This window comes from Paenibacillus rhizolycopersici (assembly GCF_014947195.2).
GTDB classification, from domain to species: Bacteria; Bacillota; Bacilli; order Paenibacillales; family Paenibacillaceae; genus Fontibacillus; species Fontibacillus rhizolycopersici.
This window is the reverse complement of sequence record NZ_JADCNN020000002.1, coordinates 114,038-171,708: the sequence shown is the minus strand read 5'-3', so window position 1 is coordinate 171,708 and position 57,671 is coordinate 114,038. Positions and strand designations below refer to the sequence as shown.

At 53.5% G+C, this 57,671-nt stretch carries 46 protein-coding genes and 1 pseudogene (2 of these 47 running past the window's edge); 33 read left to right on the top strand and 14 right to left on the bottom strand.

Going from position 1 to position 57,671, the window contains the following annotated elements:
- The 3 genes and pseudogenes from IM700_RS03080 to IM700_RS23525 all read right to left on the bottom strand — a co-directional run.
- Positions 1–416 carry the start of a metallophosphoesterase gene (locus IM700_RS03080; RefSeq protein ID WP_193416743.1) on the bottom strand. 841 nt of this gene lie to the left of the window's left edge, so 416 of the gene's 1,257 nt are visible here — the first part of the coding sequence; its start codon is at positions 414–416; its stop codon lies off the left edge, out of view.
- 214 nt (positions 417–630) lie between these two features.
- Positions 631–1,125, bottom strand: a complete 495-nt coding sequence (locus tag IM700_RS03075; RefSeq protein ID WP_193416742.1) for a DUF2628 domain-containing protein — start codon at positions 1,123–1,125, stop codon at positions 631–633.
- A gap of 126 nt (positions 1,126–1,251) precedes the next feature.
- A pseudogene (locus tag IM700_RS23525) lies at positions 1,252–1,314 on the bottom strand (zinc-ribbon domain-containing protein); the annotation flags it as partial.
- A gap of 239 nt (positions 1,315–1,553) precedes the next feature.
- Here IM700_RS23525 and IM700_RS03070 point away from each other — a divergent pair.
- The 8 genes from IM700_RS03070 to pulA all read left to right on the top strand — a co-directional run bounded on the left by IM700_RS03070 (position 1,554) and on the right by pulA (position 15,428).
- On the top strand, positions 1,554–5,105 hold the full coding sequence (locus IM700_RS03070) for a DUF6359 domain-containing protein (RefSeq protein ID WP_193416874.1): 3,552 nt from the start codon (positions 1,554–1,556) through the stop codon (positions 5,103–5,105).
- A gap of 178 nt (positions 5,106–5,283) precedes the next feature.
- Positions 5,284–6,276: a LacI family DNA-binding transcriptional regulator gene (locus IM700_RS03065; RefSeq protein WP_167521258.1), complete on the top strand. Its 993-nt coding sequence runs from the start codon at positions 5,284–5,286 to the stop codon at positions 6,274–6,276.
- A 33-nt stretch (positions 6,277–6,309) separates the two neighbouring features.
- Positions 6,310–8,037 carry a glycoside hydrolase family 13 protein gene (locus tag IM700_RS03060; RefSeq protein ID WP_193416741.1) on the top strand — a complete coding sequence of 576 codons (1,728 nt, stop codon included), beginning with the start codon at positions 6,310–6,312 and terminating at the stop codon, positions 8,035–8,037.
- Between the two features lie 12 nt (positions 8,038–8,049).
- Entirely contained in the window at positions 8,050–9,336 is a 1,287-nt protein-coding gene (locus tag IM700_RS03055) for an extracellular solute-binding protein (protein WP_155607493.1), read from the top strand.
- A 64-nt stretch (positions 9,337–9,400) separates the two neighbouring features.
- The gene (locus tag IM700_RS03050) at positions 9,401–10,270 is read left to right on the top strand and encodes a carbohydrate ABC transporter permease (RefSeq protein ID WP_155607492.1); all 870 of its coding nucleotides are present in this window, start codon (positions 9,401–9,403) and stop codon (positions 10,268–10,270) included.
- A gap of 12 nt (positions 10,271–10,282) precedes the next feature.
- Positions 10,283–11,107: a carbohydrate ABC transporter permease gene (locus IM700_RS03045; RefSeq protein WP_155607491.1), complete on the top strand. Its 825-nt coding sequence runs from the start codon at positions 10,283–10,285 to the stop codon at positions 11,105–11,107.
- A 175-nt stretch (positions 11,108–11,282) separates the two neighbouring features.
- Entirely contained in the window at positions 11,283–13,397 is a 2,115-nt protein-coding gene (locus IM700_RS03040; RefSeq protein ID WP_204801112.1) for an amylo-alpha-1,6-glucosidase, read from the top strand.
- 6 nt (positions 13,398–13,403) lie between these two features.
- Positions 13,404–15,428 (top strand): type I pullulanase, encoded by a 2,025-nt coding sequence (gene pulA, locus IM700_RS03035; protein ID WP_193416740.1) that lies wholly within the window; start codon positions 13,404–13,406, stop codon positions 15,426–15,428.
- 415 nt (positions 15,429–15,843) lie between these two features.
- Here pulA and IM700_RS03030 read toward each other — a convergent pair whose 3' ends face one another.
- The 4 genes from IM700_RS03030 to IM700_RS03015 form a co-directional block, all read right to left on the bottom strand.
- Positions 15,844–18,168 carry a family 65 glycosyl hydrolase domain-containing protein gene (locus IM700_RS03030; RefSeq protein ID WP_193416739.1) on the bottom strand — a complete coding sequence of 775 codons (2,325 nt, stop codon included), beginning with the start codon at positions 18,166–18,168 and terminating at the stop codon, positions 15,844–15,846.
- Between the two features lie 136 nt (positions 18,169–18,304).
- The gene (gene pgmB, locus IM700_RS03025; RefSeq protein ID WP_155607489.1) at positions 18,305–18,964 is read right to left on the bottom strand and encodes a beta-phosphoglucomutase; all 660 of its coding nucleotides are present in this window, start codon (positions 18,962–18,964) and stop codon (positions 18,305–18,307) included.
- 108 nt (positions 18,965–19,072) lie between these two features.
- Positions 19,073–20,110, bottom strand: a complete 1,038-nt coding sequence (locus IM700_RS03020; protein WP_155607488.1) for a LacI family DNA-binding transcriptional regulator — start codon at positions 20,108–20,110, stop codon at positions 19,073–19,075.
- 262 nt (positions 20,111–20,372) lie between these two features.
- On the bottom strand, positions 20,373–22,115 hold the full coding sequence (locus tag IM700_RS03015; RefSeq protein WP_193416738.1) for an alpha-glycosidase: 1,743 nt from the start codon (positions 22,113–22,115) through the stop codon (positions 20,373–20,375).
- A 615-nt stretch (positions 22,116–22,730) separates the two neighbouring features.
- Here IM700_RS03015 and IM700_RS03010 point away from each other — a divergent pair.
- The 4 genes from IM700_RS03010 to IM700_RS02995 all read left to right on the top strand — a co-directional run bounded on the left by IM700_RS03010 (position 22,731) and on the right by IM700_RS02995 (position 28,454).
- On the top strand, positions 22,731–24,050 hold the full coding sequence (locus tag IM700_RS03010; protein WP_193416737.1) for a sugar ABC transporter substrate-binding protein: 1,320 nt from the start codon (positions 22,731–22,733) through the stop codon (positions 24,048–24,050).
- Positions 24,051–24,139: 89 nt separating this feature from the next.
- Positions 24,140–25,441, top strand: a complete 1,302-nt coding sequence (locus tag IM700_RS03005; RefSeq protein WP_193416736.1) for a carbohydrate ABC transporter permease — start codon at positions 24,140–24,142, stop codon at positions 25,439–25,441.
- Entirely contained in the window at positions 25,438–26,283 is an 846-nt protein-coding gene (locus IM700_RS03000; RefSeq protein WP_155607477.1) for a sugar ABC transporter permease, read from the top strand. The genes IM700_RS03005 and IM700_RS03000 overlap by 4 nt, the downstream gene beginning before the upstream one ends.
- A 95-nt stretch (positions 26,284–26,378) precedes the next feature.
- Positions 26,379–28,454 carry a methyl-accepting chemotaxis protein gene (locus IM700_RS02995; protein ID WP_193416735.1) on the top strand — a complete coding sequence of 692 codons (2,076 nt, stop codon included), beginning with the start codon at positions 26,379–26,381 and terminating at the stop codon, positions 28,452–28,454.
- A 338-nt stretch (positions 28,455–28,792) separates the two neighbouring features.
- Here IM700_RS02995 and IM700_RS02990 read toward each other — a convergent pair whose 3' ends face one another.
- Complete coding sequence (locus IM700_RS02990; RefSeq protein WP_193416734.1) at positions 28,793–30,502, bottom strand: alpha-amylase family glycosyl hydrolase; 1,710 nt, start codon at positions 30,500–30,502, stop codon at positions 28,793–28,795.
- A 492-nt stretch (positions 30,503–30,994) separates the two neighbouring features.
- Here IM700_RS02990 and IM700_RS02985 point away from each other — a divergent pair, with 492 nt between their 5' ends.
- The 3 genes from IM700_RS02985 (at position 30,995) to IM700_RS02975 (ending at position 34,103) form a co-directional block, all read left to right on the top strand.
- Positions 30,995–32,386, top strand: a complete 1,392-nt coding sequence (locus IM700_RS02985; protein WP_193416733.1) for an L-cystine transporter — start codon at positions 30,995–30,997, stop codon at positions 32,384–32,386.
- 183 nt (positions 32,387–32,569) lie between these two features.
- Complete coding sequence (locus IM700_RS02980; protein WP_155607473.1) at positions 32,570–33,181, top strand: sigma-70 family RNA polymerase sigma factor; 612 nt, start codon at positions 32,570–32,572, stop codon at positions 33,179–33,181.
- Positions 33,150–34,103 (top strand): DUF4367 domain-containing protein, encoded by a 954-nt coding sequence (locus tag IM700_RS02975; protein ID WP_193416732.1) that lies wholly within the window; start codon positions 33,150–33,152, stop codon positions 34,101–34,103. The genes IM700_RS02980 and IM700_RS02975 overlap by 32 nt, the downstream gene beginning before the upstream one ends.
- Before the next feature lie 345 nt (positions 34,104–34,448).
- Here IM700_RS02975 and IM700_RS02970 read toward each other — a convergent pair whose 3' ends face one another.
- Genes IM700_RS02970 through IM700_RS02960 form a run of 3 tightly spaced genes read right to left on the bottom strand, consistent with a single transcriptional unit; the run spans position 34,449 to position 36,699 of the window.
- A complete protein-coding gene (locus IM700_RS02970) occupies positions 34,449–35,717 on the bottom strand; it encodes a hypothetical protein (protein ID WP_193416731.1) in 1,269 nt (422 codons plus the stop codon).
- Positions 35,718–35,728: 11 nt separating this feature from the next.
- Entirely contained in the window at positions 35,729–36,217 is a 489-nt protein-coding gene (locus IM700_RS02965; RefSeq protein ID WP_155607470.1) for a prepilin-type N-terminal cleavage/methylation domain-containing protein, read from the bottom strand.
- Complete coding sequence (locus tag IM700_RS02960) at positions 36,214–36,699, bottom strand: type IV pilus modification PilV family protein (RefSeq protein WP_193416730.1); 486 nt, start codon at positions 36,697–36,699, stop codon at positions 36,214–36,216. The genes IM700_RS02965 and IM700_RS02960 overlap by 4 nt, the downstream gene beginning before the upstream one ends.
- 292 nt (positions 36,700–36,991) lie before the next feature.
- Here IM700_RS02960 and IM700_RS02955 point away from each other — a divergent pair, with 292 nt between their 5' ends.
- The 10 genes from IM700_RS02955 to IM700_RS02910 all read left to right on the top strand — a co-directional run bounded on the left by IM700_RS02955 (position 36,992) and on the right by IM700_RS02910 (position 45,863).
- Positions 36,992–38,671 carry a GspE/PulE family protein gene (locus tag IM700_RS02955; RefSeq protein WP_193416729.1) on the top strand — a complete coding sequence of 560 codons (1,680 nt, stop codon included), beginning with the start codon at positions 36,992–36,994 and terminating at the stop codon, positions 38,669–38,671.
- Entirely contained in the window at positions 38,668–39,729 is a 1,062-nt protein-coding gene (locus IM700_RS02950; RefSeq protein WP_193416728.1) for a type IV pilus twitching motility protein PilT, read from the top strand. Before IM700_RS02955 ends, IM700_RS02950 begins: the two co-directional genes overlap by 4 nt.
- A gap of 50 nt (positions 39,730–39,779) precedes the next feature.
- Positions 39,780–40,988 (top strand): type II secretion system F family protein, encoded by a 1,209-nt coding sequence (locus IM700_RS02945; RefSeq protein WP_193416727.1) that lies wholly within the window; start codon positions 39,780–39,782, stop codon positions 40,986–40,988.
- Between the two features lie 44 nt (positions 40,989–41,032).
- On the top strand, positions 41,033–41,482 hold the full coding sequence (locus IM700_RS02940) for a prepilin-type N-terminal cleavage/methylation domain-containing protein (RefSeq protein WP_155607465.1): 450 nt from the start codon (positions 41,033–41,035) through the stop codon (positions 41,480–41,482).
- Positions 41,482–42,261: a prepilin peptidase gene (locus IM700_RS02935; RefSeq protein ID WP_193416726.1), complete on the top strand. Its 780-nt coding sequence runs from the start codon at positions 41,482–41,484 to the stop codon at positions 42,259–42,261. The genes IM700_RS02940 and IM700_RS02935 overlap by 1 nt, the downstream gene beginning before the upstream one ends.
- Positions 42,228–43,187 (top strand): type IV pilus biogenesis protein PilM, encoded by a 960-nt coding sequence (gene pilM, locus IM700_RS02930; protein ID WP_193416725.1) that lies wholly within the window; start codon positions 42,228–42,230, stop codon positions 43,185–43,187. The genes IM700_RS02935 and pilM overlap by 34 nt, the downstream gene beginning before the upstream one ends.
- Positions 43,184–43,729 (top strand): hypothetical protein, encoded by a 546-nt coding sequence (locus IM700_RS02925; protein WP_193416724.1) that lies wholly within the window; start codon positions 43,184–43,186, stop codon positions 43,727–43,729. The genes pilM and IM700_RS02925 overlap by 4 nt, the downstream gene beginning before the upstream one ends.
- A complete protein-coding gene (locus IM700_RS02920; protein WP_193416723.1) occupies positions 43,726–44,340 on the top strand; it encodes a hypothetical protein in 615 nt (204 codons plus the stop codon). The genes IM700_RS02925 and IM700_RS02920 overlap by 4 nt, the downstream gene beginning before the upstream one ends.
- 153 nt (positions 44,341–44,493) lie before the next feature.
- A complete protein-coding gene (locus tag IM700_RS02915) occupies positions 44,494–44,928 on the top strand; it encodes an NfeD family protein (protein ID WP_155607460.1) in 435 nt (144 codons plus the stop codon).
- Positions 44,928–45,863, top strand: coding sequence for an SPFH domain-containing protein (locus tag IM700_RS02910; protein ID WP_155607459.1), 936 nt, complete (start codon positions 44,928–44,930; stop codon positions 45,861–45,863). The genes IM700_RS02915 and IM700_RS02910 overlap by 1 nt, the downstream gene beginning before the upstream one ends.
- 58 nt (positions 45,864–45,921) lie before the next feature.
- Here the strand turns inward: IM700_RS02910 and IM700_RS02905 are convergent, their stop codons facing one another.
- Complete coding sequence (locus tag IM700_RS02905) at positions 45,922–46,935, bottom strand: AraC family transcriptional regulator (protein WP_239483544.1); 1,014 nt, start codon at positions 46,933–46,935, stop codon at positions 45,922–45,924.
- Positions 46,936–47,078: 143 nt separating this feature from the next.
- Here IM700_RS02905 and IM700_RS02900 point away from each other — a divergent pair, with 143 nt between their 5' ends.
- Positions 47,079–47,657 carry an NAD(P)H-dependent oxidoreductase gene (locus tag IM700_RS02900; RefSeq protein ID WP_193416722.1) on the top strand — a complete coding sequence of 193 codons (579 nt, stop codon included), beginning with the start codon at positions 47,079–47,081 and terminating at the stop codon, positions 47,655–47,657.
- A 54-nt stretch (positions 47,658–47,711) separates the two neighbouring features.
- Here the strand turns inward: IM700_RS02900 and IM700_RS02895 are convergent, their stop codons facing one another.
- Complete coding sequence (locus IM700_RS02895) at positions 47,712–48,386, bottom strand: PspA/IM30 family protein (protein ID WP_155607457.1); 675 nt, start codon at positions 48,384–48,386, stop codon at positions 47,712–47,714.
- 46 nt (positions 48,387–48,432) lie between these two features.
- The gene (locus tag IM700_RS02890) at positions 48,433–48,657 is read right to left on the bottom strand and encodes a PspC domain-containing protein (protein WP_155607456.1); all 225 of its coding nucleotides are present in this window, start codon (positions 48,655–48,657) and stop codon (positions 48,433–48,435) included.
- A gap of 316 nt (positions 48,658–48,973) precedes the next feature.
- Here IM700_RS02890 and IM700_RS02885 point away from each other — a divergent pair, with 316 nt between their 5' ends.
- The 7 genes from IM700_RS02885 to IM700_RS02855 form a co-directional block, all read left to right on the top strand.
- Positions 48,974–50,773: a cache domain-containing sensor histidine kinase gene (locus IM700_RS02885; RefSeq protein ID WP_193416721.1), complete on the top strand. Its 1,800-nt coding sequence runs from the start codon at positions 48,974–48,976 to the stop codon at positions 50,771–50,773.
- Complete coding sequence (locus tag IM700_RS02880; RefSeq protein WP_193416720.1) at positions 50,766–52,343, top strand: response regulator transcription factor; 1,578 nt, start codon at positions 50,766–50,768, stop codon at positions 52,341–52,343. Before IM700_RS02885 ends, IM700_RS02880 begins: the two co-directional genes overlap by 8 nt.
- Positions 52,344–52,446: 103 nt before the next feature.
- Positions 52,447–53,811: an ABC transporter substrate-binding protein gene (locus IM700_RS02875; protein ID WP_239483543.1), complete on the top strand. Its 1,365-nt coding sequence runs from the start codon at positions 52,447–52,449 to the stop codon at positions 53,809–53,811.
- A gap of 83 nt (positions 53,812–53,894) precedes the next feature.
- A complete protein-coding gene (locus IM700_RS02870; RefSeq protein ID WP_204801110.1) occupies positions 53,895–54,845 on the top strand; it encodes a carbohydrate ABC transporter permease in 951 nt (316 codons plus the stop codon).
- Positions 54,846–54,850: 5 nt separating this feature from the next.
- Positions 54,851–55,690, top strand: coding sequence for a carbohydrate ABC transporter permease (locus tag IM700_RS02865; protein WP_155607452.1), 840 nt, complete (start codon positions 54,851–54,853; stop codon positions 55,688–55,690).
- Between the two features lie 18 nt (positions 55,691–55,708).
- Positions 55,709–56,599, top strand: a complete 891-nt coding sequence (locus tag IM700_RS02860; protein ID WP_193416719.1) for a family 43 glycosylhydrolase — start codon at positions 55,709–55,711, stop codon at positions 56,597–56,599.
- A gap of 1 nt (position 56,600) precedes the next feature.
- A protein-coding gene (locus IM700_RS02855) for an MGH1-like glycoside hydrolase domain-containing protein (RefSeq protein WP_336244873.1) crosses the window boundary here: on the top strand, positions 56,601–57,671 show its 5' portion. It continues 636 nt past the right edge of the window; 1,071 of the gene's 1,707 nt are visible here — the first part of the coding sequence; the start codon lies at positions 56,601–56,603; the stop codon falls past the right edge of the window.

Here is a 57,671-nt window from a genome sequence, read left to right as displayed (position 1 = left end):
TACCCGAAAGCCTCGTAAATCTCGACGAACTGCTCCGGCGTAATTGCTTCAGTTTTGTATTGCGAATTGCCCTTGAACCGGCGTGCCCAAGGATTCGAAAGATCATGGTTACCGGGAATCACGTAGACTTGAGTTCCTGCGGCTTCAATCTTCTTCAGTTTGGCGGCCAGGTCCTCGTGGCTAGCTTTCTCCCCGTTGTTGGTTAGATCGCCGCTCAAGATCAGGGCGGCCGGGTTCTTCTCTTTAACTTCCTCGGCGAAGGCTTCGCTCATCGGGTCGATGTAGCTCAGTTGCTTGCCGTCTCCGGCTTGGATATAGGTATGAAAGGCCTCCCCATCATCATGCAGGCGGGGGCTTAGGTAATGGATATCGGTGGCGACGTACAGGGTTAACGGCTGTCCCGCCTGCAACTTCATGGGCGGGCCATCCGAGGACCAAGAAGCCATACAACCGCTTAGACCAAGTAAACTTAAGCCGGCGGTAAGAATAACAGCTGTTTTTAACGAACGAAACATATCGGCAGAGCTCACTCCCATTTAAGCCGTTCTCCGGAAAGCCGGGCTAAGACCACTGTATAGGGAGAACTGAGGTGGTGCTGTGCTGTTTTTCCTTGCGAGCGGGGACTCACGCCTATTCCTGCAGTTGTTCGAATTCAGTTTGGACTTGTTTATAGTAATGGAGGTAAGTGAACGCTCCGAATACGAGGGCGACTAATAACGGGAGAACTGCCAGTGCGATTGGAATGTACAGGCTGGTTTCCCCGGCTAATACGATTTTCTCTTCACGGGTGACAGGATCCGAAGGATACCGTTGATAAAGTACGTTGATTTTACGTTTGGCCTGGCTTAGATAAAGTCGATTCGCGGTAATAGCCAAACCGATTTTGATAGCTAAATATACGGTAAGCACGGTCACCACCATTCCGCCCGAAAAGGTGCTTCCTGAATTCGAAAAAAGCAGAGGTCCGGCAATGTTCATCACAAGCGAGCTTGCAACCAGATATAGAAGTAAATATAAATACATTCCACGGTATAACAGCCAATATCCACCGAATAGAAAAGCCGGCCAATTCCAGCGGTTATCTTCCCGCCATTTCTGCAAGTAGGATTCTGCTCGGCGCCCCACAAAGCTTCTCAGATCCTCCTCCGAGACTCCGAATTCTTTCGTGTTTCGTCCTTGTTGAGGATTTAACGGGGGGAAGAGTTGGGTGAGCAGGATATCCTCCCTTTCACTGCTCGGCTTCGCCGGGGAACCGCAACTAGCGCAAAAACGATCTTCTTCATGTAGGACATTCCCACAGTTGGTGCAGTACATAGACAGCCTCCGTCCAGATAACTTCGTAGATGGTTTTCGTATAGTTCGGAAGAACTATACCTGAGATGTTTATCGGAGGATCAAGGCGTTGGGTTTAGACTTGTATGTCTTTTAGCTCAAAATGTCCAGAATCGGTGATTTTACATTATTTTTACGACAAGGAAATAATCTGCAATTTTATAATAAATATGATGAGAGGGTAGTCCAATTAATAGGCGAATAGGGAGGAATCGATGACTATGGGTAAGGGCAACGTCAAAGCTAGGCGCAACAGATGGCTGAGTCTCTTATTGGCCGGAGCGATGATCGCAACCGGTCTGCCGGGATGGGCACCACAGGCGGCAGCGCAGTCTGCCGATCCGTCAATAGCGGCGGAAGTAACGGAAAGAACCGTTGATGACGGTGCGGGGCAGCCGCTTGATTCGGAAGTACAAGTGCCGGGCAGCGAGTTGCCGTCCGATCTATCGGATGGAGGTGTACCGCAGACCGAGGCGGTTTCGGAAGCTGGCACAGCACCGGACAGCGTTGAGGCATCCCTGCAGGTTGCAGCCGATTCGCTCAGCGTTGCTGCAGCGATCGCGAAAGGGAATAGCGGTGAAGCTGTCGAAGTGGCCGGTATTATCGTTGGTCATGCGACGGGTTCACTCACCGCGGATTTCGACGCTCCCTTCGGAAACGACTTCAACTTTCTCATTGCCGATGCGGCCGGGGAGCGGGACAAAGCCAAGCTCATTGATGTTCAGGTGCCTTCCGGCTTAAGAGCGGAGTTCGGTCTGCAAAGCCATCCGGATTTGATCGGGAAATCGGTGGTCGTATCGGGATCTCTTGCGGCATACAACAATTTTCCAGGGTTAAAAAGCGTATCGACAATTTCATTATCACAGACTCAACCGGAAGATCCCGGCGAAGACCCTGGCGAGGATCCCGGCCAAGGACCGGATCCGGGTGAAACTCCGCAGTTACCGGACGGTACCGGCAAGAAGGTGCTGTTTGACAATGCTCACGGCCAAACCGCCGGCGCAGCGGACTGGGTTATCGATGGGGGGTTCTCGGATTTTGCCGAGGGACTGCGGGCGGCTGGTTTTGCGGTAGAGTCGCTGGATCGCCCGAGCCCCTACCATTTTGGGGAAACGGCGATCACCTACGAGGCTTTGCAACCTTACGATGTCTTCGTTATTCCCGAAGCGAACGTACCCTTCAAAGCAACTGAACAAGCGACGTTGGTACAATACGTGGAAAATGGCGGAGCCGTTTTCTTCGTCTCGGACCATTATAATGCCGACCGAAACAAGAACCGCTGGGACGCTTCAGAGGTGTTTAACGGCTATCGCCGTGGAGCTTATGAAAATCCAGCCAAGGGGATGACGGCCGAGGAAGCAAACTCGCCTGCGATGCAGGGATTGAATAGCTCCGACTGGTTGGCCGATAACTTTGGCGTTCGTTTCCGTTATAACGCTCTTGGCGACGTCAATGCAGCAGATATCGTCACCCCGTCGCAATCGTTTGGTATCACGGCCGGTGTAGAAGCCGTCGCCATGCATGCGGGGTCAACCGTGGCGATTCTTGATCCACAGAAAGCCAAGGGGCTTGTCTACGTCCCGACCGGCGTTCCGGCTTGGGGGAATGCGGTTGACGAAGGAGTCTATGACGGAGGCGGCCGGGCGGAAGGTCCTTATGCTGCCATCGCCAAGCTAGGCCTCGGCAAAGCGGCCTTTATCGGCGATTCTTCGCCGGTAGAAGATGCAACGCCGAAATACGTGCGGGAAGAGAATGGCCAAAAGAAAACGACGTATGACGGATTCAAGGAAGTCGACGACGGCTTGTTCCTGGTGCAAACCGTGAAATGGCTGGCGTACGACGAGAACTACACCTCCTTTGGCGAGGTACCGGGATTAACGCTGGACGTGCCGACGGTGGTGGGTGCTGACGAGGAACCAGCCGCCACAACGGAACCGCAGCCGGAACCTTGGTCGCAGCCGGCCGCCGGATACAAATGGTATGATCCGGCGACCTTCAAACCGGGATCTTACGGCTCGTCGCAAGCGCCAGAAACGGAGCCGGTGTTTGCTTTCGTACATCAAACGCAGCTGCCAAGCCAGCAGGAGTTCCAACTCCGTGTAACGGCGGACGGCTTGACACCGGGGCAGACGGAGTCCGATTTGCGCGTGGGCATTTACTTAGCGGGCGGAGAGCAAATTGCCCGGTTCAAGAATGCCGACGGCAGCTGGTCGGATTACAACTACAGTCCGGCGTTTTCTTTCACGGGTAACGCCCAAGGGCATGCATCCAAAGACTTGACTGTACAGCTGAAACCGGGGGTGACGGCCACAAGCGCCAATTTGCGTTTGAAGCAAGGCAGTGCGAATGAGATCACGAAGCAAATCGAAATTGCAAACGTGGATGCCGAGCCTTTGCCAGGCGATCATCCGCCGGTGCCGGAGCTGAGCACGATAGCTGCGATTCGCGGGGCGGCGGAAGGGACGGTTGTTACGGCACAGGGGGTGATTACCTCCGAGCCGGGTGTGTTCGGCGGTCAGGGTTTTTATTTACAGGACGAGACGGCTGGAGTTTATGTCTTTCAAACGGCAGCGGGTTACCATGCCGGAGATCTGGTCCGAATCAGCGCAACCCGAACGTTGTACAACGGTGAAGTGGAGCTGGAGAATCCGGTGCTGATCGAAAAGCTAGGCACGGCCCCGCTGCCGCAGCCGTTAGTCCAAGAGGCGGTGACGGACGCCAATCAAGGGCAATTCATCACCTTAACGAACGTGGAGGTGCGTGACGTTGTCGCTGCCGTGCCAACCGGTTCTTTTGAATTCAACGCCGTCCGGGATGACGGGAGTTCGACGCGTGTACGCTTCGACGGGAGAACCGGTGCGGCGATGGATGCTTTTACGGCGTTGTACCCTGCAGGCACGCGCGTGGATATTAGCGGAATCGCTTCGGTGTTCCGGGGAACGTACCAACTGAAGCCGCTCGCCTTGGCCCACGTTGTGCCTAGCGCGGTGGAAGCGGATCTAACCGCTCCGGTGACGGAAAGCAATATTACGGGGATTGAAGGCGCTGACGTTTATAACCAAACGGAAGTCACCGTGGCTTTTTATGCGGAGGATGAAGGAGGCAGCGGATTGGACCGGACCGAGTTCCGGGTGAATGGCGGGGAGTGGACTTCCTATGCCGATCCGCTGGTACTGACGGCCGACGGCAAGTATACCATTGAATACCGCTCCATGGATAAGGCGGGGAACCAGGAAGCCTCCAAGTCGCTGTATATCAATGTAGATCGCCTGGCGCCCGAAGTGACGTTCGGGGGAGACAGTCAAGTCCTGCAGGTTGCTTCGAGCGTTCCGTTCACCATTGCCGTCCATGACGCGGTCAGCGGCTCGAAATCTACGGCCTACCGGCTTGACGGTCGCAGCATCTCGGGGATCGCGGAAATCGTTCCGTTCTCCCTGGCGGTCGGCACGCACAAGCTGGCGGTTCAAGCAACGGATGCGGCGGGACATACCGCTACGGTGGAGTTTGCGTTCAAGGTTACGATCGACATTGCCCATCTGGACGAACTGGTGGATTTGGGCAAGGAGCACGGCTATTTCAAAACCAAAGGCACGGCCACTAGCCTGCTAGCTCAAATTACTTCTCTGCAAAAAGCGAAAACTTCGCTGGAGCGCGACATTAAACTGAAAGCGCTGAAGTTGACCATTAACGTCCAAAGCGGCCTGACTATTAAGGAAAGCTTCGCCAAGCTGATGCTTAAGGATTTGGAGGTTATCGGAGGGAAGGCGGCGTAGTCTTCGCTGCCATGGTTTATGAAAAAGTCGCTCAGGAGCACACTCCTGGGCGACTTTTTTTGCCCTGCCATAGGTCCACTCCGGAAGGGAACGGTACGAAAAAACCAGGCTTGCCAAGAATGAAAGCGTTTTGTATAATAAGTTATGCAACCGGTTGCAGGTTAAGGAGAGATCAATCGTGTCTAAGATAACTATTCAGGAAATTGCAATTTTGGCGGGTGTAAATAAGGCGACCGTATCGCGGGTGATTAACGGGAATCGGAACATTTCCGAGAAAACCCGGAAGAAGGTCGAAGACATCATGAAGCAGTATAACTATGTCCCCAATTCCATCGCGCGCGGATTGGCGACGAACAAGACGTTTACGGTCGGCTTTTGTTTTGACTACACCAATAAACAGGCCTATGCCAACCCGTTTTTTTACAAAGTCCTTCAGGGAATTGAAGAGGTTGTATACGATCGTGATCACATGTTCCTAATGATGAGCGATCATGACGGGAAAAGCGACAGATCCACGTTTGAGCGCGTGGTGGTTGAGCACCGGGTTGACGGCGTCATTATTCCCAATACATTGCTCAATGAGCGGAATTATGAACTGCTTGCCAAACATAATATGCCTTTTGTGGTGTCCGGAGAAAACACGCTGCCTCAAGTGGACGTACCTTGGGTGGATATCGACAACGTTCAGGCCGGCCGGGTCTTGACCGAGCATCTGTTGAATTTAGGCTGCCGTAGCATCATGATTTATGCCGGCGGGTCAGCCGCTCTGCGGGACAAATTCCTGTCCGATCGCCTGACCGGTTATCGGGAAGCGATGCGGCAACATCATTTGGAAGCTCAGGTGATTGAGCATGCCGATCTTTTAAAATCGTTTCATGATCCTCAGGAATATGCATCTGAAGGGCAACGGCCCGATGCTTTGATCTGCTGCACGCATGAACAGCTTTTTGAGATATTGGACTGGGAGAACGGCAATCCTCTACTAGCGGAGCTTGCTTTGGCTACATTCGATAGCTTCCCGATGTCCAAATACCTGAAATACCCGGTGCATTTCGTGGAAATTGATCTGGAAATGATGGGAAAGCAGGCGGCCCAAATGTTATTTTCGTTGATGAATAAAGAACCGGGAGTTCCGCCATCCATATCGATTCGGACGCAAATCGGAAAATGATTGAACAAACTAAACATAAGAGGTAATAAGTTGATGACCCAATATCTGTATCACGAACCGGTAGTGGATGCTACCCTAATTTCTCTTAACGAGCTGGAAGTTCGCCTGAAGCTTCCTGCCGAGGCTGCTCAGGTGACGTTAAACTACTGGAATAAATATAAACCGGAGTACGGCATCCGAAAGCAAACGATGACGCTGTGGGCGGAATCGGGAGAATTCAAGTATTATCGTACGATATTGACGGGTATGGAATCTCGCATTCGGTACCTTCAATATAAATTCGAGTTTGAAGAAAAGGGGGAATCCTATTGGCTGGGTGCCGAGGGATTGCAAAAGTCCGAGGGAACCAAAGGTAGCTATTCCTTCGCTTATGCGGGAGATCGCGATGTGGTGAGTTCTCCGGTATGGATCAAGGAACGGGTTTGGTATCAGATCTTCCCTGAACGATTCTGTAACGGGGATCCCGGAAATGACCCGGACTCTACGGAACCCTGGGGGAGCGTGCCGACCCGGGACAATTACATGGGAGGTGATCTGCGAGGCATCATTCAACAATTGGATTATTTGAGTGGTTTGGGCATTAACGCGCTGTATCTGAATCCTATATTTGCGGCCACGTCGAATCATAAATACGACACGGTGGATTACTTTCAAATCGATCCGCAATTCGGGACGGTGCATGACCTGCAAGAGCTTGTCCGAAAATGCCATGAACGCGATATCAAGGTGATCCTCGATCTTGTTATCAATCATTGCGGATTCTATCATCCCTATTTTCAGGATGTCGTGCAAAAAGGGGAGGATTCGGTTTACAAAGACTGGTTCTATATTAACCAATACCCGATCCAACGGAGCGAGGACGGTTACGACTCAGTCGGTTATTATCAATGGATGCCTAAGCTGCGGACATCGAATCCCGATGTTCAGCGATACGTATACGATATCGTTTCCTTTTGGCAGAAGGAGACGGGGATCGACGGCTGGAGAATCGATGTCGCAGATGAGGTGGAGATCAGCTTCTTGCGGGAGCTGAAATCCTATGTCAAGAAATTAAATCCTAACGCTATCATTATTGCAGAAATTTGGGACGATGCCAAGCGCCTGATGGCGTCCGGTGGCGTCGACAGCGTGATGAACTATGAGCTGAGAACGGCCTTGTTCGACTATTGCCTGGATCGCTCCCTGACGCTTGCCGAGTTCCACTCCAGACTTGTGAACTTACTGCATCGTTATTCCTTAGCAGAACTAGATCAGATGTTTAACTTACTGGGAAGCCACGACACAGAGCGGATTTTGACTCGCTGCGGGAACGACGAAAGCAAATTGCGGCAGCTACTGGCATTTCAATTCTTCTTGCCGGGCAATCCTACCGTTTATTACGGGGACGAACTGGGAAATACCGGGGAGAATGATCCGGGATGCCGCGGAAGTATGCCATGGCATCTCGTCCCGGCGGAAACACCGTTGTTTAGGGAGTTCCGCAGCTGGATTCGTCGTAAAACGACGAATCCGGTGTTGCAGCACGGGCTCACGGAACTCAGATACCGGGAAGGTTCGGAGTGTTACGTCATTCGGCGTTACGCTGAATCTGGGGAAGCGGTGCTGCTGATCAATTTTTCGCCGGAACCGTTGGAGTTGGACGCCGTGTTGAAGCGGTTTGATTTGAACGTCGAGTATTTCATTCATAATTCGGATGATACCGGGCGCTTGCCGGCGACGATTGGCCCCGGAGAAACGATGGTATTCCAAAAACGGGATTAAGGAGATCGACCTATGATAAATAAATGGAGTAAACTATTGCCAATTTTGCTTGCCGTGATCTTGGTCTTAGCAGGCTGCGGATCCAAGGACAAGCAAGGGGCTGCTAACAGCGCAGGTTCGGGAGATACAAAGCCCGACAAGGAAGTCACTTTAACGTTCTGGCATCATTATAGTACCGCATCACCGGAAGAGAAGACGCTGAAAGAGGTGCTCATCCCGAAATTTGAGGAGGAAAATCCCGGGATTAAGGTCAAGCCTGTTGCCTTCACGTGGGAGGACCTGCATAAGAAATTGCAAATCAGCGGCAGTGCCGGCGAATTGCCGGACGTAGCCCGGTTGGATATCATCTGGGTTCCGGAGTTCCAGAAGAGCGGATTGCTGCAGCAGCTTGATGCATTCGAAGATTTTGCCGAGGTTTCCGGCGGCCTGCTGGAAGGACCTCTTTCGACAGCTAAAGTAGGCGACCATTATTACGGACTTCCCTTAAATACGAATACCAAGGTCTTGTTCTGGAATAAGGAGATGCTGACGCAAAGCGGAGTAGAACAAGCGCCGGAAACCACGGAACAGTTCTTTGAAGCCTTGGGCAAAATTAAAAGCAAGTATGAAAAAAGCTGGGGGTTCGGCGAACCGGCCCTTCAAGGCTGGAATATCCTGCCGTGGATTTGGAGCAACGGGGGCGACGTGCTCTCGCCGGACTTCACGACGGCTGACGGCTACTTGAACAGCCCGGCTACGGTAGACATTATCACGAAACTCAAAACTGCTTTCGCAGCCGGACAAATTTCCGGGTTCAAGCCGGGAGATGTTGCAGTTACGGAAGGACATGCGAGCGGAAGCTACGCCATGATGGCGGAAGGCCCGTGGGCAGTTGCCCAATTCCAGTCGCAGTTCCCTGATTTTGATGTGGAAATGGCTTCCTTTCCAAAAGGGTCAACGGGATCTATTCAGGTACTGGGCGGAGAAGATATCGGGATCTTTAGTAAAGACAAGCAAGAGGAATCCTGGAAATTCGTGAAGTTCATGGTATCGGAAGCCGCACAGGTCGAAATGGGCAAAATCGGCCAAATTCCAGTCAATCTCGCTTCGATGGAGAATGCTGATGTAAAGGCGATCGATTATTATCCGCCGTTTCTTGAACAACTGAAGACGGCAAAGGCGCGCCCTCCGGTGAGCGCTTGGCCGCAAATCGACGGTGTCATCAACGATGCAATGAGCAAAATTTTCATGACGGATGCGGATGTGAAGACGGAGCTGGATGCGGCTGCAAGTGCCATCAATGCTTTGTTAAAGGATTAGTCAATTCTCGGGAGGGCGTCTTCCGCATGGGAGGCGCTCCCTTCTACGAAGGAGTCAACACGACATGCGCAAAAAACACGGAGCAGCTGGATACTTGTTCTTCTTGCCCGGATTTCTATTTTTTGCCCTATTTATTCTCTACCCGTTGATCCGGAATTTGATCTACAGTTTTTATGATTTTCGGCTCACGAACATTCATCAACTTGATTTTGTTGGATTGGACAATTACAAGCATGTGTTCGGGGATGAAGTTTTCTGGATTTCGATCCGGAACATTTTCATCTACGGAATCATTTCCGTACCCGGCCAAATGATATTGGGGTTTCTGGTGGCTTACGCGCTTTACCAGAACCGTCCCGGGACCAAAACATTTCGGGTGCTTTACTTTTTGCCGGTCATTACGTCTTGGGTTGTCGCCTCGTTAATTTTTAAGTATGTATTTGCCGATCAAGGCTTTTTGAATTATGCGATTACGGATATGCTTCACCTTACGGACCGTACGATCAGTTGGCTAAGCGAACCGGGAAAAGCCATGATCGTGATCGGGGCGCTGGGCATCTGGAAAGGGGTCGGCTGGGCGATGGTCATCTACATGGCCGCACTGCAGGGAGTACCCAAAGATCAATATGAGGCGGCCTCCTTAGACGGCTGCAACGCTTGGAACCAAATCCGTTATATTACGCTGCCGTCGATTCGAAATACGACGTTTTTTATTCAAATGATGTTGATCATCGGCGCGTTTAATGTGTTTACATCCGTTTATCTCATTACCAATGGCGGGCCGCTGCACCAGACCGAAGTGATGTTGACGAGAATGTACCAAAAGGCGTTCTCCGAATACGATTTGGGCTACGCATCGGCGTTATCCTACGTGTTTGCGGTCATCATTGCCGGATTAACGTATGTACAGTTCCGTCTGAAGAAACAGGAATAGGGGGCGAACCATATGCGCTCGCTGAAAACATTTTGCGTCTACGTCTTGCTCGTTGCGGGCGGAGTAATCTCCATTTACCCGTTAGTGTATATGCTTTTGACCGCGCTCAAACCCATGACTCTGCTATTCGAATTTCCACCCCGGTTTTTGCCTTCGGAAATGACCTGGTCCAACTTCAGGGAGGCTTGGGGAAGCCAAAATTTCGCTCTGTATTTGTTGAACAGCGTTGGGGTGACGTTGGCTAGCTTCGCGCTCATTTTTCTGCTGTCTTCCATGCTGGCCTTTGCCTACTCTCGTTTTGACTTTAAGGGAAAAGGTCTGAGCTTTGCGATCATCATGGGCGGCTTGGTAATCCCGAGTTTGACGCTGCTGATCCCCCAATTCGTCCTGATTCGTCAGCTCGGTTTGTTCGATTCGCGGTGGGGACTCATCGTCGTATACGCTGCCGGCGCCATTCCGTTTACCACCTTCCTGCTTAAGGGCTTCTTCGACTCGATTTCCCGCGACATCGATGAATCGGTCGAGATGGAAGGAGGAGGCGCTTGGACGTTGTTCGCTTCGATCATCTTGCCTCTCTCTAAGCCGGCATTTGTTCCGGCCACCATCTTTAACGCACTGACGGTGTGGGAGGAATTCCCTTGGGCGCTGACCATCATCAATGATCCGCTAAAACGGACATTGCCGATCGCGTTGGCAAATTTTCAAGGGCAATATACGACGCAATGGGGCATCGTGTTCGCAGGTTCGCTGATCGCCGTGCTCCCGATTATTTTGCTGTTTCTGCTGCTCCAGCGATACTTTATCGCCGGGATTACGGCCGGGGCGGTGAAGGGGTAGACTATGCCTGCCAAGCTCGATTCACCTGATTGTGCAAACGATTGACCTAACCTTAAAAACGGTGATATAATCCTGCAAATAGAGGAAAGTAAACGTTTACTAGCCTAAGCGTGGGCAACGTTGGTTTGGAGCAGTTGTTCGCTTCGCTGGAAAGCGGAAGGAGAGAGCTTGGCATATGGAGAACGAGTTCATGCAAGGAGCAATCGAGGAAGGCGGTGCCTTCGTCAAGGAGTTGGCAAACGATCGGGCCTATGTCCTGGGACGCAACGCATGGAGGACAATCGAGGAAGGGAACGAGCGGGAGTGGCTGATCGGTAATGGCATCGGCGGATATGCCAATCATTCTGTACCGGGCGGCGGTTACCGGATGTCGCATGGTTATTTGGTGGCTTCGGCGAAAGCGCCGGTGAACCGGATGCTGGTGTTTACGCGTTCGCAAGAGCAGGTGGACATCGGTGACCGCAGCTATGACCTGACTTCCCAACAATACATCAACTGGCAAAAAAACGGACAACGCCATCTGCGCCGCTTCAAGCTGGATACTGTGCCGGAATACGATTACCAGGTCGAAGACGTGCGTATCGTCAAAACGATCGCACTGGAGTACGGCCACAATACGGTCGCGGTTTGTTATGACATCACCGGGGGCAAGGAGCCGGCGCGAATCAAGCTGGTTCCGCTGTTTAATTACCGTTCGCCCGGGGATGTGTCCGAGAAAGGAAGTTTACGCTTCGAGAAGCAGCTGAAAGGTCGGTTGCTGCAGCTCATTCCCGAACGGGATCCGGCGGTGACGATCTCTTTCCTGGCTTCGGAAGGGGAGTTTCTGGATCGTTCCACGCTGCCCGTAACGATGGCGACACCGAATTATGTCATCGAAGAAGGGCATTATTACCCCTTCGAGAACCGGAACGGTTTTCTGGGCATCGACAATCACTATACGCCGTATGAAATTCAGGTGACCGTTGAGCCATATGAGCGTAAGAGAGTGTATCTCAAATGCTCCACTGAACCATTGGCCCTGGACGGAAAGGATGGCTTTACGATCGTGCGGGAATACCGCAAACGGATGGAGCAGCTCGTACAGACGGCCGGTTACGGCGATCGGCTGGCCAACCGCCTGGTGGAGGCAGCGGATCATTTTATCGTGGATCGGGAGTCTACCGGGTTGAAGACGGTTCTGGCAGGGTACCCCTGGTTCACCGATTGGGGTCGGGATACGATGATTGCGTTTCAAGGGGTAGCGCTGGCAACCAAACGATTCGCGGAAGCCCGTGAGATTTTGGAATCTTTTGCCCATTACGTGCGGCGCGGGCTCATCCCTAACATGTTCCCCGATGACGGTCAGGAGCCGCTTTACAACACGGTTGACGCCTCCTTATGGTATGTTCACTCCGTCTATGAATATTTGAAACATACCGGTGGGGAAGATGATTACAGGTTCATTCGCGACAAAATCTATCCGAAGCTGAAGGAAATCATCGCTGCTTACCGGGACGGCACGGACTTTTCCATTGGAATGGATGAGGATGGGCTGATTCATGCCGGCGGGGGCCTCGATCAGGTCACCTGGATGGACGTGCGAGTTGGCGAATGGGTGGTTACGCCGCGGCACGGCAAACCGGTGGAGATTAATGCGCTGTGGTACAACGCATTGCGGATCATGGCACATTTAGCGGAACGTTTTGAGGATAAGCTGCCATATGATGAATTAGCACAGATAGTGCAGGAATCGTTCTGCCGCAGGTTCTGGAACGAGGCGGATCAATGCCTTTACGATGTAGTGGACGTGCCGCAAGACGGCGGCGGCTTGGAAGATGACCCCTCGATTCGGCCCAACCAGATATGGGCGGTATCGCTGCCGTTTACGATGCTGCCTCCGGAACAGGAGAAGGCGGTTGTGGGAATGGTGTATCAGCATTTGTACACGCCGTATGGACTTCGGTCATTGTCCAACCGGGACCCACGGTTCCAGCCTCGCTATATCGGCAAGCTGATCGATCGGGACGGCGCCTATCATATGGGAACGACGTGGGCGTTCCCGCTTGGCGGGTTCATCACGGCCTATTGCAAAGTGAATGGCTACAGCCGGGAAGCCGTACGGACGGCGAAGGAGATGTGCAGCGTGTTTGAGGATCATATGCATGACGGCGGACTTGGCGGCATTGCCGAGATTTTTGACGGGGAGTTTGCCTGCACCGGGCGCGGTTGCTTTACGCAGGCTTGGAGCGTAGGCGAAATCCTTCGCGCTTATACGGAAGACGTGCTGCCGAATTTGACGGGATGGGAGTGATGAACGATGTCGGTACAAAAAGAATACCAAGGCACCATCGATTACGGAGATTTGGCGGTCACCGAGGGAATCTCGGTGTTTGACGCCGAGTTTGATGAGAAGTTCGACTATGATGGGGATGATCTGGGGGCGGTTTATTCGCCGGAGCAAACCCGGTTTCGCTTATGGGCGCCAACGGCTTCTGAGGCGAAGGTTGTTTTATACGACAGGTGGGACGGCAAGCCGGTGAATGAGCTGCCGATGCAGCGGGATGTACAAGGGACATGGACTCTTACGGTAGCGGAAGATTGCCGGGGATTATTATATACGTATCGCGTCAAGGTTGGGAAGCAATGGAATGAGGCGGCGGACCCTTACGCAAGAGCAGTGGGCGTGAACGGGGAGAAAGCGGCGATCCTCGATTTGCGGAGCACCGACCCGCAAGGATGGGAGCAAGATGTGAAGCCGCCGTTCGAATCGTCGGTGGATGCCGTGATTTATGAGCTGCATCTTCGCGATCTGTCGGTTCACCCTAGCAGCGGCATCCGCGAGAAGAGCAAATTCCTGGGCCTGGCTGAGGAAGGAACTCGGGGGCCGGACGGGATTCCGACGGGTCTCGACCACATCGCCGGGCTGGGCGTAACGCATGTGCAACTGCTGCCGATTTTCGATTACTCCCGAGAGAGCGTGGATGAAAGCCGTCTGGATGCCCCCCATTACAACTGGGGGTATGATCCGCAGAACTATAATGTGCCGGAAGGCTCCTACGCCACAGACCCTTATCTTCCGGCTGTCCGCATCGCCGAGCTGAAACACCTCATCCAGACGCTGCATGCTCGCGGGCTCCGGGTAATTATGGACGTGGTTTACAACCACGTATACGATGGGTACCTGATTCATTTTACCAAGCTGGTGCCGGGGTATTATTTGCGGTACAAGGCGGACCGGACGTTCTCGGACGGAGCGTTTTGTGGGAATGAGTGCGCCTCGGAACGGCCGATGATGACGAAATATATCGTTGATTCGATCCTGCATTGGGTACGCGAATACCATGTCGACGGGTTCCGCTTCGATCTGATGGGACTTATCGATATCGAGACGATGAATGAAATTCGCCGTCAACTGGACGAGATCGATCCTTCGATCCTGACGATCGGCGAAGGTTGGATGATGGAGACGGTGCTTCCCAAAGAGCGCCGGGCCAACCAGGATAACGCCGGGAAGGTACCGGGCATCGGCATGTTTAATGATGGGCTGCGGGATGCGGTGAAGGGGGATATTTTCATCTTTGACCGCAAAGGATTCATCAGCGCCGGCGAAGGCTTCGAGGACGGGGTGAAGCGCGGCGTAGCCGGGGGCATTGACTATGACGGGGCGGAGCTTCGACAATTTGCCGTTGAGCCGATTCAGTCGGTCAACTACGTGGAATGCCATGATAACCACACGTTATGGGACAAAATCGAGCTGTCCACGCCGGGCGCCTCGGACGACGAACGCCGGGCGATGCACCGGCTTGCCTCGGCGATCGTGCTGACGAGCCAGGGCGTCCCGTTCCTCCACGCCGGTCAGGAATTCCTGCGCTCGAAAGGCGGCGTGGAGAACAGCTACAAATCGCCGATCGAGATCAACTGGCTCGATTGGGAACGCTGCGCTGCGCATCAGGACGACGTGTCCTATATGCGCAGCCTAATCGCTTTGCGCAGAGCGCATCCCGCGTTCCGCCTGCGGACGGCGGACGAGATCCGCGCGCACTTGCGCTTTGAAGCAGCGCCGCCCCATGCGGTGGCGTATACGCTGCGCGACCACGCCGGTGGCGACCCGGACCGCCACCTGTACGTGCTCTACAACGCGAACCCCGGCGCGTTGTCGCTGGAGCTGCCCGCCCTCGGACCGTGGGAGGTCCGGTTCGGCGGCGAGCATGTGCTCGCGCTGCAAGCGGGCGCGAGCGGTAGCCCTGCAGCGGCTGCGGGCGCTGCAGCGGGGTTGCCTCCAGCCGGGGCACGGCTGGAGGTTCGCGGGGTCGGCGTCGTGGTACTCGCCGTCCCGCGGTAACCGCGCAAGGGCCAGGGGCGGGAGCCCCGCGGCCCTTGGGTTAGCGCCGCGGCGCAGCCCGGCGCTGGGGGGCTGGCCTGCGTCCAGCCCAGGTGGCTCGGCCGCTACAGGCATCGCCACGCTGCCGCGGCCCCAACAAATAAGGGTAAAAAATACCCTTATTTCTGCGAAAGGGCCTCTTTTGAACAAAATAGCGGTATTTTATGGCCTTATTTCTCCAGAGGAGCCCCCAAATGGGCGGTTTTGCCCCTGTCGGACAGAAATAAGGCCATTTTTTACCGTTAATTGTTCATCGCAACTCCAATCACCAGAAATAAGGCCATTTTTTACCGCTATTTCACTCGGGGCCGTACACGCCTCGCCTCACACAAAAAACAACCCCCACGGCCAAGCCGATGGGGGTTGTTACAATCGTTTAGCTTAGCGCCGAAGGCTCCAGACGCTGCGCTTGCACTTGGCTCTTCGCCGCGACCGTGTAGCTTTGGTCGTAGATGCGGATCGCCGCCGGTGCATCCGACTCGTTCGTAACGATGATGTTGTCCTCGGTTGCATTTACTTGCAACAGGGAACCGCGGAACATCACCTTGAACGAGAACGAGGTCCAGTGGGACGGGATGAACGGACGCAGCACCAGCTCGCCGTCGTTCACGCGCAGGCCGCCGAAGCCTTGCACGATCGCCATCCACGTGCCGGCCATACTGGTCGTATGGCAGCCGTCTTCCGTGTCGTTGTTGTAATTGTCGAGGTCCAGGCGCGCGGTGCGCAGGTACATCTCGTACGCCTTCTCCTGATATCCAAGCTCGCAGGCGAGGATCGCATGCACGCAAGGGGAGAGGGAGGACTCGTGGACGGTCATCGGCTCGTAGAAGTCGAAGTTACGTTTCTTCGTGTCCAGGTCATAACGGTCGCCGAGGAAGAACAAGCCCTGCAGCACGTCAGCCTGCTTAATGAAGCACGAACGCAGGATCCGGTCCCAAGACCAGTTCTGGTTGATCGGCAGATGCTTCGGATCCAGATCCTTCACAGCGATCAGCTCTTTGTCGAGGAAGCCGTCCTGTTGCAGGAATACGCCGCGCTCTTCATCGTATGGGTAATACATGTTGTCGATGATGTGCTGCCATTGCTTCGTTTCCGTTTCTTCCAGGCCCAGCTTTTCGACCAGTGCATGATAGTGTGCGGAATCCTGTGCTTTGACCTCGCCCAGCGCTTCCAGCGTGTATTCCATCGTCCAGACCGCGATCCGGTTCGTATACCAGTTGTTGTTGACGTTGTTCTCGTATTCGTTAGGTCCGGTTACGCCGAGCATCACGTATTTGCCCTTCGCCTGCGAGAAGTTCACGCGTTGCTCCCAGAAGCGGGAGATTTCCACGAGCACCTCGAGGCCATATTCGCCCAGGTAGGATTTATCGCCTGTATAATTTACGTAGTTAAAAATCGCGTAAGCGATCGCCCCGTTCCGATGGATTTCTTCGAACGTGATTTCCCACTCGTTGTGGCATTCCTCGCCGTTCATCGTGACCATCGGGTAAAGCGCACCTTTGGTAAAGCCCAGCTTGCGAGCGTTCTCCTTGGCTTTCTCCAAGTGTTTATAGCGGTAGATCAGCAAATTGCGGGCGATGTCGGACTCGGCCGTGCTGAGGTAGAACGGCAGGCAATACGCTTCCGTATCCCAGTAGGTGCTGCCGCCGTATTTTTCCCCGGTGAAGCCCTTCGGTCCGATGTTCAGACGGTCGTCCTCGCCGCTGTAGGTTTGGTTCAATTGGAAAATATTAAAGCGGATCGCCTGTTGCGCCGATACGTCGCCGTCGATGATGATGTCGCTCATTTCCCATTTCTTTGCCCAGGCTTCGGCTTGCTCGCGTTTCAGCGTATCGAACCCGGCTTGCTTCGCAGAGCGGAGCGCTTCCGTTCCGGCCTTCACCAGATCGCCCAATCCGTGATCGCGAGAGGTCACATTCGCTACATATTTGAACAACGTAACCGTTTCGTTCGCAGAAGCGGTAACGGCAACTTCGGCGGAGACGAATTTCTCCTGTTCGTGGAACGCGGGAGTCAGCTCCAGGCGTTTCCCGCCTTGCTCCACATCAAACGCCATGATCGATGTCACGTGGAAGTCGAGTTTTTTCGTCTTCACGGTCAAGTAGGAGAGGTCGGCACCGGCGGATTTCTCCACCTCCAGCCAGAATTTCTCCTCATAGTTGGAGTCCTTGTTCTTCACATCCCCATCGAGATAAGGCGCAAAACGAAGCTCACCACTGAAATTCAACGGCGTCACGGCATAACGGATCGCCCCGATTTCATGGCGTACGATGCTGACGAAACGCACGGATTCCACTGCCAGTTCTTTGCCGTCCTTCATGACGGCGGTAAAACGGCGGGAGAGAGTACCTTCCTTCATGTTGAGCTCGCGGACGAAATCCTTGACCTGACACTCGGCCAAATCCAGCGCCACGCCGTCCACGAACACGCCGATGCCGATCCAGTTGGTGCTGTTGAGCACTTTGGCGAAGTATTCGGGATAGCCATTTTTCCACCAGCCCACTCGCGTTTTGTCCGGATAATACACGCCGGCCATATAGCTGCCTTGCAGGGAAGGACCGCTGTATTGCTCCTCGAAGTTTGCACGCTGGCCCATATATCCGTTGCCAATGCTGAAAATGCTTTCAGAAATTTCATGATTCGCCGGATCAAAGGATTCCTCCAGGATGGACCAAGGATCCACTTTTAAATACTGTTTCACTCTAACCGCTCCTTTAGTCTTTCTAATAGATTATTTATGCAAAAAAAGAACGAGAGCTATTCGCCGTAAGAGACTCGCTTTTTATTGGCGAATGGCGAGTCACGTTGCTCGAAGCTGTACTATGGGCCTCTTATGCTTACTCGGCAGCCAGCTGCTGAAGCAGGGCAACCGAAACGTCGCCTAGCGAAGAGACTACTCGGTTGGCGTCGCCAAGCGTTGCCGGCGATCCGATGCCGATGCAGCGCATGCCGGCACGACGAGCAGCTTCGATTCCGGCTTCCGCATCTTCAAATACGACGCAAGCTTCCGGGGGAACGCCAAGTTCCGAGGCGCCGAGCAGGAATACCTCAGGGTCGGGTTTGGCGCTGGAAGTGCGAGTACCGTCGATAATCGCATCGAAGTACGGCGTCAGCCCGGTGTTTTGCAAAATGATCGGCGCGTTCTTGCTGGCCGACCCCAGTGCGGTCTTCAGCCCGTTTTCACGGCATTGCTGCAGGAACTCGAGCGCCCCCGGCAAAATTTCCGACGCATCCATCCGGGAAATGTATTCGACGTACCAGTTGTTTTTGCGTTCGGCCAGCTCCTGCTTCACGTTGTCTTCCAGCTGAAGGCCGCCAACACCAAGCAAAATGTCCAACGAAGCCATGCGGCTTACGCCCTTGAGCTTCTCATTATCCTGTTCCGTGAATTCAAAGCCAAGTTCCGCAGCTAGCCGTTTCCAGGCCAGAAAATGATACTTCGCGGTATCGACGAGCACGCCGTCGAGGTCAAACAAACAAGCTTGAATGGGATTCATAACCAACCTCCTGTAAGGTCATCGATTAGCGCAAACGTTTGAACAAAAGGTGAAAAATAAAGGAAGCTTCAGCTCCCATTTATTTTCACCAACAGGTCCATGCGTCCCTTAGGATTTCTTGGGGACCGAATACATGGACGAATCGCGGACGATCAGGCGGTGCGGAATGATCTGCCGCTTCGGATACACCTTGTCGCTGTTGTTTTGAATCGATTGAATCAACACCTGAGAAGCGGTGTAACCTAAGTTGTAAATGCCGATATCCATGCTGCTGAGCGGTGGCGTAGAAAGCTCCGACAGCGGGATATTGTTGAAGCTGACCAGGCACAAATCTTCAGGCACTTTGAATTTCAGTTCATGCAAGCCGCGAAGCACGCCAAAGGCTACAACATCGTCAATCATGACCAGAGCCGTCGGACGGTCTGGAAGATTCATGAAGAACGACATGGCCCGATAGCCGCTGTCCTGTAAAAACTCACCTTCGACAATCCATTCGGGCCGGCACTCCAAGCCTGAATCTTTGAGCGCATCCTGATAGCCCTTCAACCGGTCTTTGGAGACGACGAGCTCCGGCGGTCCGCTGACGAACCCGATTCGTTCATGTCCCAAGGCGATCAAATGTTTTGTGGCGTCGTATGACGCCTGGATATTATCATTATCCACCGTTAAAATATCAGGATATTCCTCGCTGCGTCCGATCAACACGAACGGGTGACCCCCCTCATGGAGGAAATCGATCACCGGATCGTTCTGCCGTGAATACAGCAAAATGACCCCGTCCACCCGGCGTCCGTTCAAAAGTCTGGAGACGCTTTCGAGTTCTTCCTTCTCATTGGCTCCGGAGCTGATGAGCACATCATAGCCTAGGCGGCTGGCCTGGGTTACGATGCCGCGGATCAGTTCCATGAAGAAGAAGTTCGAGAATAATTCCTCGGCGGACTTTGGCAGCATGATGCAAATACTGTTTGTCGTTTTGGAGACCAAACTCTTGGCCATGATGTTTGGATGGTAGCCAAGCTGGTCCATAATGAGCTTCACTTTGCGCGAGGTTTCCGCGCTGATTCTGGGGTGATTGGACAGCACCCGGGACACGGTAGAGGGCGATACTCCGGCCTTTTTGGCAACATCCTTAATGGTGACAGCCATAAAAAACCTCCTCTGTGGAACCGTTTGCTTTACACTGTAATATTAATCTAAAGAAAACGGAAAGTAAATAGAGAATCTGGGGATAAATCGCATACATCCGCCTTGTGATCAGGGTTTTTTCATCGAAATTAAACATCATTGGGAGTAAATAACTGTTCGGATTGCGCAAACGATTTACCCCAAAAAAACGACCGGCCATTTCCAGAAGGAATTAGGCCGGCCACAAAAAAAGTGAAGCTTGATTTAGCGTAGGAAGGATCGTTTACGCCAGAGTCAACACGGCATAACCGTAAGCCGGAAGCTTAACGGCGAGCTTGCCGTCGTTCGTGCCGTAGGTTTGACCGCTGAAGGCGTCGCGCCAAGCTTGCCCCGCCGCAGGAACCTCGAGGATCTGTCCGGCATCGTAGTTGTTCAACAGGACAAGCACTTTCTCCCCGTTCAATACGCGTTCATACGCGAGCTTCGAGCCTTCCTTCTCTGCGAGCAGGAATTTCAGGCTGCCGGTGCGCAGCGGAGCGAGCTGCTTGCGAACGGCGATCAGCTTCTGGTAGAACGCGAACAAGTCGCGATCCTGACGTTTCGGATCCCACTCCATGCACTTGCGGCAATCGGGATCCTGCCCGCCGTCAAGGCCAACTTCGTCCCCGTAATAAATGCAAGGCGTTCCGCTGTAAGTAAACTGGAACAGGGCCGCCAGCTTCATTTGGGCTTTGTTGTCTTTGCATAACGTCAACAGGCGAGGGGTATCGTGGCTATCGAGCAGATTAAATGCCACTTCACTTGCCTGAAGAGGGTATCGGGACAACTGCTTGCCGATCGCATTGGCGAAACCTTCGGCATCGAGCGTGCCGCGCACGACGAAATCAAGCACGGCTTCGGTGAACGGATAGTTCATCACGGCGTCGAATTGGTCCCCTTGCAGCCAGCCGGAGGATTCGTGCCAAATTTCGCCCAAGATGTAGGCGTCTGGGTTAGCAGTTTTTACCGTTTTGCGGAAATCGCGCCAGAAGGCATGATCCACTTCGTTAGCTACGTCCAGCCGCCAGCCGTCGATTCCGACTTCCTTAATCCAAAACTCGGCGACTTTCAACAAGTATTCTTTGACTTCCGGGTTTTCGGTATTCAATTTTGGCATTAGCGGTTCGAACGCAAACGTATCATAGGTTGGTACGCCGTCCTTCACTTGCAGAGGGTATTCGCGCACGTAAAACCAGTCTTTGTAGCGGGATTTTTCGCCCTTTTCCATCACGTCCACGAAGGGAGCAAACGTCTTACCGGAGTGGTTGAACACCGCGTCGAACAACACCTTGATGCCGCGTTCATGACAAGCCTGCACTAGCTTCTTGATCGTGGAGATGTCCCCGAAATGCGGATCGATCTTCATATAATCGGCTGTGTCGTACTTGTGGTTGGTTGTCGCTTCAAAGACCGGGGTGAAGTAGATTCCTGTAATGCCCAGTTCACTTAAGTGATCAAGGTGATCGATGACGCCTTGCAGATCTCCGCCAAAGAAGTTATCCCGTTCCGGCTTGCCGCCCCAAGGCAATGCCCCTTTCGGATCGTTGCTCGGGTCGCCGTTTGCAAAGCGTTCCGGGAAGATCTGATAGAAGATGGCATCCTTCACCCATGCAGGCGGCGTGAACACGTCGATCGGATTAATGAACGGGAACTCGAACAGCCGTTCAGGACCAGCCGGACGTTCCTTCGTAAATTCGCTTTCCGTCATCCAGATTTGCTCTTCGCCGGATTTCAGCAGGAAGCCGTATCTCGTCCGGCGCAGCGGCGGTTGATAAGCGCATTCCCAGTAGTCGAACATTTCGTCGCTGATCATGAGGGTCATCGGAATCAGCTCTTTGCTTTGATCCCACATGTATTTGTCTCCAACAAAAGCATAAACCTCGGTGAGATCGTTCTTCTTGGCCCGCAGGCGCAAATGGAGTGTTCTGTTGTCGTAAGCATAAGTCCAATTGAGTTTGGGACGATGATACACGGCCTCGAGTAACATAATAAATTCCTCCTAAATCGGTTTTTAGATCGCTTCGTCCGCCAGGCTCCGTCCCGGCTGTTTTGTGCATAAGCAAAAAAAGCACATCCAAGCCAAGTAACGGGCCGAGGATGTACCTTTCGATAACAGCGCCTTCAACTTATTGAACCGAGCGGCAAAGCTAGTATTGCTCTCATTGATCCGGATTATAACACTGTTCAAACCATTGCACAAGACAGAAGCACAAAGAGAGTTGTATTGAATGAAAGTATGGAAGTAATCGTAGACAAAAAGGACAAATACCGCTTGATACATAGGGGGAAAACGCGAAAACATGCCTCGAATGCTAGTGTATGGCAAGGTCGTGAATACATAAAAAATGCGAATATCGGAGAAAATAAAAGAGAGAAGGAGAAAAGAAATGATTTACCCCCAGTTTAGGACTGTGCAAACGTTTTTACAAGTAGCATGCCATGATGTATGATGTGTTACGTGGATAAAGCGCTTTCGGGCGGGAAATGCTAAACTATTGGAGATAGAAGTCACAACGGCGAAATAGTTTCAAGCACTTTCTGAAAACGTTTGCGCAAAATTCTTGAAAAACGTCTATATAAACATTTAGGAGGGGTTATTGTAATGAAGTTCAAAAAAGCATTGACCTTGGTTGCGGCGCTGTCCTTGGTTATTTCCATCACAGCTTGCGGATCGAATAATAACGGTGGCAACAACGGAAGTGCGAATGCTCCGGCGAACCAAACCGAAAACACTGGAAATGCGGGAACTGACAATGCTTCCGCAGAGTCGATCGTTCCGGAAGACGGCGCGGAACTGGTCGTTTGGGAAAGTAAAGAAGAGAAAGTATTTACAGAAGAAATCGCCAAACAATTCACGGAGAAATACGGCGTAAACGTAAAAATCGAAGAAGTAGCTCCAACCGATCAAATCGGTAAATTGACGCAAGACGGACCATCCGGTCTCGCTGCCGACGTTCTGATCGTTCCTCACGATCACTTGGGCAACGCTGCAACCTCCGGTCTGATTTTGGCGAACGACGTGTTTGCCGAAGAAACGACGAAGAACAATACAGAAGCTTCGATCCAAGGCGCAACTTTCGACGGTACGCTCTATGGTTATCCGCGGGCAGCCGAAACGATGGCTCTGTATTACAATAAATCGATCCTTCCCGAAGCGCCAAAAGACTTCAGTGACGTTATAGAGTTTAGCAAAACGTTCACCGACAAGTCGAAGAATAAATACGGCATCATGTGGGAAGTTGGGAACATGTACTTTAACTATCCGTTTATTGCCAGCACGGGAGGCTACCTGTTCGGCGATAATGGCACAAACCCTGACGATATCGGCTTAACCACCGATGGAGCCATCGAAAGTATGAAAGTGTTCCAAAGCTTGAAAGAAATTCTCCCGATCAATAGCGGCGACATCAACCCGGACATTAAACGCAGCTTGTTTAACGAAGGCGACGTAGCAATGGACATCAACGGTCCTTGGGAATTGGCCGGCTACAAGGCAGCTCTCGGCGACAACCTGGGTCTGGCTCCTTATCCGTCCATTAACGGCAAAACGGCGATCACTTTCTCCGGGATTAAAATTTGGGTCGTGAACTCCTTTACGAAATACCCGAACGCAGCGAAATTGTTCGCGAACTTTGCTTCCACGAAAGACGCTCAATTGTTGCTGAACGAAAAAGTTGGCGCAGTACCTACGAACCTTGAAGCGCTGGAAACTGATCAAATCAAAAACGATCCTTACGTATCGGCGTTTGCTGAGCAAGCGAAGAACTCGCAGCCAATGCCTTCTATTCCGGAAATGGCTAACGTATGGGCTCCTGTAAATGCGGCACTGCCGGAGATTTGGAATAATAATGCCGATCCGAAAGAAGCTATGGAAAAGGCCGCAACGCAAATTAAGGATTTGAATAACGGAGCGGCTGAATAAGTAAACGACGTACGAGGAAAGCGATCTGCCCGCCGCTGTTAGCGGCGGGTCATTCCTTAATTTCCCGTAGGAGAGGAGAAGGAAGGGAAATGGACCGACACAAGAGAAACGCGACGATCCTGTCGATACTGTGCATGGGGCTCGGTCAGCTGTATAATCGGCAGATCATCAAAGGTTTGTTGATGATGCTGATTGAAGCGTTCGGGATCACTTATTTTATTCGTAATTTGGGCAATGCGGTTTGGGGTATGATTACGCTTGGCGAAGTGCCTAGAATGCTTGTCAAAGGAAAATGGGTGGATGGAGATCACTCTATTTTCATCATGATTCAGAGCTTGATTACCTTACTGTTCTTGGCGGTGTTCATTCTTGTATACGTCATGAACGTCAGAGACGCCCGCAAAATCGGGGAAGAGAGAGATAAAGGCAAGAAGTCAAATAACTTTAAGCAATCGGTTCGCTATGTGCTAGATTATAAATTTGCTGTTGCTTTTTTGAGTATCCCCGCTGTCGGGATTTTATTTTTTACCGTGATGCCGATCATCTTTATGATCTTGCTCGCGTTTACCAACTACTCGGCGCCGAAGCACATTCCGCCAGCCATGCTGGTTGATTGGGTCGGATTCGGAACGTTTAAGAATCTGGTGGCGCTAAAAACCTGGAGCCATACCTTTTACGGCGTCTTAACCTGGACGATTATCTGGGCGATTTTGTCGACGATAACGACTTATTTCGGCGGGTTGCTTGTGGCCTTGCTTATCAATCAGAAGGGCATTCGCTTTAAGGGGCTATGGAGAACGATTTTAATTCTTCCTTACGCCATTCCGCAGCTGATTTCGCTGCTTGTCATGAGAAATATGTTTAATGGCCAGTTTGGTCCGATTAACCAATACCTCGGATATTTCGGGCTAGGCGGATTACCGTGGTTGACTGACCCGTTCTGGGCGAAGGTTACGGTCATCGTCGTCAATATGTGGGTCGGGATTCCGGTTTCCATGCTGCTGATCCTGGGCGTGTTGACCACGATTCCGAAGGATCTGTACGAAGCGGCCGAAGTGGACGGAGCTACCGGATATCAGAAGTTCAGAATCGTTACGCTTCCGATGATCCTGTTCACGACCGCACCGACGCTCATTACTCAATTTGCCGGTAATATCAACAACTTTAACGCCATCTTCCTGCTAACGGGCGGTGATCCGGTCAAAGGCGATTATCAATACGCCGGGGCTACCGACCTCCTGGTTACGTGGCTCTACAAACTGACCTTGAACCAAAACAAATACAACATGGCCTCTGCTATCGGGATCATTATTTTCATCATTATCGCTTCGTTCTCGATTTACAACTACCGCAGAACCAAGTCGTTTAAAGAGGAGGATATGATCCAATGAGCGGACGGAAAATACGAAACGCGATTCGGCTGGGTGCCAGTTACGTGATGCTGGTTATACTGTGCATTGCCGCCGTTTACCCGGTGCTATGGGTCGTCTTCGGTTCTTTGCGGCCAGGTAAATCGCTATATAGCAAAACGCTGATTCCGGAGAAGTTTACGTTTGATCATTATACCGAACTATTTACATCGAAAACGTATTTGTTTGGCACCTGGTACTTAAATACGCTGAAAATCGCTGTTTTCTCCATGCTCCTGGGCGTGCTGCTGACACTGCTCACCAGCTATGCGTTATCCCGGTTTCGGTTCCGTGGACGCAAAACGGCGCTATCCGGCATGCTTGTTCTGGGGATGTTCCCGGGCTTCATGAGCATGATCGCCATTTACTTGCTGCTCAGGGAGCTGCAGCTTCTCGATACGCATATAGCGCTGATTATCGTGTATGCGGCAGGGGCCCCGCTCGGCGGTACGTTTATCGCGAAGGGCTTTCTCGATACGATTCCGCGATCGCTCGATGAAGCGGCGCGGATTGACGGCGCCAGCAACTTCCTGATCTTCCGGCGCATCATTCTCCCGCTGTCCAAGCCGATGCTGACTTATATGGCGTTAACCCAGTTTGTCGGTCCATGGGTTGACTTTATCTTTGCTCGGCTCGTGCTGCGGACGAAGGAAAACTGGACGCTGGCGGTTGGCATGTGGGATATGGTCAGCAGTAACCAAAACAGTAACTTTACCTTGTTTGCTGCAGGGGCAGTTCTGATCGCACTGCCGATTACCATCCTGTTCATGTTCCTACAGCGGTTGCTTGTTGACGGCCTAACATCAGGCGCTAGCAAAGGATAACGCAGCAAGAGAGAATAGACACCCGGGTATAGCCTCAGTCGAGCTGGGCTATACCCTTTTTTTGTATACATATATTGTAAAAGGGGATGCGGGGTATGAAGAAGCTTCGCGGTCAGTGGCATTGGAATTCCGTGGGTTTGAAGATGTTTGTGATTGTATTTGCTGCAGTTGTATTGTTGTCGGCAGTACTAGGATTCAGTTCTTACCGGGCGTCGCGGGAAATTATCCGTGAGCAGGTGGCATCGGCATCCACTCAGGCGGTGGAGCAGGCCGCGGACAAGCTGGACTTTCTGTTTGACCAATATGAGGCATCCTCGCGGCAGTTAGCCGTCGATCAAACGTTGCGGAGCGATTTGGAAACGGTCAACCAACCGGGGATCGGAACCGTTGCCAGAACGCAAGCCGAAGATCGAATTCGTAAGAAACTCGATGCGTTGAAGGGGGCTGACGATCGCCTTCAAGGGGTGCGTCTGGTCACCAAAGGTCTGGAGGATGTGAAGTCGTATAAGTCCTCGGGGGTCAGCTCGGTGCGTACGGACGAGGCGGTGGAAGCGCGGGTGAAATCGGTGTTGGAGGCCGAAGGAGAACCCGTATGGTTTCCGGCGTTGCAGAAGGGCTTTTTTGGCGCCTACACCGAGCCGACGATTACGATGGCCAGGTTGCTGAGGAACATGAATCACCCGGAGGCGGAGTACATCCTGCTGTTTGAGATCAAAGCGCAGGCTGTGGGCGACATTTTGGGTAACCTGCAAATCGGAAAGAGCGGTCAGGTTCGGGTGCTTACCGCGGATAACCGCATTGTCCATGCGGCGGATAAGACCCTCTTGGAGACGGATTCTGTGATCCGGATTGACGCGAAGCTTGCACAATCGGGAGAGAGCTCATTCCAAGCCGCGGATGAGCAAGGGTTACAGCAACTGGTCGTCTATAGGCAACTAAAGACGGTCGACTGGAGAGTTGTGGGGTATGCCCCGGAGAGTGATTTTCTGAGTGCGGCGGACCGGCTGCTGGTCGTGATGTTATTTGTGCTATTGGGTGCCGTAGTGGTTGCCGTGCTGATCGGCTATTTACTGGTGCGCATGGTCGGCCGGCCTTTGGAGAAGCTCTGCCGTTTGATGGAGGAAGGCGAACGCGGGAATTTACAGGTTCGCACTCATTTCAAGGGGCGAGACGAAATCGGACGTTTGGGCCACAGCTTTAACCGGATGTTAGAGCAAATATCTCGGCTGGTGGAACAAACGAACGTGTCTGCGGCAGAATTGCTGACTACGGCGGAGAATCTGACGAGAGCCTCGCGCGACACGTCGCAAACCGCTGCCGAAATTGCGCAAGCAACCGGGGAAATTGCAGCCGGGGCAGAAAGCCTGGCCGTGGAAGCGGAGAAAGGAACCGAGACGGCGGAGCAGATCGGCAACCAGATGGGCCGGGTAGCTCAGCTCAACGCGGTGATGGACGAATCGGCTGGCCGGGTCATCGACGTGAGCCAACGAGGGGAATCGTACATGGAACAGCTGGTGGAGAAGACCGAATCGATTTCACGCATGACGGCCTTGCTGGAGGGGAATTCGGACAAGCTGAGCCGCAGCACGCACTCGATTCGGTCGATCCTCGCCCCGATGGTTGAGATGACGAAGCAGACGAATATATTGTCCCTCAACGCTTCGATCGAAGCGTCCCGAGCCGGGTCGGCCGGCAAAGGATTCATGGTCATCGCCGGAGAAATTCGCGAGCTGGCTGCAGCTTCGGGCGAATCGATCCAGACGGTGTCGGCGATCACCGAGGAGATCCAGGAGGCGATCGGACAAACCGTTGAGGTGCTGACAGGCATTTCCCCGTTGTTTGCCGCGCAAACGGAAGCCGTGAAAGAGGCGGCCGGCATCTTCCAGAACGTCAAAAGGGAGATGGAGCAATTTGTGACGGAGATCCGGAGTTCATCCACCTCCGTTCAGGAACTGCTGCATTCGCAATCGATCCTGCATGATTTCGTCGATACGGTCAGTTCCGTTGTGGAGCAAACCAACGCCTCCACCGAAGAGGTTGCGTCCATGTCGCAGGAACAGCATCGGGTCAGCGCCGGATTGGTCGATCTGTCAGCTCGGCTGGAAGAGCTGGCAGCTCAATTGCAACGTTCGCTTAGCGCGTTTCAGGGAGAACGAGCGGGGAGCCGCTAACTAGTTTGCATAATTAAAAACGCTCCGGCGTTGAAGGAAAGCTAGTCTTCCTTCCGCCGGAGCGTTTATATTTTTGGCAGGCAGCTAACGGACTCAGGAGACGCTATTTGGGTCTCGATTCGCTTCGAATACTCGATTTGGCCCAAATAACGTCACTGGAGTCCGTTACGTAAAGAAGTCCGCATTATAGGATCGAATAACGTCATTACAGTCCGTTACAGTCCGTTACAGTCCGTTACGAGGCTCCATGTAACTGCGGTCTGTGGAGTCGGAACGGAGCGACGGAGCGATGACAAGTTGGGGTAGCGGCAGCTACGGTTGCGTTAAAGCAGCGAGCTTTATTCCAAAATGGCCGTCGAATATGCCGGTATTCCTAGCGTGTTCCCGCTCAGCTCCGCCCCAATGCTCGTTTCAGCCAGCAACTTGGCGAAGCTCTTGCCGTCCGCTTGATTCGGGTCCAATGTGAACGTAAGTTTGTCACCGGTCAGATTGTGAACAACGAGTACAGCCTGGTCCTCTGTGATGCGCACAAAGGCCGTTATTCCCGGCTGGTCCGTTTCATATTCCTGAATGGCGCCGTCTTTGAGTGCGGGAAACTCGTTCCGGATCTGAATCAGCTTGCGGTAATGCGACAGTAACGAAGCCGGGTCACCGGCTTGTTCGCTTACGTTAAGGCCTTTCTTGCCGGCATTGTACTCCGCGGTCTCCCAGGTCGTTTGCCCTTCGCTGTCGTCCTGCGTCCAGCGCATCGGCTCGCGGATCAGCTCATCAGGCTTTGCGCCATACATGCCGATTTCCTCGCCATAATAAATAAACGGGTTGCCGGGAAGTGTCAGCAGCAAGCTTGCCGCCATCTTCGCATGCGGTAAATCCCCCTCCAGCTGGGTCATGACCCGGTTCTGGTCATGGTTGGTCAGGAACGTGGCGTCGACGAATTGGCCGCCGGATTTCTCGCCATACAGCTTATACGAACGCTCCAGAGTGAAGGGGATATTCGCATCTTTTTCCGTCTTGACGCTGCTGAGAATGGTTTCGGCTAAGCTAAAGTTGAACCCGGAATCCAGTGCCTGATCCAAATAGGAAGCGATTAGCGCCGCCGAAGGATCCCATACCTCCCCCACGAGATAGGCGTCAGGCTTAACTTCCTTTAACCCGCTACGGAACTCCTGCCACCAGGCAACGTTCTTGTCCGTGGTCGCTTGGCTCTTATCGGTCTGCAGATCTTCATAGATATGCTTTGCGGCGTCTAGTCGGAACCCGTCCACACCCTGCTTCAGCCAAAACTGACCTGTCGCGGTGATTTCTTTCCGTACTTTCGGGTTATCAAAATTGAGATCGGGCATCCCTTCCCAGAATATACCTAAATAGTGGTCGCCTCGCACACTATGCCAAGGGTTACCGCTTCCAGCGGCGCTGGAGCCGGACGTGGCCGTTCCGCTATCCTCGGCCCATACGTACCAATCGCGATAACTACTGGATTTATCGGCAGCCGCCTCCTTGAACCAAGGGTGCTCCTTACTGGTATGGTTGACGACCAAATCCATGATGACCTTGATCCCGCGTTTATGCGCCTCGTTCAGAAACTCGCGGAAATCGTCCAATGTACCATAGTCCGGGTTAATCTGCCGATAGTCGGTCACATCATAGCCGTGGTAACTTGGCGAAGGGTTAATCGGCATCAGCCAAATCCCGCCGATACCCAGATCGGAGTCGGTATCTGGGTTTCCGTCGTTCAAGTAGTCGAGCTTGCGGGTCAAGCCTTTGAAATCTCCGATGCCGTCGCCGTTCGAATCGGCGAAGGAACGGACGAAGACTTCATAGAATACCGTAGACGGTTGGGGATCTACGGCATCGGCTGTAACAGCTTCCGCACCCCCGTCCGAGTTATGGCTTGAATCTGCCGTTGTTCCCGTGTTGTTGTCCTTTGGTTTCGGGGTTGAGGCGTTGCCGTCCGGCGTTCCGGTGCAACCCGCCAGCAGCAGCAGGATGAGGACAGCGCTTCCAATCCGCCGTAACTTCGTAAGTCGGAGAAGGCCTGTGGTTTGCATGGATCATCTTCCTTTCCGAATAGTCCCTTTATTTCACCATCATACCTGACTTCATGACATTATTAAAACGTTTGCACAAATGAAATCGATGAAAATTCGGTTCTTTTTTAATAATACTCATCATTATCTTCGAATTTCTCAGTAATACTCCCTACTTCATTCAAATAGTGCTGATTTAAGGGATAGAATATAGAACAATCCTATTCATTTACCTTAAAATAAGCCATAATCGTTAAATCATCACCTAATAATAATGCGCAAACGTTGGAACTCGACTATGATGAACGGATTCACTGTATGGTATGGCCGCTGGTTTACGGTCTTATACGAGAGGATGGAACGTCTTCAATTCCATGACAAGCTCTGTGAAAATTAATCCTATCAAAATACTCGTATATGTGATATCATACGATTTGTAATTCGCATCTGGGCGTTTGCCCAGCGGGTGCGAAGACGAATTTATGTATTATTTTTTCAGGGGGAGATCTGATTATGGATACCTTGCGTATCATCATTAATGTAGCTGTCATGCTGGTGCTGATCGGCGTTCTGATTTGGATGCAGAAGAAGCACGTTTCTTTTACAAAACGGGTATTTACCGGGCTGGGCCTTGGGCTGGTGTTCGGCATTATCTTGCAGTTGTCCTATGGGGCTGGCTCGGAGGTTATTGCGAAGTCAACCGACTGGTTTAACTTGGCTGGCCGAGGTTACGTAGGGCTGCTGCAGATGGTCGTGATTCCGCTGATCATGGTATCGATCATCTCAGCGATCATGAACCTGAAAGGCAAGCAGAATTTGGGCAAAATGAGCGGACTAATTATCGCGGTGCTGTTGATTACGACGGCGATCGCGGCGAGCGTCAGTATCGTGACCAGCTTGAGCTTCGATCTCAAGGCGATCGAAATCCAGGCGGGCGAACGGGAACAGGCGCGCGGGACGGCGCTTGAGGAACGGCTCGGTACGGTGGAAGACAAGACGATTCCGCAGCAAGTGCTGGATTTCATTCCGACCAATCCGTTTGCGGATATGACGGGCGCGCGGAGCACCTCGACCCTGGCGGTCGTGATTTTCTCAGCATTTATCGGGGTAGCGGTGCTTGGGTTGGATAAGAAGAAGCCGGAGCAGGCAGATACGTTCCGCAAAGTGGTTGAAGCGGTTTATGCCGTCGTGATGCGGATCGTTACGCTGGTGCTGCGTTTAACGCCTTACGGCATCTTGGCATTGATTACGAACGTCGCGGCCACAACCAATGCGGAAGAGATTTTGAAGCTGATCAAGTTCGTCGGTGCTTCCTACGTGGCATTGATCGTGATGTTTATTATTCACCTGATCCTGTTGGCCGTATTTGGTTACAATCCGATCCAATATGTACGTAAAGTGCTCCCGACGCTGGTGTTTGCGTTCACCTCGCGTTCGAGTGCCGCAACGATTCCGCTGAATGTGGAAACACAGACTAAACGTCTGGGCGTACCGGAAGGGATCGCCAACTTGTCGGCTTCATTTGGCGCAACGATCGGGCAAAACGGCTGCGCCGGGATATATCCCGCAATGCTGGCCGTCATGATTGCCCCAACCGTAGGAATTAATCCAATGAGCTGGGACTTCATTCTGACGTTGATCCTGGTTGTTGTCATAAGTTCGTTTGGGGTCGCCGGCGTCGGCGGCGGAGCGACGTTTGCTTCGCTGATCGTGCTGTCGACGATGAACTTGCCGGTCGCTTTGGCAGGCCTCTTGATCTCCGTCGAGCCGTTGATCGATATGGGCCGGACTGCCTTGAACGTCAATGACTCGATCACCGCGGGTGTGATCACCGGAAAGATCCTCGGCGAGAACGACACCGAGGCATTCAAACGCGACGTGGATCTGGACGTCGTGACTGCGTAATCTAAAGCAATGAGAATAAATTCGAACCGCTGGACGTAAGCCCGGCGGTTTTTTTTGTAGGCAAGTGTAATGATTACCGGGTCTTAAACGTATTAACATGCGGATGGCTTGGAGGCGGCATCCTGCCGCGCGGAGGAAGTGACCCCAAGAAATCCGTCCCTTGGAGAAAGGAGGGGAAGGAACATGCTGCAGCAGCGCGCGCTGTTTCCATCCGTGAAGGAGCAGGACAAGCGAGACCAAGAAGAGCGGACAGCCGTATCGGCCGATACGGAGTTTGAAGTGATTTTTGAAACCTACTATACCCGAATCTTTAAATATATTCGCTTCCGGGTGGACTGCGATTATACGGCAGAGGATTTAACCAGCCAGGTCTTCGAGAAGGTATTGACCCGCTATGGTACCTTTCGGGCAGATCGCTCCCCGTTTGAGGCATGGCTGATCGCCATAGCCCGCAATACGGTAAACGATTATTACCGGAAGCAGCAGAGGCGGAAGTGGTTTTCCCTGGATCTGTTTAAAGAGTCTCCATCTCGAGAGCAAGGGCCGGAGGACCGGACCCTCGTCCGAGAAGCGGAGACGGAAATGAGTCGAGCTTTGCAGACGTTAAAGCCCCAGGAACGACATTTGATAGCCCTCAAATTCGGTGCTGGTCTGAAGAATGTTCAAATTGCCGAATTTATTGGCTTAAGCGAAAGCCATATCGGTGTGATGCTGTTTCGCGCTACGAAGAAGTTAAAGTTGGAACTTGAAAGGGAGGATAAGGATGGACAACCAAGAACAATACCGCCGTTTTGAAGCTGAAGTTGACGCACTGCTGGAAGGACGCGAGGATCCCGTGAGTCAGACCGGAGAGTACGCCGAGTTGGTAGCTTTCGGAGGAGCGCTTGCCGCTGCCGAACTGGGTGCGGGAATTCATAAAGAGGCGGTAAAAAAGCGGATCACGAACCCTACTTCTGCTCGCGGCGCCGTCCGTGGTTTTACGGGTCGCAAGCTTGCCGGAGCGGTGGCTGTTGCCGCGGCGCTGATTCTGGTCATCGGGATCGGATTTACGCCTTCGTCGTTTGCCAGCGGCTTGCTCGATCGGATTATTTCCACGGTTACGTTAGGACATATCACCGTCTATCAGGTCGAATCTCCTTCGGAGGAAGCGTTAATCCCGTTGCCGGAAGCTTTGCAGGGCAAAGTGTTCACGAAGGACGGTAAACCTGTTTTCGAGATGAACTCGCATATAGGGACGTTGTATACCGCGGATGGCGAGGAGATCGCCGGATTTGACAACGAGGAAATCGTGACCAAGGCCCAAGCGGAAGCTGAGGTGAAGGAAGGGATTCTTACGTTGTCCGACCCGGAAGCCTTGAGTCAACACACCGCATTCCAGGTCAAAATGCCAGCGTTCTTGCCTGAAGGTTACGCCTTTAAACGGGCCGAACAATATCTCGACGAACAGGGGACAGCGAGCCCGAAATACATCAGTTTGTATTTTGCCGAAGCGAGTAACGGAAATGAAATTTACATTCAGCAGCGGCTAGCCGACGAAGAAACCGCTTATGCCAGCTCTACGGAGGGAGCGGTAAAGAAGACCAAGATCGGTGGTGCGGATGCTATCATCGTGAATGGGAATTCGATTGCTTGGGAGGCGGATGGCGTGATGTTTGATCTGATCGCCAAAGGGTTAGACGAAAGCGAATTGATCCGGATCGCGGAGTCTTTGAAGTAAATTGCAAAGAACAAACCGGCTCGCGATGGCGGCCGGTTTGTTTGTGCGCTGCGTTAGGCTCATCAGCTCATCGCATGCTATTGGTCACTAGTGGTCACCCTAACGGACCTGAAAGACCTTATTCGCCCTAAAGGGGGCCTTTCCAAATTCTAACGGACCGTAGAGCCGTTATTTGACCGAAAATCCCGTGCATGTAGCTCAAAAACGCCAAATAAGGTCTGTGGGGTCCGTTACATTTTTATAGCTGGCTGTTATCCCGAAATAACGGCGTTGGAGTCCGTTAGAATAGCTCAAGCGCTCCCGTGCGCTATTTCACGGCATAAAGTGTTTCCGCGCTGAGGCCATTCAGTTGATCACAACGTTCTTCTCTTCAAACTTGATCTCCGACGGTTTGTCGGGGGGCGTAGGGGGAGCGGTGGAGCCGTTGATGATGACTTTGTCGTTACCGTTGATATTTAACGCTCCGTTCGTATAGACGCTGCCCGCTAGGGTCGAAGGGGAGTTCCCGTTATTCAGGTTGACCGAACCCGCAGCGAACAAGGCGAATTGATTGCTGCCATTGATGTTGCCGTTTGAGGTTCCCGTTAAATAGATGTTTTTCGCCAGTAACGTACCGCTCGTGTTTAACGTGCTTCCGTAGAAATCCCCAGTTATGTTCACCGTAGGATCGCTGTTAAAATTGGTTGTGCCGTTTACTTTTATCCGGCTGCCTTGTAATTTCATGTTGTTCCCGCTGTTCATGAGCAAGTCCCCGCTAATGTAGATGATCCCGCTGGCAACAATCGAGGAATTAGCCTCCATCGTTACCCCGCCGTTCACCCAAAGATCGCCATCCACCGTTAAAGTGACATTGGGCATCAATTTGATCGAATTCAATACGGTTGATTTTGTATACTTGGCGTTGGCTTTGACCTCGAAATCCAGGGGTGTGGCCGGAGTGGAAAAGAGGGCGGATTTCGTCGTCTTCATTTCCTTATCGACCTGATGGACAATGGAGGAAATATCCAGCTTATCCGGTGGAGTTAAACCAGATCCGCCCGGAATGGTAGGGGATACAAGCACTCCGTTGATTTTGGACTGATTATTGGCGACGGCACCTGCCGAATAGACGTTGCCATTGATCGTCGTTCCGTTCAACGCCAGGGCTCCAAAGCTAACAACGGCATACCCGCCCGTTCCGGATCCCGGGGAAGGATCGCCCGGGGTGAAGGATAGCGTAATTGCCACCTTCCGCCGAAAGGTTTGCGTAATTTTGTCGGACACCCCGTCGGCTTTGACAATGGCGACATATCGCTGGTTTTCCTTGTCCAAAGTTACCGTATCTGACTCTACATAAGGAGCGGCGGCAGCTTTGACATCCTCCAGCGTGACCTTGTCCTTCTTCATCAGCGCCATCACGGCAGCCCTGAGTTCGGAAAGCTTGATCAACAGCTTCGTTTCGCCGTCGGCTTGAGCGGAGACGATATCTTCAGAGACGTTCACCATGCCTTGGGAGTTTGTCACCGACTGCATGACTAGAGTGCCCACCACGAGAAGGAGGGCAACCAGAAGCAATACGGAGATCAAGGCATAACCTTGCTCTTGGCGAAAAGCGGCTTGTCCTCGTCCTTTCATCCCTACGCACCTCACGATATAAGTTTTATCGAAACGAATAAATAGATGGGTTCCACCTTGGGCTCATTCTTGAGCGCAACTTTCAGGTTCAGAAGTAAATCGTTGGGTCCCTTGGTGAACGTGGTGCCGGTTAAATCCAGCGTTTCGTCGCTGAACCGGACACCGTCAAGGAGAAGCTGTCCACCGTTCAGTTGGAAGCGGATCGTCTGGGTTGCCTCCGAAAGCGCGTCGGTGACCACCTCAGCCTGAAATTGGGTAAAGCTACTTCCAGAACTTGAGATCGCCGCGGCGTTTCTCAGTTTGGCCTGGAGCGCGGAACTCAGCGTAATCGCTTCATTTCGCAGCTCGGTTTCATGGTTGACTCGTCCAAAAGCGAACAGCGAGGTGGTCAATACGGTGGACACCAAAATGACCAGGAGACCGGACAAAGCCAAAGCGGCCAGCAGTTCCACGAGTGTGATGCCGTCTTCACGGCGAATCAGCTCCATCCGAAGCTTCATGGTAAACTCCCTCCCGCAGCAGTCGCATAGTTCTTCTTGACGGCGCCAGTAATCGAGACGTTATGCCTATATTTGCCGGCTCCTTGGGACGGATCGGGCTGCCAATAGGCGGTTACGGTGATGTACAGAATGTCGGGATTGGAAGCGTATTTCGAATTTCGGTCACTGATCTCGGTCGTCAGGAGGTAGATGTCCTTAGTCGCATTAGGCAGCGTACCCGGGGGGCGGTTGGCCCAGGTTTGCAGCACTGAGAACTCCATGGCCTGCATCTCGTGCAGATGGGCGTTGGCCAAATGGGTCGCAGACAGGCGTTGGTTCGTAAGCTTGCTCTGCGTGGCGCTGTTCGTGAAATAGGATAGAAAATATAAGCTGACGATCGAGAGAATAACTAGCGCAAGGGCCACTTCGAGTAGCGTTAGACCGTCTTCCCGAGCAATCGTATGCCGAAGGGAAGATTTTTTGGGGTTTAAGGCGGAATTCATGACGATCCACTCGCTTTCAAACGGTATAAAAAAATGTTGAGTCTTGTTAGTCGATGGAGAGTCCTGTCGAGCTATGTATTCTAGGTATATTTTACTATAAAAATGATAGCATCGTTTTTGCGAAAGGTATATAATCGTTATGAAATTAAGGTTGCATAATTTTCCCTCGTGTAATCTATCAAATGACCCGAACGTACTTGGATAGGCCTTTGGAACTAACCTCGTAACAGCTTTTTTTCAGCACATGCACTCTCAGATTCTCTTAAAAATTCCAACAGTGATGAGGTGAACCATGTACACGATCAAAAAAAGGTTGGGTGAACTTCTACTGGAATCCGGAATCATCACGGAACCGCAGCTGCAAACCGCTTTGGAGGAACAGCAGCGTACAAAGAAAAAACTCGGCGACGTGTTGCTGGCGCAAGGCGTCCTGACGGAACACCAGCTCATCGAGGTGTTGGAGTTTCAACTTGGTATCCCGCATGTCACGTTGTCAAGGTTTCAAATCGATGCCAAATTGAGCCAGGTCATTCCGGAGCAGATGGCCAGACGTTATCAAGTGCTCCCGATCCGCGTGGACGGACGTAAGCTGATGGTCGCGATGGCGGACCCTTTGGATTTGTTTGTCATCGACGACCTTCGGATGAGCACCGGCTTTACGATCGAACCGGCGATTATTTCACGGGGCGAGCTGCAGCGAGGAATTGCCCGGCTCTATGGCCTGCAGGACTCCATGAACGAGATGATTAAGGATCTCGGAGTTGGCGTGGCTCAAATCGATGTTGAAGATTCGGTGATATTAGGTGAGGATTCGCCCGTCGTCCGGCTGGTGCAGCAAATGATTGAGCAGGCGGTACGCCTCGGGGCCAGCGACATCCATGTTGACCCGATGGATACGCAGCTTGCGATCCGCTACCGGATCGACGGACAGCTTCGGAACGAGCGGACCGTTCCGAAGTCGATGCAAGGTGTGATCATCGCCAGACTGAAGATATTGGGCAACTTGAACATTGCCGAACGGCGGCTGCCCCAGGACGGCCGAATCAAGATGCTGGTGGACGGCAAGCCCATTGATATTCGATTGTCTTCGCTGCCTACCGTTCATGGGGAAAAAATCGTCATGCGGCTGCTCGATCTCGCCGACGGCGTCAAGGGATTGGACAAGCTGGGCATGACGGAGCATTCGTTAAGCTTGTTCCGGCGAATGATCGAAAAGCAGCACGGTATGGTCCTGCTGACAGGACCAACGGGAAGTGGGAAAACGACGACCCTGTACTCGGCATTACAGCACCTGAACCGAGAGGAAACGAACATCATAACGGTCGAAGATCCAGTGGAATACATGCTGGACGGCGTGAACCAAATGCAGGTTCATCCTGCGGCTGGACTGACGTTCGCCAGGGGGCTGCGTTCGATCCTGCGGCAGGACCCTAATATTATCATGGTGGGAGAAATACGTGACCTGGAAACGGCGGAAATTGCAATTCGAGCTTCGTTAACGGGCCATCTCGTATTCTCGACCTTACATACGAATGATGCGGTAAGTACGGTCGTCCGGTTGCGCGACATGGGCATCGAACCGTACCTGATCGCGTCCTCGCTGATCGGGATCGTAGCTCAGCGGCTGGTGCGCTGCATTTGCCCGGATTGCAAAGCCGCCTATACGCCAGATAAGCAGGAAATGATTTACCTGGAGCGGCTTGGCATACGCACGGACAAGCTGTACCGCGGCGCCGGCTGCGGCACTTGCGGCAAAACCGGCTACCGCGGCCGGATGGCGGTGCATGAAGCCCTGATCATTAGCGATGATCTTCGTTCGGCTATCGTGGACGGCTGTTCAATCCCTGAACTACGCCAGATGGCGAAGGAGCAAGGAATGACGACACTGTTTGCCGACGGGATTCAGAAAGCGCTGGAGGGACGAACCACCCTGCAGGAAATCATCCGCGAAGTAGATGAGGAAGAGCGATGAACCAGGAACCTATCGTAACGGACGAAACGTTTAACGGACTGTTGAAACACGCTTTTGATGCCGGTGCATCCGATTTGCATGTGACGGTGAATTCGCCGCCGGTACTGCGGATCGACGGGATACTTCAAGCGCTGGGCGAGGAGCTGTTGTCGCCGTCCACGCTGGAGCAGATCGTGCAGGAGTTGATGAGCCCAGCGCAGTACAAGAAATTCACGGAGCAAGGGGAGTTGGATTTTTCTTACGGCGTGCCTGGGATCTCCCGGTTCCGGATCAATGTATTCCGGCAACGGGGCTCGATCAGTATCGCGGCTAGGGTCATTTCGCCATCCATCCCGGCATTCGAAACCTTACATCTCCCGCCCGTGCTGCTGAAGCTGGCCCAGAAGCCGCAAGGCTTGTTTCTCGTTACCGGCCCAACCGGAAGCGGGAAATCGACGACTTTGGCCTCGTTGATAGACCATATCAACCATACGCAGCGTAAGCATATCGTGACGTTGGAGGACCCGATCGAATATCTGCATCGCCATGATAAGTCGATCATCAATCAGCGTGAGGTGGGATTGGATACGGTATCGTTTGACAGCGGCCTCCGGGCAGCACTTCGCCAGGACCCGGATATTATTCTGGTCGGGGAGATGCGCGATCCGGAAACGATCCGGACGGCGATCACGGCGGCCGAAACCGGCCACCTCGTTTTTGCCACCTTACATACCGCCGATGCGCCACAAACGATCGATCGGATTATCGATGCTTTTCCGCCGGCTCAACAGGGGCAAATTCGGATTCAACTCGCTTCGGTGCTGCTGGCGATCCTGTCTCAGCGGCTGCTGCCATCCCGCAGCGGGAAGGGGCGCATTTGCACGACGGAATTGCTGCTCAATCCGCCGGCGGTCGGCAACCTGATCCGTTCGGAGAAGGTGCACCAGATCAAAAGCGTGATGCAAACGAACTTCCAGCTTGGGATGCACACGCTGGAGATGAGCCTGCGTGAGCTGTTGCGGCTGGGCGCGGTGGATGAAGCCTCAGCCCGGCCGTACTTGACGGAAAGCACGCTCTAATTCATGAGTGGCGCAAAGACAGATGTGAGAAGCGGAAGGACAGATGCTAGATGCCCCAGTACGTATATCAAGGCAAGGATGGGGTGGGGAAACAACGCAGAGGGGCTTTGCAAGCTCCCGATCGACCCGCCGCGCTTGCCGAGCTCAAGAGGCAGCAAATCGTTGTAACCGGTCTGCGCGAAAAGCGGGAGACTGTTTGGAATAAGGAGTTTTACCTAGGGAGTCCGGTCAAAAACGAGCAATTCGTCGTGTTTTGCCGGCAATTAGCCACGATGATCAAGGCGGGTATTTCCATCGTTGAGGCGACCGCGATCCTTGCGGAGCAATCTGAAAGCAAACCGCTGAAGAAGACGCTGGCCGAAGTGACGGCCGAGCTTCGCAAAGGCAATACATTCTCCGGGGCGATCTCGGCGTACCCGCGGATCTTTCCGACGATCTTCGTGCACATGATCCGTGCGGGTGAAGAGGCGGGCAGCATGGAGGAGACGCTGGAGCGGTTGGCCGTGTATTTTGAAAAGGCGCATATTACGCGGGAAAAGGTGAAGTCGGCGATGACTTATCCGCTGATCGTCAGCGTGATGGCCGTGTTTGTCATTATCTTTTTGCTGAAATTTATGATTCCGCGGTTTCAGGCGATGTTCGCCCAACTGGGTGGGGATCTGCCGGCGATCACGAAGTTTACGCTTTCCCTTAGCCGTAGCCTGGAGCAGCATTGGATCCTATGGCTGTTGACCGCTTTGGCGGCGGTCGCCACCGTCTATCTTCTCCTGCGGTGGGAGCGAGGTGCCTATGCTTGGGATTACCTCAAGCTCAAAGCCCCCGTGTTCGGGATGCTCAACCGAAAAAGCGCGATCGCCCAGTTGACACGGACGTTGTCCTCGCTGTTCGCCAGTGCGGTGCCGGTGATGCAGGCCCTGGCCATCGTGGAGAAGGCGGTCGGTAACCGGGTGATCGGAGCTACGCTCCGGGAATGCCAGACCTCGCTGCGCCAAGGCCGGCCCCTGTCTGAGCCGCTGCGCCAGTCGTGGGTATTTCCGCCGCTGGTGACTCAGATGATCCGGGTTGGCGAAGAGACGGGCTCGATTGATACGATGCTGGGCAAGGTAGCGGATTTCTACGAACGCGACGTAGAGAATACCGTGGACAAGCTGAAGCAGTTGATCGAGCCGGTGATGATCCTTTTGCTGGCTGGCGTGGTTGGGTTTATTATCGCCTCGGTGATGATCCCGATGCTTAGCTTATATCGGAATATTAGTTAATCTTGGTTCAAAGGATACGAATTATTTAAGGGGGTTAATCAATCATGACAGCACTTATCCAACGTTTGCAACGTTTACGCAAGGAAGAGAAGGGAATTACGCTCGTCGAATTGCTAGCCGTGATCGTGATCATCGGCGTCATCGCTGCCATCGCGGTGCCGTTGATTACGGGGTTGCTGGACGATACGAAAGCAAACGCCAGATCGGCGACGGCGAATCAGCTGTATGAGGCGGCGAGATTGAGATCGATTTCAAAGAATAATGGGGAGATCTCAGGAACGCATACGCTGGCGCAGTTGGTTACAGACAAGTACATCCAAAGCGGGCTTACGGATCCGAAATCGGGTAGCCCATTAGCTGATACGACAACGGTTAACTTGGGAGCGACAGGTACTGCAACGGTTGTAACGCTCGTCGTTACAGGTGGCGATACCATTAACTTTAATGCATCAGATTTGAAGAACGGTAAACCGGGTACAGCGAAGGCGCCATAATGGACGCTAATCTGCTCCTGACGGCGCTGAATTTGGCCGCGGGGCTGGCCTTGGGGCCGGCCCTGGCGCGATACGGGCGCCGGCTGCTCGCGCGGCGCGGGCTGCTCCGCGCCGTCGGCGGCGAAGCCGCAGGCCCGGCGGCGCGCGAAGCGGCCGCCACGGGCGAGCCCGCACGCGGCGCGGCTGACGCCAGCGCCGCTGCCGCCCCCGCCTCCGGCCGGCTGCGCCGGGCCGGAGACCTCGCCGCCGCCCTCGCGACGGCGGCGCTGTTCGCGCTGATGCACCTGAAGTTCGGTGCATCGGGCGCATGGGCGGTCGGCCTGCTGCTGACCGCCCTGGCCGTGATGTGCGCGGTCACGGACCTGACCGCGCACATCATCCCCAACGGCGCCGTCATGGGCTTTGGCGCCGTGCTGCTCGTCGCCGCCCCGCTGGCGGGCGGCGTCCCGCTGTGGAGCCAAGCGCTAGGCGCGCTTGGCGGCGGCGGTCTGCTGCTGCTGATCGGCCTCCTCACCTCCGGGAAGGGGATGGGGATGGGCGACGTGAAGCTGCTGACCGTCTTCGGCTGGGTCGTCGGCTTTCCCGGCGTGCTCCTGGCCTTATTTCTGGCCAGCGCGGCCGGCGCGGCCGCCGGATTGCTGCAACTGGCGCGAGGCCGCAGGAACCGCGGCCAGACACTGGCGTTTGGTCCCTTTTTGGCGATCGGCACCCTGGTGGTTTACATGTATGGAAAGGAGATCATCCATTGGTATCTGCAAAACGTCATCCCTCTTTACTGAGCCGACGGCCGGCCCATATCGGAATTACCATCGATGAGGATGGCATCCGTTACGTCAAATACAACCCCAAACGGGGTACCGTGGAACGGGCCGGCTTACTGCCGGTAGATGCCGAACTGAACGAGGACGGAGTTCCCGATGTGACCGGGGTAACCGATATGGTGAAGCGCTGGGTGAATCGCCGGGGACTCACCGGGAAAAAGGTTCGCTTGGCGGCCCCCACCTCCCAGTCGTTTATTCGTTTGCTCCACGTCCCCAAGGTAAGCAAAAGACAGCAGCGCCGCGTAACCGAGCTGGAGATCGAAGGTAGCATTCGCTTGCCTTTTGAGGATCCGGTGATCGATTACCATTGGATGGAGGATCGCGTACAGGAGGAGACTCTGCTCACCTTCGTTGCGGCCGTCCCCCGTCCGGTCGTACAAGGGCTGGTTTCGTCTTTGGAAACCGCCGGATTACGTATGGAAGCGGTCGATTTGGCCGCAATCGCGCTATCGCGAATCCTCCGGCAGCAGCGTTTGCTCGGGGAGGCCAGCAATGTGATGGCTATTAATTTTAAAGCCAAGGAAGCTGAGATTTACACGTACCACCACGGTCTGCCCGATTTCGTACGCACGTTTCCGCTGGAGCCGATGTCCGGGGACAAGCTGAATACGTGGCGGTACGGAGAAATCGTCTCCTCGGTAACCCGAATCATGAACTTCTACGAATATACGCTGCACGAAGGACATGAACGGGTACAAAGTATCGTGATCGCGGGCGCGGCGCCGGACAAGCCGGAGATCGCCCGGCAGCTGTCGGCGGCCTTTGATCAGGTGAGCGTGTCCGAAGTGGATGTATCGCCTTATTTTGTCGGGCAAGACATGGCCGACCAAGGCAGTTATGCGATAGCCCTCGGCCTGGCGATGAAGGGAGCGGAACGCCGATGATCGACATCAATTTGCTCCCTCCCAAACCCCGTGCGGCATCAACCGGACTCGTTCTGCCCGTTCTGTTGCTGCTCGCAGGGCTTGCTATCAGCGCCTACCTCGGTTACGAGTATTGGGGGGTGCAGGAAGATACGGCAGCTTTGCGAACCTCGATCGCTGAAACGGAGCAGCAGCAAGCAGAGCTGCAAAACGAGCTGCAAAGCATGGGGGCTTCAGGAATCGGAGCCGCGGGTGTCGAGTTGATCGAGAAGCTGCGACAACAGCGGCCCGATGTGAAGACGTTGATCGGCAGATTGGAAGCTCCGTTGCCCACCGGCAGCACGCTGGAGACGGTTCGCTTTGGCGATGCCGGTCTGGCCTGGACCTGCCTGTTCACCAGCTTGGGCCAAGCCAGCACTTATTCATCCTCGCTTCGTGAACAGCCGGAATTAAACGGGGAGTTGATTCAATCGGTGAAGGAGTTGCCGGAACGCGGATATATCGGTACGTTTGAACTGAGGTTGGGGACGGTAACGACGGAACAGGCAGGTGACGGAGAATGAAGACGGAACATCAGTCTGGATCTGCCGGAGCCCGCTGGATGCTGATTGCTGCCCTCGTGATGCTGGCGGCAGGATCGTTTTATTTCTTCGGTTACCGACCGGAGGTGGCGAAGTCGGTGAACTTGGAGTCCGACCACGAAGAGAAGCAACTCTTTCTACAAAAGACCCAGGCGATCGCGGATGCCAAACGAGCGGATTTGGCGGCGGAGAACGCTTCTGCCGACACGGCCAAGCAAGAGGCGGCCGTACCTGACGAACCCGATCGGGAAGGGACTTTGCTTGACCTGGAACAGGCAGCCAAGTCTTCCGGTGTGCAGATCAGGGAGGTCGTCTTCGAAGAGTCCGGGATCGGCGAACCGTCCGCCGCTTCGGCTGAGACTACGCCGATGGACGCTCCCGGACTGCTGAATGAGGCCGACATCAACTCGGCGGGGTTCACTGTAATGTCATTTCGGCTTAACTTGAAGGGGACGCTGACCGAGGTCAAAAGCTTCGCCGCAGCTCTGCAAGATGCTGAACGGCTTTACGTCGTCCAATCCTTCGACTATGGGGACGAAGAAGCAACAGGCACGAAAGCGGCCGTCCTCCAGTTGTTGGCTTTTTACCGTTAATTAGGCGATACCCAAGCGCGCAAAGGGTTCAAAGAAGCATTCCAGCCGTGGCGTTGGGGTGCTTTTTTTTGCAAATCCCTATCATTCCCTGATACTTTCTGCTATGTTCACCGTATACATAATTATAATGCTGAAAGGTGGTGCAACAGGGGGATGGAAATGTGGGCAATTTGGCTCATCGTCGCCGGAATCTTATTAGTACTTGAGATGATGACGATGACTTTTTACCTGCTATGGCTCTGCATCGGTTCGCTGGTTGCGACAGCCGTGGCTTTGGTGGCCCCCGAAGCTTATTTCTGGCAGGTTGTTGCGGGCTGTCTGGTCGCTTTGGTCCTGACGGTATTTACGAAACCGCTCTCCAGAAAATTTCGCGCAGCAAAAGGGTTTAAGGATATCGGTACCGAACTGGTAGGGAAGCAAGGCATTGTGGTGGAACCGATCGAACCCGGGCAATACGGCATCGTGAAGGTCGGGGGAGATTCTTGGAGCGCTACGGCGACCGTCCCGATCGGCCGGGACGAGAAGGTCCGGGTGCTGGAGCGAGGCAGTACAATTATCGAAGTAGAACGATGGGAGGAAATTTCTTAATGCAATGGGCAATTATTGCGATCATTGTCGTTGTTGTCGTCGTATTTATCTCATTGACGGTCAAAATCGTACCGCAACAACGGGTGGGAGTCGTCGAACGGCTCGGTAAATTCAACCGCTTGCTGACGCCGGGGCTTAACGTACTGATCCCGGTCATCGACCAGGTACGGACGTATCATGATTTGCGGATTCAACAAACCAATGTGCCTCCGCAAACCGTAATCACCAAGGATAACGTTCAGGTTCAGATCGACACGATCATCTTCTATCAAGTGGTGAATCCGGAGCAAGCGACGTACGGCATCTCCGATTTTGTCTACGGGGTGCGGAACATTACGACGGCAACGCTGCGTCAAATCATCGGTAAGATGGAGCTGGACGAAACGTTGTCCGGTCGGGAGAAGATTTCGACCGATATCCGGATCGCCTTGGACGAAGCGACGGAGAAATGGGGCGTACGGATCGAGCGGGTGGAAGTGCTCGATATCCGACCGCCGGTAGATATCCAAGAAGCGATGGACAAACAAATGAAGGCCGAACGGAACAAACGGGCCATCGTGCTGGAAGCGGAAGCTGCGAAGCAGGATATGATCCTGCGTGCGGAAGGTGACAAGCAAAGTAAAATCCTGAAAGCCGAGGGCGACAAGGAAGCGCGGATTCGCGAAGCCGAAGGCTTCCGCCAAGCCCAAGAGCTCGAAGCGCTTGGTCAGGCAAAAGCGATTGAGTCGGTTGCCGCTGCCGAAAAAGCGCGGATCGAAATGCTGCGCGATGCTGCCCTGAACGAAGCGGTCTTGGCGTACCAATCCTTCGAGGCGTTGAAGGAAGTGGCCAAGGGACCGGCGAACAAGGTGTTCATCCCATCGAATGCGATCGAAACGCTGGGAAGCCTCGGCGCCATCAGCGAAGTCTTCAAGGCCGGCAAAGACGGCAAATAAGTGCATGAAACCTAAAGAGCCTGGCAAGAGTTTGTTCTTGCCGGGCTCTTTTTCACGTCTAAACGGTTCTAAGTTCCTTCGCCCGGTACTGTCCCGGAGTAAACCCGGTCCATTTCTTAAAGGCATTGTGGAAGGCGCTGGGCTCGGAATAATGCAGTAAATAGGCGATATCGCTGGAGGAATATTCTTGGTGCTTCAGATAGGCTTTAGCCATCTCCATGCGTATCCTTGCCGATAACTGCTGGTAGGTGGCTCCCTCCTCACTCAGTTTCAGTTGCAGCGATCTTGGACTCATCGCAAATGCCTCTGCCGATTGTTGCAGGGTGGGAAAATAGCCGGGCAAGCAGGACAACATCCACTCGCGAAGTTGATCGGACCACGACTTTCCGCGCACCAGTGTGGTCTTGATTTCCTCCGCGATCGCTTCAAAGGATTTCAGCAGCCTCGGATCCGAATACATCATCGGGAATTGCAGCACTTCCCGATCCATCCGGAAGTAGGCCTCCTTGCCGCCAAACTTGGGTTCAATCCCAAACAACGACACATACGCACTGAGATCCTCCGGAGCGGAGTAAGTGAGCTGCAGTTCACGAAGCGGAACAGGACGCTGGCTCATCCGGAGCAGCAGATGGTAAACCGAGCTCACCATATCGTCCAAGCAATAGCGGGATATCGGAAGCGAATGCGGTCTACAAATCCGAAGAACCAAGTCGTTCCCTTGTTCCTCCCATTCGAGATTGTAACCGCTGCACAAAATGACATGGTACCTTTGATAAGCCTGGAGGGCATCCAGGATACGTTCCGAATGCATCATGACATAACCAAGAATGCCTAGATCCGCGAGGTCCGTAAGTTGCCCCTGATGTAAGCCGAAGTTCTCATCCTCCGCATACTTGGCCGCCGCAAGGTTTAACCGCTCCAGCTCGGATTCACGGATCCGCGCTTCCACATCGCTGAGCAAATGAATATCAAAATCCGCCAGTTGGCAGAGATATTCGAAACTGAGTCCCTTTCTGGCGATAGCTTTGCGAAGTGGGTATACCATCGATACCGCAAAACCAAGGGGATCCATGAATCGTTTCCCTCCTTTGCGCGAATCCGCAATTTTTTTACGCGATCGATCATTTCGCCGCTCGGATGTTCGCCTTATGCTAAAGATACCATTCTTCACAAGCCGATGACACCGAAAGTTCCAAATCGAAGGAGGACAACCAAATGAATGTCTTGGTCATTAATGGGCACCCCAATCCCGAGGGTTATTGCACCGCACTGGCAGGTGCTTATCGGGACGCCGCCGCATCTCAAGCCAGCGCAAAGGTCCGAGAAATCGATCTAAGCGGGAGTGCCTTTGATTTGAATTTAAAATACGGCTATCGTCAAAGAACCGAGCTCGAGGATGAATTGAGGGAGGCGCAGGAGTTGATTCGCTGGGCCGATCATCTGGTTTTTGTTTATCCGACGTGGTGGGGGACGATGCCGGCTGTATTGAAGGGGTTCTTCGACCGCGTCTTCTTGCCCGGGTTCGCCTACAAGCACCAACCGAACTCTTTGCTCTGGGACAAACTCCTCAAGGGGAAAACCGCGCATTTGATCGTGACGATGGACACTCCTTCCTGGTACAATCGCTGGTTCTATAAACGAGCAGGGCACCGAGTGATGAGAAACAATATTTTGGGTTATTGCGGGATCAAGACGGTGCGCATTACGGAGTTCAACAGGGTCTCATCCTCTCAGGAATCCACGCGCCTCAAATGGCTGGAGAAAGTGAAAAAGCTGGGCTCTGTGCTGGCTTAACCTAAAGAACCGCCCGATGAGATGCGATCGGGCGGTTCTCTATATATCAACGGCTCAGTTATGCCGGTTCGACAATTGCTCCTTCAGGCGTTCGAGTTCTTCGTTAACGGCGGAGGATTGCGTTCCGCCCGCATCCGCGACGCCGGACGCGTTCCCATAGCTAGCCGAGACTTCCTGCTGGGCTTCCCAGTTCAGGATTTTCTCTTCCATCCGCTCGAAACCTCGAGCCGCTGCCCCGCTTTCGATACCGCGGCTGAAGTTCGGCCGTTCTGCTTCGGCTTTGACTTGGGCTTTGCGGGCCCGGGCGGCTAACTCGTTCCGTTTTTCCTTCAAGCGGGCGAATTCCGCTTTGCCTTCTGCAAGACGAATCTCCAGCTCGGCTACGCGATCGCGGGCTTCCTGAGCTTCCTTGGCGTACTGCTGCGCTTGTTCCTCGTAACGGATTTTCTCCGCGGCAGCGTGGCGTGCCGTAACTTCATCGCCTTGCTCCAGGGCTGTCAATGCGCGGATTTCGCTTTGTTTGGCGAGATGCGCGATGTCCGTGCTTTTCCGGTCCTGGACGGTAGCCGTCATTTGCTGCTCCTTGATCATTTTCTCGGCGGCGGCAATGTCGTCCTCCAGGTTGCGTAAGTATTGGCCGGTCATCAGAACCGGGTCCTCCAGTTTGTTTAATACTTCGTGGATCGAAGCTTTCGCCAGATTGGCAATGCGATCAAATACGCTACTCATTCGAATCTCTCCTTTAAGTTCAATAATGTTTGCGATACGTTACAGATCAAAACGGGGAAAACGGATCATCGTAGCTGTAGCTGCCGATCGGTTCCTTCGGAACGACCAGGCTGGCGATCAGGTACAAGGCGACGACCGAGCCGACGCTGAAGAATACCGCAATGACGGCCACCAGCCGCACGACTGTGGAGTCAACCCCCAGCCACTGGGCCAAGCCGCCGCACAGGCCGCTTACTTGCTTATCCGTTGCCGAACGATACAGTTTTCTCATGATCAACCACTCGCTTTCATTTATTTTTACATGTCACAGGATCATTGGGGTCAAGGTTTCGATCTAACGAATTCCTATCCGTTGTTCATGTCTTCATTCTACCGGGAATGACGGCAAGGCATAACGGGCTGGGGACGGTTTGTGAACTGGACCTTGGTCGGGTTGGCTCCTCGTCTGGAAGTCGGGGCAGGAGCTTCAACACCGAGGAACTCTTGACAGGTACGATGAAAAAAAGCTTGACGTAACGCCTATGTAAGCGCTTATTGCGAGAATTGTCCGATTTGGTTATAGTGTTGTGCATAAGGGAGGGGCGCCGATGTTTTTTTCGTTGCGCAATCGGCTGATTGCCGTATTTGTCGTCTTATTGGTCATATCCTTTTGCGTCATGTTCCTGATCAGCTATAACAAATCCAGCGCCATCCTGCGTTCCGACAGCGAAACGGCGGCACTGGAAAAAATGACGGCCTACACCGCGCTTATCAACTCCACCATCGGCCAAATCTACGATTTTTCCTCGATTATCTATAACAGCGAAATCACGAACGAGTGGAGCGAATACGTCTCCGATCCGAAGCTGTCCGACGGGCAGAAAATGTTGAAGAACATTCAACTTAGCAAGTTTCTGACGCGTACGGTAAATAACTATTCCATCATCGCCACCGCCTCGATTTATCGCAAGGACGGGCTTTACGTCGGTTTAGACAATCGAATCCTGCAGGATCCTTCGTTTTTGGAGGCGGACTGGTCTACCGATTTTTATAAGTCTGAACAGCACTGGGCTCCAGCGAGCGTGGATCCCTATGAACCGGTTCGCTTGAAGCAGCATGAGGTGATTAGCTTCTTGATCCCCATCGGGACGTTTAGCATTTCGCAAGCTACTGCCGTCATGAAGGTGAACGTTCGCGCGGAATACTTCAAGGATCCGCTCAGTCAGGTCCATCTCGGGACGCATGGCACGATCTTCTTGCTCAGCGGCGAAGGCGAACCGTTGTTAGGTCAGCCGTTGTCGGATTTCGACGAGCCGGTCTTAAACAAGCTGATGGACATTCGAGGGCATGGCCCCCGGGAGGGCGTTTTCTACGCCAGACCTCAAGGCGAAGACATGATTTATGTGTACAAAAAACTGCAATTCAACGATTGGATGCTGGTTGGCGCCGTCTCGGAAAAGGAACTGTTGGCCAACCTGATCAATCTGAAATCAGGGATTCTGGTCGCGACTGGGACGTTGCTGGTGTTCGCCGTCCTTGCGGCTGTCTGGATTTCCTATAGCATCACGAAACCGCTGGGCGGCTTGGTAGCGGCAATGCGGCTCGTCCAACGCGGGGAATTCGCCCAAGCCGAGCAGCGCATCCCCGAGCGTCAGCAGGTGAACCATGAGGTCGGGTTCGTAACAGCCACGTTCCGCAATATGATCGTTAGGCTGCGGGCCCATTTGAAGAGCGAGTTCGAATTGAAGCTGCGACGGCAACAGGCGGAATATCGGGCGTTGCTGATGCAGATCAACCCGCATTTTCTGTTCAACACGCTGGAGCTGCTTAGCAGTCTGGTCATCCAGAGGCGAACGGATGATGCCGTCGACGTTATCGAGTCGCTGGGCAAAATGCTGCGTTTCTCGCTGAATGCCAAGAGCGATTTGATCCCGCTGCGCGACGAGGTGACGTATACTGAATCTTTCGCGGCTATTCTGAACCACCGGTTTGCCGAGCAGTTGGATTTGTCGATGGAGAACGCCGTACCCGATCGTCCGGTTTATATCGTGAAGTTTATTTTGCAACCGCTCGTTGAAAATGCGGTCAAATACAGCCAAGTCAAAAGCGACGTCGCCGTGGTACGCATCCGGATCTGGGAAGAGGAACAACGCTTGCTCTTGCAGGTGACCGACAATGGGGTGGGGATGGAGCCGGAACTGGTACGGCAGTTAAACGCGGAGTACCAGCATTCGCAACTGGAGCAGGTATTAAGCACCGGGGGAAGACAGATCGGTCTCCGGAACATTTTGGCACGCTGCGCACTTTATTACGGGGCCGGCTTTGCTTTTTCGATCCAATCTGCGCCGGGAGCAGGGACAACCATTACGCTGAGTTTGCCGATTGGGGAGGGGAATGCCGATGTATAACGTGTTATTGGTTGATGATGAACGGGAAATCCGCCAAGGCTTAAGGCTGAAGATCGATTGGCAGCAGCTTGGCTTGCAGATTGCCGGGGAGGCAGGGAATGGCCAAGAGGCGCTGGCGTGGCTCCAAACCCAGCCATGCGACATCATTATTACCGATATGCGGATGCCGATTATGGACGGGGTGGAGTTGCTCGAAAGCTGCTCCCGGAAATATCCCTCCATTCGTCTTATCGTGCTGACGGGATACGACGATTTTCAGTACGCGCATGCAGCAATCAAAAATCGGGCCAGTGATTTGCTGCTAAAGCCGGTGACGCGAGGCGAGCTGGCTGAAACGTTGAACCGGGTCGCCTCCGAACTGGACCAAGAACGTTCGGCACAAGAGGAACGCAAGCTGGCCGAGTGGAAGCTGTCCCGTTACCTGGAGGAAATGAAAGAGCAGTTTATCAACAGCGTGATCAAAGCTTACCCGGGCGGCAGTCATTTATGGCAGGAGCGGATTCGGTTGTTCGGCTTGAGCGAGTTCGCCGTGCAACCGGTGCGTTTTGTGGCGATCGGTTTGTCGCCGCTAGAGACCCCGGATGAATCCGGTCTTCGTCTTCCGTTTGAACTGCTGTGCCGAGAACTCGCCGGTACGTCCGACACCGGGCCCGGAATTCCGGTATTTCGGGAAGCGAAGCATCCCGATATGCTGTTTGCCATCGTGCCGGGCGATCTGGAGGTCGTGCAGCGCTTCTCGATTCAGGTGACCGACATCGTCCGCCGCTACTTAAAGCGGGAGGCTCTTGTTACCGCGGGCGAACCCACGCAGGGTCTTGAGGCCTGGCGTGAAGGTTACCTCTCCTCTGTGCTGGCCTGGTATATGGGGCAGCATGCGCAGCAAGCCGAGGGCGAGTCCATGCGTGGCCCGGCGGATCCGGCCCAGCTGGCGATGCAAGATAAGCTGAAGCTGCTGCAACGTCATTTGGCCGACGGCCGTAAAGAAGCGTTCGAGAAGCTGGTTGAAGAAGAACTCACCAAAGCCCTCGCCCTCTCGCATCCGCAGTTCGTGAAGCTGATTTTTCAATGCTGCTTGTCGATTGAATTGGCTGCGGATACCCTGGGGTTCGCATTGCGTGACAAGGATGAGATTTGGATCGATCCGGAGTGGGTATGGGGGCTCGGAACCGTACCTAAAGCCTGCCGTTTTCTTTACGGCCTGGCCGATCCGCTATTTGCTTTAAAGAAGGGCTGCGGCACCCGAGAAGAACCTTCCATCGTGGAAGCGATGAAGGAAATGATCGAGCTGAACTTCATGAATGATCTCAATTTGTCGCAAATCGCGGAGCAATATCACTATAACCTTTCTTACTTGTCCGATCTCTTTAAAACGAAAACCGGGAAATCCTTTCTCCAATATCTGACGGATGTTCGCATGAACAAAGCGGTGCAGCTGCTCGATGAGACGCCGCTCGCCTTAAGCGATATCGCGGAACTGACGGGCTTCTCCAATGCCAGTTATTTCAGCACGAAGTTCAAGAAGGTGTTTGGAATCAGTCCCTCGGAGCACCGACAATCAGACAAAAGCTAAAAAAAGTATAAGTGCAATGTCCAAAGAAATTGGATTCTTCTCCTCTTTTGTATGCGCTACCATTTAACCAGCAAGACCATTAAGCATAAGGGGGAAGGTATAGATGAAGAAGACCAAGGCAATGTTGTTGGCTAGTTTGCTTCTCGTAACCGCCATCTTGGTTTCGGCATGCGGGTCCGGTAACAACAATGCGGGCAGCGCAACGACCGGGGCCGGGAATTCAAATCAGCCGTCGGAGGCGGCGGGTAACGCCTCCAGCGAGGAACAAGTTGAGCTTCGCGTCATGTGGTGGGGGGACCAAACCCGAGCTGACATCACGACGGCCATGCTGAAGAAATTCGAAGAGAAGCACCCGAACATCAAAGTGGTTCCCGAGTTTTCTCCTTTTGACGGATATTTCGACAAGCTGAATACGCAGCTCGCTTCGGGAACAGCGCCAGACCTGTTTACGTTAGGGAGCAACATCTTGGAATATGCAACACGAAATGTGCTATTGGACATCAATTCGTACGTCGGCAATGAGGTCGATACCAGCAAGATTTCACCGCAGCTTATCAACATGAATACCTTTGACGGTAAGCTGCAAGGGATCTCGATTGGAGCGAACTCCACGGCCATCCTGGCTAACACGGCACTATTCGAGAAAGCCGGATTAACCATGCCGACGAAGGATTGGACCTGGGATGATTTTATCAAGATCAATGAACAAATCGCCGCGACAGGCAAAGGGATCTACGGGTCATACGATTATTCCGGCGAGATGGACCAGTTTGGCGTCTACCTGACTCAACGCGACAAGATGATCTACAATGAGCCCGAACAGAAACTGGGCTTCGAGGCCGCGGACGTAGCCGAGTGGTTTACCCTCTGGGAAGGCATGCGCAAGGCGGGCAGCATCGTAACGCCGGAGCTGCAGATTTCGGCTGATCCGGACGACACGAGTATGTCCCTGGTCACGAAAGGCCAAGTAGCGATGCAGTTTATTCCGACCAACCAGTTTGCCGATTTCCAGAAAATGTCCCAGGATAAGCTGACCCTGATTCCGGTTCCGATGGGGCCTAACGGAAGCATGATCTCCGTTCAATCGAGCCAGAACATCGTCGGTTATGCGAATACCAAGCATCCGAAGGAAGTGGCGATGCTGATGGACTTTTGGGTTAACGATCCGGATGCCGCTAAAATCCTCGGCAACAACCGCGGCGTGCCCGTCTCCTCGGAAATGCGGGCGGTCCTGAAGGCGGAAGCCTCCGAAACGGATAAAGTCGTTTATGATTACCTGGATATCGTAGCCGTTGATGACGTGGATTTGTTGTACAACGTTCCGGGATCAAACGAATTCAAACAGGAGTTGCTGAAAGCCAGCCAAAACGTCGCCTTCGGACGCATGGATATTGCGAAGGCCGCAGAAGAGTTTTACGCTCAGGGGCTTAAGATCTTGCAGTTGAACTTGAGCTCAACGACAAAATAACAGGTCTGTCACAAGGAGAGGGGGATCCGTTTGGTTCCCCTTTTTCTGAACCTGAGGATAGATTGATTCGGAGGTGCCTACTTATGAATTCAGTGACAGGCGTGGCGACCCAAGCAAGTGTGAAACGGAAGCAACGTCGATCCTTGAAACGGAACATGACGGGATATTTGTTTTTGCTCCCTTGGTTGATCGGATTTTTTTGCATGGCGATCGGGCCGATTCTGGCTTCGCTGTATTTGTCCTTTACGAACTATAACATGTTGAAATCCCCCAATTGGATCGGGCTTCATAACTTTACGGAGATGTTTACCGGCGATGCCACGTTTACGCATTCGTTGAAATTGACGTTCCAGTACGTGTTCCTCTCGGTCCCTTTGCGGCTGGTGTTTGCATTGGCGGTCGCGATTATCTTGAATAAAGGGTTACGGCTGCTTGGGTTGTACCGAACCGTCTATTACATCCCTTCCTTGCTCGGGGGGAGCGTGGCGATTGCCGTCGTTTGGAAAAAAATCTTCTCGGGTGACGGGTTGTTCAACCGGTTCCTCGAAATTTTTCATATTCATGCCCCCGATTGGGTGGCGAATCCGGGCTACATTATCTACTCCATCGTCGCGCTGTCGGTTTGGCAATTCGGGTCGTCCATGGTTATCTTCCTGGCCGGCCTCAAGCAAATCCCGGGCGAAATCTATGAGGCCGCAGCGGTCGACGGGGTCAGCCGGACACGTCAGTTTATGCGGATCACGCTGCCGTTGCTGTCCCCGGTAATCCTGTTTAACCTGGTCATGAACATGATCGGCTCGTTCCAGGTGTTTACCTCCGGGTACATTATCGGGGATGGGCACGGCGGGCCGATTGATTCGACGATGTTTTACTCGTTGTACTTGTACTTGAAGGGGTTCTCGTACTTTAACATGGGTTACGCTTCGGCAATGGCCTGGGTGATGCTGGTCATTATCGGCATCTTTACGGCGGTCGTATTCGCCTCCTCCAAGTATTGGGTTTATTACGGCGACGGCAAGGACGAAAGGGGCTGAGAGAGATGGTGTTGAGGCTAAGCTTAAGCAAATTGTGGAGACATGTGGTGGTGATCGTGATCGGCATGATCATGATTTACCCGGTGCTTTGGATGATAAGCAGCTCGTTCAAGCCAAACGCGGAAATCTTCTCGGACCTCGGCCTGTGGCCGGACTCCTTCACATTGTCCAATTACGTGAACGGATGGCGGGGGATTCAAGGGTATTCGTTCGGGCATTTCCTAATGAACTCATTTATCATCGCGGCACTTGCGGTGATCGGCAATGTCATTTCCTGCTCGCTCGCGGCCTTTGCCTTCGCACGCTTGAATTTTGTCGGTCAGAAATTCTGGTTCAGCATGATGTTGATGACGTTGATGCTGCCGTTTCAGGTCACGCTCATTCCGCAATATATTCTGTTCCATACGTTCGGATGGGTGAATACGTTCCTGCCGCTGGTCGTGCCGAAGTTTTTTGCGCTGGATGCGTTTTTCGTGCTGCTGATGGTGCAGTTTATTCGCGGTTTACCGTTGGAGCTGGACGAAAGCGCCAGGATCGATGGCTGCGGACCTTTGCAAATTTATCTACGAATCATCATGCCGCTTTGCGTACCGGCGGTCATAACGACGTCGATCTTCACGTTCTATTGGACATGGGACGACTTCTTCGGGCAAATGATTTACCTGAACAGTCCGAAGCTCTTTACGGTCATGATCGGATTGCGCTCGTTAATCGACTCCACCAGCACCTCGAACTGGGGTTCGCTGATGGCGATGTCGACGGTGGCGGTCGCACCGGTGATCGTGATTTTCCTGATCTTCCAACGTTATATCGTCGAGGGGATCTCCACGACGGGGCTGAAGTAAGGATAGGAGGGAACTGTTGTGAACTTAACGTTATCGGACATCCATATCCGAGATCCGTTTGTTCTGCCGGAGCCAGCGGAAGGCAAATATTATATGTACGGCACGATTGGTGAGACATGCTGGAAAGGAAAGCCGCGCGGGTTCGACGTTTACGTGAGCACGGACCTGGCGGTCTGGGAAGGCCCGTACCCGGCGTTCCGGCCGGCCCCGGACTTCTGGTCGGACTTCAACTACTGGGCACCGGAGGTGCACGAGTGGCAAGGCCGGTACTACATGTTCGCCACCTTCAAGGCGGACGGGCGATGCCGGGGCACGCAAACGCTGGTGGCGGAAGGCCCGCTTGGCCCGTTTCGGCCGCTCGGCGATGGGCCGTTAACGCCGCGCGATTGGGAATGCCTGGACGGAACGTTTTATGTCGATCGGCATGGAGAGCCCTGGATGGTGTTCTGCCATGAATGGGTTCAAGTGCAGGACGGGGAGATTTGCGCCGTGCGCTTGAGCCGTGAGCTAGATCGGGCAGTGTCCGAGCCTGTGCTGCTGTTCCGGGCCTCCGAGGCGCCATGGGCCGAGGGGATTCGCGGCGGGGCCAACTATGTCACGGATGGTCCGTTCCTTTACCGTGCCGGAACCGGCGAGCTGTTGCTGCTCTGGTCCAGCTTCAGCGACGGCGGCTATACGATCGGCTGCGCCCGGCAGGCTGAAGACGATATCGATGGATCTTGGGTGCAGGACGCTGAACCGCTGTACAAGCGAGACGGCGGACACGGCATGGTATTCCGGACATTCGCAGGGGAGCTGCGCCTGGCCATCCATACGCCGAACGATAGCCCGAATGAGCGTCCGATCTTCATTCCGGTGGAGGAGCGGGGCGGACGATTGAGCGCGTTCCCGAAAGAAGGGGGGATGTGAGGTGGGCGAGACGGGTGTACTAGAGCGGCTTCGCAAGCTGGATGTATTGTCGACTGTAAGCGAAGAAGGGCTGCGCAAAAACGCGGATCGCGCCATCCTGGAAGAGTTTGCCGCCTCGGGCGTCAAATTTGCAGCTAACGAAGGGAGTCCGCTGGAGATCGTCTATTATGCCGGCGTGCGAAAACTGCTCGACTGCATCGTGCCGTCGGTGAGCGGCGTGCCGGTGCTGCATGAAGGCGGCGTATATCTCGGTACCTGGCTGGAAAGTACCGGGACGATCAATGCCGAGCTGCTCAGCCGCTTCGTGCCGTCGGTGGCGCAAGCGAGCTTTGCTTTGTTCGCCGACTACCAAAGGTCCGATGGCCTGATGCCGTACAAAGTGACCGGAGCCGGGCCGGCATATCGGCAAATTCAAATGGTCACGCCGCTGGCCCGTTCCGTATGGAACCATTACCGGCTGAATGGGCGTTCGGACCGGGCATTCCTGGATAAGATGTACCGCGCCATGGAACGGCATGACGCCTGGTTGGCCGCGTTCCGCGATACGCGGGGGACGGGATGCGTCGAGGCGTTTTGCACGTTCGATACGGGTCATGATTTATCCCCGCGCTTCTGGCATGTGCCGGATACGCCGCATTTGGGCGACCCGCGTCGGTACGATCCGGATTCGCCGGTGCTGCCGCTCTTGGCACCGGACCTGACGGCTAATGTATATTGCCAGCGAACTTATTTGGCGGACATCGCCGCAGAGCTCGGGATGGCCTCCGGCATGGATTGGGCGACGAAAGCGGAGGAGAGCTTGTCCAGCCTGATGAAGTTTTGCTTCGATGCGGAGGACGGATTCTTCTACGACGTGGATGCGAGCGGACAGTTTGTTCGTATCCAGTCCGATGTGCTGCTGCGCGTATTGGCCTGCGAGGTAGGAGACGGGGAGTTTTTTGCTTCGTCGTTGCGCCGCTATTTATTGAACTCACGGAAGTTCTTCGCCAAATATCCGTTTACTTCGATCGCGTTGGACGACCCGCGGTTCGATCCGTCGTCGGCTTATAACACTTGGGCGGGAACGACGAAC

Coding starts and splice junctions, on each gene's coding strand:
- IM700_RS03070 (WP_193416874.1), top strand. CDS start 1,554: ATGGGTAAGGGCAACGTCAAAGCTAGGCGCAACAGATGGCTGAGTCTC.
- IM700_RS03060 (WP_193416741.1), top strand. CDS start 6,310: ATGACCCAATATCTGTATCACGAACCGGTAGTGGATGCTACCCTAATT.
- IM700_RS03055 (WP_155607493.1), top strand. CDS start 8,050: ATGATAAATAAATGGAGTAAACTATTGCCAATTTTGCTTGCCGTGATC.
- IM700_RS03050 (WP_155607492.1), top strand. CDS start 9,401: ATGCGCAAAAAACACGGAGCAGCTGGATACTTGTTCTTCTTGCCCGGA.
- IM700_RS03045 (WP_155607491.1), top strand. CDS start 10,283: ATGCGCTCGCTGAAAACATTTTGCGTCTACGTCTTGCTCGTTGCGGGC.
- IM700_RS03040 (WP_204801112.1), top strand. CDS start 11,283: ATGGAGAACGAGTTCATGCAAGGAGCAATCGAGGAAGGCGGTGCCTTC.
- pulA (WP_193416740.1), top strand. CDS start 13,404: ATGTCGGTACAAAAAGAATACCAAGGCACCATCGATTACGGAGATTTG.
- pgmB (WP_155607489.1), bottom strand. CDS start 18,964: ATGAATCCCATTCAAGCTTGTTTGTTTGACCTCGACGGCGTGCTCGTC.
- IM700_RS03020 (WP_155607488.1), bottom strand. CDS start 20,110: ATGGCTGTCACCATTAAGGATGTTGCCAAAAAGGCCGGAGTATCGCCC.
- IM700_RS03015 (WP_193416738.1), bottom strand. CDS start 22,115: ATGTTACTCGAGGCCGTGTATCATCGTCCCAAACTCAATTGGACTTAT.
- IM700_RS03010 (WP_193416737.1), top strand. CDS start 22,731: ATGAAGTTCAAAAAAGCATTGACCTTGGTTGCGGCGCTGTCCTTGGTT.
- IM700_RS03005 (WP_193416736.1), top strand. CDS start 24,140: ATGGACCGACACAAGAGAAACGCGACGATCCTGTCGATACTGTGCATG.
- IM700_RS03000 (WP_155607477.1), top strand. CDS start 25,438: ATGAGCGGACGGAAAATACGAAACGCGATTCGGCTGGGTGCCAGTTAC.
- IM700_RS02995 (WP_193416735.1), top strand. CDS start 26,379: ATGAAGAAGCTTCGCGGTCAGTGGCATTGGAATTCCGTGGGTTTGAAG.
- IM700_RS02990 (WP_193416734.1), bottom strand. CDS start 30,502: ATGCAAACCACAGGCCTTCTCCGACTTACGAAGTTACGGCGGATTGGA.
- IM700_RS02985 (WP_193416733.1), top strand. CDS start 30,995: ATGGATACCTTGCGTATCATCATTAATGTAGCTGTCATGCTGGTGCTG.
- IM700_RS02980 (WP_155607473.1), top strand. CDS start 32,570: ATGCTGCAGCAGCGCGCGCTGTTTCCATCCGTGAAGGAGCAGGACAAG.
- IM700_RS02975 (WP_193416732.1), top strand. CDS start 33,150: ATGGACAACCAAGAACAATACCGCCGTTTTGAAGCTGAAGTTGACGCA.
- IM700_RS02970 (WP_193416731.1), bottom strand. CDS start 35,717: ATGAAAGGACGAGGACAAGCCGCTTTTCGCCAAGAGCAAGGTTATGCC.
- IM700_RS02965 (WP_155607470.1), bottom strand. CDS start 36,217: ATGAAGCTTCGGATGGAGCTGATTCGCCGTGAAGACGGCATCACACTC.
- IM700_RS02960 (WP_193416730.1), bottom strand. CDS start 36,699: ATGAATTCCGCCTTAAACCCCAAAAAATCTTCCCTTCGGCATACGATT.
- IM700_RS02955 (WP_193416729.1), top strand. CDS start 36,992: ATGTACACGATCAAAAAAAGGTTGGGTGAACTTCTACTGGAATCCGGA.
- IM700_RS02950 (WP_193416728.1), top strand. CDS start 38,668: ATGAACCAGGAACCTATCGTAACGGACGAAACGTTTAACGGACTGTTG.
- IM700_RS02945 (WP_193416727.1), top strand. CDS start 39,780: ATGCCCCAGTACGTATATCAAGGCAAGGATGGGGTGGGGAAACAACGC.
- IM700_RS02940 (WP_155607465.1), top strand. CDS start 41,033: ATGACAGCACTTATCCAACGTTTGCAACGTTTACGCAAGGAAGAGAAG.
- IM700_RS02935 (WP_193416726.1), top strand. CDS start 41,482: ATGGACGCTAATCTGCTCCTGACGGCGCTGAATTTGGCCGCGGGGCTG.
- IM700_RS02925 (WP_193416724.1), top strand. CDS start 43,184: ATGATCGACATCAATTTGCTCCCTCCCAAACCCCGTGCGGCATCAACC.
- IM700_RS02920 (WP_193416723.1), top strand. CDS start 43,726: ATGAAGACGGAACATCAGTCTGGATCTGCCGGAGCCCGCTGGATGCTG.
- IM700_RS02915 (WP_155607460.1), top strand. CDS start 44,494: ATGGAAATGTGGGCAATTTGGCTCATCGTCGCCGGAATCTTATTAGTA.
- IM700_RS02910 (WP_155607459.1), top strand. CDS start 44,928: ATGCAATGGGCAATTATTGCGATCATTGTCGTTGTTGTCGTCGTATTT.
- IM700_RS02905 (WP_239483544.1), bottom strand. CDS start 46,935: ATGGATCCCCTTGGTTTTGCGGTATCGATGGTATACCCACTTCGCAAA.
- IM700_RS02900 (WP_193416722.1), top strand. CDS start 47,079: ATGAATGTCTTGGTCATTAATGGGCACCCCAATCCCGAGGGTTATTGC.
- IM700_RS02895 (WP_155607457.1), bottom strand. CDS start 48,386: ATGAGTAGCGTATTTGATCGCATTGCCAATCTGGCGAAAGCTTCGATC.
- IM700_RS02890 (WP_155607456.1), bottom strand. CDS start 48,657: ATGAGAAAACTGTATCGTTCGGCAACGGATAAGCAAGTAAGCGGCCTG.
- IM700_RS02885 (WP_193416721.1), top strand. CDS start 48,974: ATGTTTTTTTCGTTGCGCAATCGGCTGATTGCCGTATTTGTCGTCTTA.
- IM700_RS02880 (WP_193416720.1), top strand. CDS start 50,766: ATGTATAACGTGTTATTGGTTGATGATGAACGGGAAATCCGCCAAGGC.
- IM700_RS02875 (WP_239483543.1), top strand. CDS start 52,447: ATGAAGAAGACCAAGGCAATGTTGTTGGCTAGTTTGCTTCTCGTAACC.
- IM700_RS02870 (WP_204801110.1), top strand. CDS start 53,895: ATGAATTCAGTGACAGGCGTGGCGACCCAAGCAAGTGTGAAACGGAAG.
- IM700_RS02865 (WP_155607452.1), top strand. CDS start 54,851: ATGGTGTTGAGGCTAAGCTTAAGCAAATTGTGGAGACATGTGGTGGTG.